Source organism: Nocardia brevicatena NBRC 12119 (assembly GCF_000308495.1).
GTDB classification, from domain to species: Bacteria; Actinomycetota; Actinomycetes; order Mycobacteriales; family Mycobacteriaceae; genus Nocardia; species Nocardia brevicatena.
In genome coordinates this window covers 1-57,491 of record NZ_BAFU01000034.1, presented here as the reverse complement: position 1 = coordinate 57,491, position 57,491 = coordinate 1, and the positions used below count along the sequence as shown (strand labels likewise).

The 57,491-nt window shown below is 68.3% G+C and carries 53 protein-coding genes and 1 pseudogene (1 of these 54 running past the window's edge); 19 read left to right on the top strand and 35 right to left on the bottom strand.

What is annotated here, in order from left to right; genetic code table 11:
- Window positions 1-228 carry the beginning of a plasmid pRiA4b ORF-3 family protein gene (locus tag ON20_RS34125; RefSeq protein ID WP_083864725.1) on the bottom strand. Its footprint begins 1,398 nt before the window's first position, so 228 of the gene's 1,626 nt are visible here — the first part of the coding sequence; it begins with the start codon at window positions 226-228; the stop codon falls past the left edge of the window.
- A 231-nt stretch (window positions 229-459) separates the two neighbouring features.
- Between ON20_RS34125 and recD2 the strand changes: the two genes are divergently transcribed.
- Complete coding sequence (gene recD2 / locus ON20_RS07425) at window positions 460-2,706, top strand: SF1B family DNA helicase RecD2 (protein WP_040834250.1); 2,247 nt, start codon at window positions 460-462, stop codon at window positions 2,704-2,706.
- A gap of 185 nt (window positions 2,707-2,891) precedes the next feature.
- On the opposite strand, the gene ON20_RS07420 is transcribed toward recD2, so the two are convergent.
- The 8 genes from ON20_RS07420 to ON20_RS07385 all read right to left on the bottom strand — a co-directional run bounded on the left by ON20_RS07420 (window position 2,892) and on the right by ON20_RS07385 (window position 11,506).
- Entirely contained in the window at window positions 2,892-4,478 is a 1,587-nt protein-coding gene (locus ON20_RS07420) for an FAD-dependent oxidoreductase (protein ID WP_040834213.1), read from the bottom strand.
- Window positions 4,479-4,495: 17 nt separating this feature from the next.
- The gene (locus ON20_RS07415) at window positions 4,496-5,509 is read right to left on the bottom strand and encodes an AurF N-oxygenase family protein (protein ID WP_040834212.1); all 1,014 of its coding nucleotides are present in this window, start codon (window positions 5,507-5,509) and stop codon (window positions 4,496-4,498) included.
- A gap of 133 nt (window positions 5,510-5,642) precedes the next feature.
- On the bottom strand, window positions 5,643-6,734 hold the full coding sequence (locus ON20_RS07410; RefSeq protein WP_245547092.1) for an Hsp70 family protein: 1,092 nt from the start codon (window positions 6,732-6,734) through the stop codon (window positions 5,643-5,645).
- Window positions 6,735-7,025: 291 nt separating this feature from the next.
- A complete protein-coding gene (locus ON20_RS07405; RefSeq protein ID WP_040834211.1) occupies window positions 7,026-8,021 on the bottom strand; it encodes a sulfate/molybdate ABC transporter ATP-binding protein in 996 nt (331 codons plus the stop codon).
- A 22-nt stretch (window positions 8,022-8,043) separates the two neighbouring features.
- Window positions 8,044-8,850, bottom strand: coding sequence for a sulfate ABC transporter permease subunit CysW (cysW, locus tag ON20_RS07400; protein ID WP_040834210.1), 807 nt, complete (start codon window positions 8,848-8,850; stop codon window positions 8,044-8,046).
- Window positions 8,847-9,659, bottom strand: a complete 813-nt coding sequence (gene cysT, locus ON20_RS07395; RefSeq protein WP_051161878.1) for a sulfate ABC transporter permease subunit CysT — start codon at window positions 9,657-9,659, stop codon at window positions 8,847-8,849. Before cysT ends, cysW begins: the two co-directional genes overlap by 4 nt.
- A 123-nt stretch (window positions 9,660-9,782) precedes the next feature.
- Window positions 9,783-10,820, bottom strand: a complete 1,038-nt coding sequence (locus ON20_RS07390; RefSeq protein WP_040834209.1) for a sulfate ABC transporter substrate-binding protein — start codon at window positions 10,818-10,820, stop codon at window positions 9,783-9,785.
- Between the two features lie 389 nt (window positions 10,821-11,209).
- On the bottom strand, window positions 11,210-11,506 hold the full coding sequence (locus ON20_RS07385) for a hypothetical protein (RefSeq protein ID WP_040834208.1): 297 nt from the start codon (window positions 11,504-11,506) through the stop codon (window positions 11,210-11,212).
- 264 nt (window positions 11,507-11,770) lie between these two features.
- On the opposite strand from ON20_RS07385, the gene ON20_RS07380 reads away from it, so the two are divergent.
- Complete coding sequence (locus ON20_RS07380) at window positions 11,771-12,430, top strand: class I SAM-dependent methyltransferase (RefSeq protein ID WP_040834247.1); 660 nt, start codon at window positions 11,771-11,773, stop codon at window positions 12,428-12,430.
- A gap of 69 nt (window positions 12,431-12,499) precedes the next feature.
- Window positions 12,500-14,572 carry a glycoside hydrolase family 15 protein gene (locus tag ON20_RS07375; RefSeq protein ID WP_083864723.1) on the top strand — a complete coding sequence of 691 codons (2,073 nt, stop codon included), beginning with the start codon at window positions 12,500-12,502 and terminating at the stop codon, window positions 14,570-14,572.
- Between the two features lie 11 nt (window positions 14,573-14,583).
- On the opposite strand, the gene ON20_RS07370 is transcribed toward ON20_RS07375, so the two are convergent.
- From ON20_RS07370 to lepA, 3 genes are all read right to left on the bottom strand, one after another.
- On the bottom strand, window positions 14,584-16,392 hold the full coding sequence (locus ON20_RS07370; RefSeq protein ID WP_040834207.1) for a P-loop NTPase family protein: 1,809 nt from the start codon (window positions 16,390-16,392) through the stop codon (window positions 14,584-14,586).
- Between the two features lie 103 nt (window positions 16,393-16,495).
- Window positions 16,496-19,111, bottom strand: coding sequence for a hypothetical protein (locus tag ON20_RS07365; protein ID WP_040834206.1), 2,616 nt, complete (start codon window positions 19,109-19,111; stop codon window positions 16,496-16,498).
- A 198-nt stretch (window positions 19,112-19,309) separates the two neighbouring features.
- The gene (lepA, locus tag ON20_RS07360) at window positions 19,310-21,187 is read right to left on the bottom strand and encodes a translation elongation factor 4 (protein WP_051161858.1); all 1,878 of its coding nucleotides are present in this window, start codon (window positions 21,185-21,187) and stop codon (window positions 19,310-19,312) included.
- 191 nt (window positions 21,188-21,378) lie between these two features.
- Between lepA and ON20_RS07355 the strand changes: the two genes are divergently transcribed.
- Window positions 21,379-21,957 (top strand): type II toxin-antitoxin system PemK/MazF family toxin, encoded by a 579-nt coding sequence (locus ON20_RS07355; protein ID WP_040834204.1) that lies wholly within the window; start codon window positions 21,379-21,381, stop codon window positions 21,955-21,957.
- A gap of 31 nt (window positions 21,958-21,988) precedes the next feature.
- Here ON20_RS07355 and ON20_RS07350 read toward each other — a convergent pair whose 3' ends face one another.
- Window positions 21,989-22,771, bottom strand: coding sequence for an aquaporin (locus ON20_RS07350; protein WP_040834203.1), 783 nt, complete (start codon window positions 22,769-22,771; stop codon window positions 21,989-21,991).
- Between the two features lie 374 nt (window positions 22,772-23,145).
- On the opposite strand from ON20_RS07350, the gene rpsT reads away from it, so the two are divergent.
- Window positions 23,146-23,406 (top strand): 30S ribosomal protein S20, encoded by a 261-nt coding sequence (gene rpsT / locus ON20_RS07345; protein WP_040834202.1) that lies wholly within the window; start codon window positions 23,146-23,148, stop codon window positions 23,404-23,406.
- An 82-nt stretch (window positions 23,407-23,488) separates the two neighbouring features.
- Here the strand turns inward: rpsT and ON20_RS07340 are convergent, their stop codons facing one another.
- Entirely contained in the window at window positions 23,489-24,373 is an 885-nt protein-coding gene (locus tag ON20_RS07340; RefSeq protein WP_040834245.1) for a helix-turn-helix domain-containing protein, read from the bottom strand.
- 186 nt (window positions 24,374-24,559) lie between these two features.
- Between ON20_RS07340 and ON20_RS07335 the strand changes: the two genes are divergently transcribed.
- Together ON20_RS07335 and ON20_RS07330 are read left to right on the top strand one after the other, a co-directional pair.
- Window positions 24,560-25,633, top strand: a complete 1,074-nt coding sequence (locus tag ON20_RS07335; RefSeq protein WP_040834201.1) for an aldo/keto reductase — start codon at window positions 24,560-24,562, stop codon at window positions 25,631-25,633.
- 566 nt (window positions 25,634-26,199) lie between these two features.
- Window positions 26,200-26,448 carry a hypothetical protein gene (locus ON20_RS07330; RefSeq protein WP_040834200.1) on the top strand — a complete coding sequence of 83 codons (249 nt, stop codon included), beginning with the start codon at window positions 26,200-26,202 and terminating at the stop codon, window positions 26,446-26,448.
- 99 nt (window positions 26,449-26,547) lie between these two features.
- On the opposite strand, the gene holA is transcribed toward ON20_RS07330, so the two are convergent.
- A complete protein-coding gene (holA, locus tag ON20_RS07325; RefSeq protein WP_040834199.1) occupies window positions 26,548-27,519 on the bottom strand; it encodes a DNA polymerase III subunit delta in 972 nt (323 codons plus the stop codon).
- Between the two features lie 704 nt (window positions 27,520-28,223).
- Between holA and ON20_RS07315 the strand changes: the two genes are divergently transcribed.
- Entirely contained in the window at window positions 28,224-28,613 is a 390-nt protein-coding gene (locus ON20_RS07315; protein ID WP_040834197.1) for a hypothetical protein, read from the top strand.
- 40 nt (window positions 28,614-28,653) lie between these two features.
- Here ON20_RS07315 and ON20_RS07310 read toward each other — a convergent pair whose 3' ends face one another.
- The 12 genes from ON20_RS07310 to ON20_RS07255 all read right to left on the bottom strand — a co-directional run bounded on the left by ON20_RS07310 (window position 28,654) and on the right by ON20_RS07255 (window position 39,639).
- Window positions 28,654-30,339 (bottom strand): ComEC/Rec2 family competence protein, encoded by a 1,686-nt coding sequence (locus tag ON20_RS07310; RefSeq protein WP_083864721.1) that lies wholly within the window; start codon window positions 30,337-30,339, stop codon window positions 28,654-28,656.
- Window positions 30,336-31,247, bottom strand: a complete 912-nt coding sequence (locus ON20_RS07305) for a ComEA family DNA-binding protein (protein ID WP_083864731.1) — start codon at window positions 31,245-31,247, stop codon at window positions 30,336-30,338. The genes ON20_RS07310 and ON20_RS07305 overlap by 4 nt, the downstream gene beginning before the upstream one ends.
- A gap of 228 nt (window positions 31,248-31,475) precedes the next feature.
- Window positions 31,476-31,712 carry a hypothetical protein gene (locus tag ON20_RS07300; protein ID WP_040834196.1) on the bottom strand — a complete coding sequence of 79 codons (237 nt, stop codon included), beginning with the start codon at window positions 31,710-31,712 and terminating at the stop codon, window positions 31,476-31,478.
- A 55-nt stretch (window positions 31,713-31,767) separates the two neighbouring features.
- Window positions 31,768-32,619: a DegV family protein gene (locus ON20_RS07295; RefSeq protein WP_040834195.1), complete on the bottom strand. Its 852-nt coding sequence runs from the start codon at window positions 32,617-32,619 to the stop codon at window positions 31,768-31,770.
- 3 nt (window positions 32,620-32,622) lie between these two features.
- Entirely contained in the window at window positions 32,623-33,348 is a 726-nt protein-coding gene (gene octT, locus ON20_RS07290; protein ID WP_040834242.1) for a diglucosylglycerate octanoyltransferase, read from the bottom strand.
- Between the two features lie 481 nt (window positions 33,349-33,829).
- Window positions 33,830-34,489 (bottom strand): histidine phosphatase family protein, encoded by a 660-nt coding sequence (locus ON20_RS07285; RefSeq protein ID WP_040834194.1) that lies wholly within the window; start codon window positions 34,487-34,489, stop codon window positions 33,830-33,832.
- On the bottom strand, window positions 34,486-34,887 hold the full coding sequence (rsfS, locus tag ON20_RS07280) for a ribosome silencing factor (RefSeq protein ID WP_040834193.1): 402 nt from the start codon (window positions 34,885-34,887) through the stop codon (window positions 34,486-34,488). Before rsfS ends, ON20_RS07285 begins: the two co-directional genes overlap by 4 nt.
- Window positions 34,884-35,582 (bottom strand): nicotinate-nucleotide adenylyltransferase, encoded by a 699-nt coding sequence (gene nadD, locus ON20_RS07275; RefSeq protein WP_083864730.1) that lies wholly within the window; start codon window positions 35,580-35,582, stop codon window positions 34,884-34,886. The genes rsfS and nadD overlap by 4 nt, the downstream gene beginning before the upstream one ends.
- Before the next feature lie 70 nt (window positions 35,583-35,652).
- Window positions 35,653-37,077 (bottom strand): vWA domain-containing protein, encoded by a 1,425-nt coding sequence (locus ON20_RS07270; RefSeq protein WP_040834240.1) that lies wholly within the window; start codon window positions 37,075-37,077, stop codon window positions 35,653-35,655.
- A gap of 4 nt (window positions 37,078-37,081) precedes the next feature.
- Window positions 37,082-37,975, bottom strand: coding sequence for an AAA family ATPase (locus tag ON20_RS07265; protein WP_040834192.1), 894 nt, complete (start codon window positions 37,973-37,975; stop codon window positions 37,082-37,084).
- 53 nt (window positions 37,976-38,028) lie between these two features.
- A complete protein-coding gene (locus tag ON20_RS07260) occupies window positions 38,029-39,294 on the bottom strand; it encodes a glutamate-5-semialdehyde dehydrogenase (protein ID WP_040834191.1) in 1,266 nt (421 codons plus the stop codon).
- Window positions 39,295-39,387: 93 nt separating this feature from the next.
- Entirely contained in the window at window positions 39,388-39,639 is a 252-nt protein-coding gene (locus ON20_RS07255) for a hypothetical protein (protein ID WP_040834190.1), read from the bottom strand.
- A gap of 74 nt (window positions 39,640-39,713) precedes the next feature.
- Between ON20_RS07255 and ON20_RS07250 the strand changes: the two genes are divergently transcribed.
- The 3 genes from ON20_RS07250 to cutA all read left to right on the top strand — a co-directional run bounded on the left by ON20_RS07250 (window position 39,714) and on the right by cutA (window position 43,037).
- Window positions 39,714-40,613 carry a ribokinase gene (locus ON20_RS07250; protein WP_040834189.1) on the top strand — a complete coding sequence of 300 codons (900 nt, stop codon included), beginning with the start codon at window positions 39,714-39,716 and terminating at the stop codon, window positions 40,611-40,613.
- A gap of 303 nt (window positions 40,614-40,916) precedes the next feature.
- Window positions 40,917-42,134, top strand: a complete 1,218-nt coding sequence (locus ON20_RS07245) for an RtcB family protein (RefSeq protein ID WP_040834188.1) — start codon at window positions 40,917-40,919, stop codon at window positions 42,132-42,134.
- Window positions 42,135-42,710: 576 nt separating this feature from the next.
- Window positions 42,711-43,037 carry a divalent-cation tolerance protein CutA gene (gene cutA / locus ON20_RS07240; protein ID WP_040834187.1) on the top strand — a complete coding sequence of 109 codons (327 nt, stop codon included), beginning with the start codon at window positions 42,711-42,713 and terminating at the stop codon, window positions 43,035-43,037.
- 172 nt (window positions 43,038-43,209) lie between these two features.
- Here cutA and ON20_RS07235 read toward each other — a convergent pair whose 3' ends face one another.
- The 4 genes from ON20_RS07235 to ON20_RS34115 form a co-directional block, all read right to left on the bottom strand.
- Window positions 43,210-44,139: an RNA polymerase sigma-70 factor gene (locus ON20_RS07235; RefSeq protein ID WP_040834186.1), complete on the bottom strand. Its 930-nt coding sequence runs from the start codon at window positions 44,137-44,139 to the stop codon at window positions 43,210-43,212.
- A gap of 54 nt (window positions 44,140-44,193) precedes the next feature.
- On the bottom strand, window positions 44,194-45,375 hold the full coding sequence (locus tag ON20_RS07230; RefSeq protein ID WP_040834185.1) for an NAD(P)/FAD-dependent oxidoreductase: 1,182 nt from the start codon (window positions 45,373-45,375) through the stop codon (window positions 44,194-44,196).
- Between the two features lie 391 nt (window positions 45,376-45,766).
- On the bottom strand, window positions 45,767-46,729 hold the full coding sequence (locus tag ON20_RS07225; RefSeq protein ID WP_040834184.1) for a DUF8129 domain-containing protein: 963 nt from the start codon (window positions 46,727-46,729) through the stop codon (window positions 45,767-45,769).
- Between the two features lie 136 nt (window positions 46,730-46,865).
- Window positions 46,866-47,618 carry a DUF1330 domain-containing protein gene (locus tag ON20_RS34115; protein ID WP_083864720.1) on the bottom strand — a complete coding sequence of 251 codons (753 nt, stop codon included), beginning with the start codon at window positions 47,616-47,618 and terminating at the stop codon, window positions 46,866-46,868.
- Between the two features lie 82 nt (window positions 47,619-47,700).
- Between ON20_RS34115 and ON20_RS07210 the strand changes: the two genes are divergently transcribed.
- On the top strand, window positions 47,701-48,300 hold the full coding sequence (locus ON20_RS07210) for a TetR/AcrR family transcriptional regulator (RefSeq protein WP_040834183.1): 600 nt from the start codon (window positions 47,701-47,703) through the stop codon (window positions 48,298-48,300).
- A gap of 71 nt (window positions 48,301-48,371) precedes the next feature.
- Here the strand turns inward: ON20_RS07210 and ON20_RS07205 are convergent, their stop codons facing one another.
- The gene (locus ON20_RS07205; protein WP_040834237.1) at window positions 48,372-48,731 is read right to left on the bottom strand and encodes a winged helix-turn-helix transcriptional regulator; all 360 of its coding nucleotides are present in this window, start codon (window positions 48,729-48,731) and stop codon (window positions 48,372-48,374) included.
- A gap of 60 nt (window positions 48,732-48,791) precedes the next feature.
- Here ON20_RS07205 and ON20_RS07200 point away from each other — a divergent pair.
- Together ON20_RS07200 and ON20_RS07195 are read left to right on the top strand one after the other, a co-directional pair.
- Window positions 48,792-49,552: pseudogene (locus ON20_RS07200) on the top strand (SDR family oxidoreductase).
- 721 nt (window positions 49,553-50,273) lie between these two features.
- Window positions 50,274-51,497 (top strand): cytochrome P450 family protein, encoded by a 1,224-nt coding sequence (locus ON20_RS07195; protein ID WP_051161855.1) that lies wholly within the window; start codon window positions 50,274-50,276, stop codon window positions 51,495-51,497.
- Between the two features lie 184 nt (window positions 51,498-51,681).
- Here ON20_RS07195 and ON20_RS07190 read toward each other — a convergent pair whose 3' ends face one another.
- Entirely contained in the window at window positions 51,682-52,674 is a 993-nt protein-coding gene (locus ON20_RS07190; protein WP_040834182.1) for a GlxA family transcriptional regulator, read from the bottom strand.
- Window positions 52,675-52,808: 134 nt separating this feature from the next.
- Here ON20_RS07190 and ON20_RS07185 point away from each other — a divergent pair, with 134 nt between their 5' ends.
- Window positions 52,809-53,087: a VOC family protein gene (locus tag ON20_RS07185; protein ID WP_040834235.1), complete on the top strand. Its 279-nt coding sequence runs from the start codon at window positions 52,809-52,811 to the stop codon at window positions 53,085-53,087.
- A 66-nt stretch (window positions 53,088-53,153) separates the two neighbouring features.
- Window positions 53,154-53,966 carry a hypothetical protein gene (locus tag ON20_RS07180; RefSeq protein ID WP_051161853.1) on the top strand — a complete coding sequence of 271 codons (813 nt, stop codon included), beginning with the start codon at window positions 53,154-53,156 and terminating at the stop codon, window positions 53,964-53,966.
- A gap of 112 nt (window positions 53,967-54,078) precedes the next feature.
- Here ON20_RS07180 and ON20_RS07175 read toward each other — a convergent pair whose 3' ends face one another.
- Complete coding sequence (locus ON20_RS07175; protein ID WP_040834181.1) at window positions 54,079-54,684, bottom strand: TetR/AcrR family transcriptional regulator; 606 nt, start codon at window positions 54,682-54,684, stop codon at window positions 54,079-54,081.
- A gap of 246 nt (window positions 54,685-54,930) precedes the next feature.
- Between ON20_RS07175 and ON20_RS07170 the strand changes: the two genes are divergently transcribed.
- The 3 genes from ON20_RS07170 to ON20_RS07160 all read left to right on the top strand — a co-directional run bounded on the left by ON20_RS07170 (window position 54,931) and on the right by ON20_RS07160 (window position 57,325).
- The gene (locus tag ON20_RS07170; protein WP_040834180.1) at window positions 54,931-55,809 is read left to right on the top strand and encodes a short-chain dehydrogenase/reductase; all 879 of its coding nucleotides are present in this window, start codon (window positions 54,931-54,933) and stop codon (window positions 55,807-55,809) included.
- Window positions 55,810-55,863: 54 nt separating this feature from the next.
- Window positions 55,864-56,808: a non-homologous end-joining DNA ligase gene (gene ligD, locus ON20_RS07165; protein WP_040834179.1), complete on the top strand. Its 945-nt coding sequence runs from the start codon at window positions 55,864-55,866 to the stop codon at window positions 56,806-56,808.
- A gap of 130 nt (window positions 56,809-56,938) precedes the next feature.
- Window positions 56,939-57,325, top strand: coding sequence for a hemophore-related protein (locus tag ON20_RS07160; RefSeq protein ID WP_040834178.1), 387 nt, complete (start codon window positions 56,939-56,941; stop codon window positions 57,323-57,325).
- Here the strand turns inward: ON20_RS07160 and ON20_RS40470 are convergent.
- Window positions 57,319-57,477, bottom strand: coding sequence for an ATP-binding protein (locus tag ON20_RS40470; protein WP_368853921.1), 159 nt, complete (start codon window positions 57,475-57,477; stop codon window positions 57,319-57,321). The genes ON20_RS07160 and ON20_RS40470 overlap by 7 nt on opposite strands.
- Window positions 57,478-57,491 lie beyond the last annotated feature (14 nt).

Genomic DNA, 57,491 nt, shown 5'->3' with positions numbered 1-57,491 from the left:
GGCGCCGAGGAAGCCGAGGGCACCGAGGAACATCGAGCCGAGGAGCTCCGCCTCCACCGGATCGGTGATCTCGGCGAAACCCGCGAGGACCGCCTCCATCACAACCCGCGGATCGGTCGCGTCGCCGGCATCGTCGAGGCGATCGTCAGGCGGTGGGGCCGTCGCGTCGAACAGCGGTGTCGGCAAGTGGTTTCCCGGGCGTTTCGCGGGCGGCGTGCGCTTGCTCACAGACGATACTGTTGCACATTGCCTACCACAGGATATCGGGGAGGCACTGATCGAAAACTCCTGTCGTGGCGCGGCGATCGATCCGGTCCCCGATCGTGGACGGGAGAACCGCTCGCAGCTCGTGGTCGATTCCCCTGAGCGGTACGCCTACCGGTTCCTGGCCGCTGCCACACGCGGGCCGAGGCCGCACACGCGGCCCCGCAACGCATCGCACCCGGCACAATGGTGAACATGCCCGCTGCGCGATCTTCTCCCGATACCGCACGGCACGCGGTGGTGGAGGGGGTACTGGAGCGAATCACCTACGCCAACGAGGACACCGGCTACACCATCGCCCGCCTGGCCACCGAGCAGTCCGGCCCGGAGCTGCTGGCCGTGGTCGGACCGCTGCTCGGTGCCCAGATCGGTGAGAGCCTGCGGCTGACCGGTCGGTGGGGCAACCACGCCAGATACGGCAAGCAGTTCCAGGTGCACTCCTACACCACCGTGCTGCCCGCCACCATCGCCGGCATTCGCCGTTACCTCGGCTCCGGGCTGATCAAGGGGATCGGGCCGATGATGGCCGAACGCATGGTCGCCCACTTCGGTCTCGACATCCTGACCATCATCGAACAAGAGCCGCAGCGGCTGATCGAGGTGCACGGGCTCGGCCCCAAACGCACCCAGAAGATCGCCGATGCGTGGGAGGAGCAGAAGGCGATCAAGGAAGTGATGGTGTTCCTGCAGGGGGTGGGGGTGTCCACCTCCCTGGCGGTGCGGATCTACAAGAACTACGGTGACGCCTCCATCGGTGTCGTCCGCGCAGAACCATACCGGCTCGCCTCCGACGTGTGGGGCATCGGGTTCAAGACCGCCGACACCATCGCCCAAGCGGTCGGGATACCGCACGACAGCCCTGAGCGGATCAAAGCCGGGCTGCGGTACACCCTGTCGCAGGCCGCCGACAATGGGCACTGCTACCTGCCCGAACCCAACCTGATTACCGAGGCCGCCAAGATCCTGGAGGTCGACCGGGACCTGATCGGCCCCTGCCTGGACCAGCTCACCGCAGACGAAGGCGTGATCCGCGAACCGGTCCCCTCCGGTGACGGGAGCATTCCAGCGGTCTATCTGGTGCCCTTCCACCGAGCCGAGAGCTCCCTGGCCGGTGGCCTGCTCGACCTACTCGACTCCACGGCCGACAGGCTCGCCGCGTTCACTCGGGTCGACTGGGACAAGGCGTTCACATGGCTGCGGGGCCGGACCGGGCAGGACCTGGCCGATGAGCAGGCCGACGCGGTAAAACTCGCCCTCACCCGCAAGGTCGCGGTGCTCACCGGCGGACCCGGCTGCGGTAAAAGCTTCACCGTCCGCTCCATCGTCGAGCTGGCCACGGCGAAGAAAGCCATGGTGGTGCTGGTTGCGCCGACCGGGCGGGCCGCCAAACGGCTGGCCGAACTGACCGGCCATGAGGCCTCCACCGTCCATCGGCTGCTGGAGCTGCAACCCGGCGGCGACCCGAAACACGATCGCGACAACCCGCTGGACGCCGACCTTGTCGTGGTGGACGAGTCGTCGATGATGGACGTCATCCTGGCCAACAAACTGGTCAAAGCCATCCCGGAGGGGGCGCATCTGCTGCTGGTCGGTGACGTCGACCAGCTCCCCTCCGTCGGTGCCGGAGAAGTACTGCGCGACCTGCTGGCCGCCGAGGCGATTCCGCGGGTCCGGTTGACGAAGATCTTCCGGCAGGCCCGGCAGTCGGGGATCGTGGTCAACGCCCATCGCGTCAACGCCGCGACCCCGCCGCAGCTCACCGGGTTCGACGACTTCTTCTGGTTCACCTGTGAACCCGCCGAACAGTCGGATCTGCATCCGGCCGAGGAGACCGCCAAGCTGGTGGTCGATGTCGTCGCTCGCCGTATCCCCCACAGGTTCGGACTCGACCCGCGCCAGGATGTGCAGGTTCTGGCGCCGATGCATCGCGGCCCCGCCGGTGCCGGCAACCTCAACGCGTTGTTGCAGCAAGCGCTCACCCCGCCGAAGGACGGGCAGCCCGAACGCCGCTATGGCGGTCGGGTGTTCCGGATCGGCGACAAGGTCACCCAGCTCCGCAACAACTACGACAAAGGCAAGGCCGGGGTGTTCAACGGCACCGTCGGCGTCGTCACCGCCATCACCACGGAGGAGCAGACGCTGACCGTGCTCACCGACGAGGACGAATCCATCGACTACGACTTCTCGGAACTCGACGAACTCGCCCACGCCTACGCTGTCACCATCCACCGCTCCCAGGGCAGCGAATACCCCGCCGTCGTCATCCCTCTCACCACCTCGTCCTGGATGATGCTGCAACGCAACCTGCTCTACACCGGCATCACCCGCGCCAAGAAACTCGTCGTCCTGGTCGGCTCCCGCAAAGCCCTGGCCGCGGCGGTCCGCACCCCGGGCGCGGGCCGCCGCCACACCGCCCTCACCCACCGGCTCCGGACCAGTTGACGACCGAACAAAACCCACACGGACCGGCCCCATAAGTGAACCGCTCGGGGCGATGTGGAGCCTCCCCCCGCAGGACGGTTCCGAAGGGCCATAAACCTTCGTCTCCTACACAGCGCCACATCCAGCGAGATCACCTGACCACATCGGCCTCCCCTTCCGCGCTCGTGGCGCACTCGAACTCGAGCTCAGGCGCGACCGATCAGGCGGCGGATACTCTTCGCCGGGCGCACCACCGCGCCCGCGGCGCGCACCGAGGGCAGCCGATCACGCAGCAGCAGGTCGAACCCGGCGGCGCCGCCCGCCGGCTCGCTCAGCCGCCCGGCGTTGAAATCGTCGGCCAACTGCCGCACCGTCTGCTGTGCGCAGGACTTGTTGGTGCCGATGAACCCGGTGGGCCCGCGCTTGATCCAGCCGGTGACATACGTCCCGGGCAGGACCGCGCCGCCGGGGCCGTCCAACACCCGACCGTCCCGGTTCGGAATCACCCCGGTTCGCTCGTCGAACGGCAGACCCGGCAGCGGCACACCGCGGTAGCCGACTGAGGTGAGCACCAGGCCGGTTTCGAGCAGCTCGATATCGTCGGTGGGCATCGCGCGCACCTGCCCGTCGCCCGCGACGACGAGCTCGTTGCGGACCACCTCGAGCCCGGTCACCCGATCGGGACCCAGGATCCGTCCGGGCGAGGCCAGATAGCGGAAGACGATACGTCGCCGCCGGCCGACCGGGCGCTCGGCCACGCTGTGCAGCAACCGCAGTTTCTGTTCGACCCGGTGGGGCAGGTCATCGGTGATCGGCGGCAGCTCACCGTCGATGACGATATCCACCTCGGAGCCGAGCAGGCCGACGAATTCCGGTACGGTGAACGCCGATTCGGCAGGGCCGCGGCGACCCAGCACCACGATTTCCTCGACGGCGCTGCGCCGCAGGGCCTCCAGGGCCACCGGGGAGATATCGGTGCCGGCCAGTTCATCCGGGTCGGTGGCGAGAATCCGCGCCACGTCGAGCGCGACATTGCCGTTGCCGACGATCACCACCCGCCGCTGGGACAGGTCGAATTCCCGGTCGGCGTGGTCGGGATGCCCGTTGTACCAGGCGACGAAACCGGTGGCCGAGACATTCCCCGCCAATCCCTCGCCCGGAATCCCGAGTTTGCGGTCCGCGGACGCGCCGACGGCATAGACCACGGCGTGGTGGTAGGCGAGCAGTTCCTCGTGCGAGATATGTTTGCCCACCTCCACGTCGAAATACGAGCCGAACCCGGGCTGGGCGGAGATCATGTCGAACAGCCGCGACACCTGTCGGGTTCTGCCGTGGTCGGGCGCCACACCGTAACGGGCCAGGCCGTAGGGCACCGGCAGCCGGTCGAGGACGGTGACCGAGACATCCGGCCGGGTGAGCAGTTCGTCGGCGGCGTACATGGCCGAGGGGCCCGATCCCACGATCGCCACCCGCAGCGGGCCCCGTTCGGTATCGATCGGTGGCGGCGGCACCGGGCGCGCGAGCAGCGGCCGGGGCCGGGGCTGCCGGTAGAAGTCGGCGTTGATCTCGATGAACGGCCGCTGCGCCTCGGTCAGCTTCTTGGCCGAGGTGATGGCGTCGACCGGGCAGGCCGACGCACAGGCGCCGCAGTCCACGCAGGCCTGCGGATCGACGTAGAGCATCTCCGCCGACAGGAAATCCGGCTCGTCCGGGGTGGGGTGGATGCAGTTGACCGGGCAGGCGTAGACGCACGAGGCGTCACTGCAGCACGACTGGGTGACGACGTAGGGCATGTGATGCTACCCGCCGATCAGGCCGCGCGGTGGGCCGCGACGCGCAGCGGCTCGGACCGGTAGCGGGTGGTGTGCCCGTCGATGCCGAGGGCCTTCCACACCCGCTTGGCGATCGGGTTCATCAGCCCGATCTCCCTGGCGAGAGCGCGTACGTCGCCGAAGTAGTCGCTGAAGACCTGCTTGGCCTCGTCGGAACCGTAGAACAGTTCCTTGCGGACGCTGTCGGGGATATCGAACTCCTCGAAGAACTTCTTCGGCGGGGTCGCGATGGCCCGGCCGAGGATCCACATGATCACCGGCATGGCCAGCGACAGCACGAACTTGTTGCGCGCGGAGGACTCCGGGACGTGCTTGGTGAGGAATTCGTGCGCGAAGGAGATGTGGCGGGCTTCCTCGGCCACGTGAATGGCCATGACGCCGCGCATGATCGGATGCACTTCCTCGTCGGAGCGCAGGATGTCCTTCTGGATATGGTCGATCGGCTCCTCGCCGGCGAGCACGGCCATGAAGAACAGGTTCGGGAACGCGACCGCCACCGGCACCGCGAGATGACGCAGTTTGCGCACCAGCGGGCCCATACCGGGTACGTCGACGCCGATGCGGTTGACCATTTCCTGGAACATCAGGGTGTGGTTGTGCTCCTCGATCATCTCGTGGGAGCAGTAGCGGAACTCTGGGTCGCCGTTGGGCAGACCGAAGATGTGCTGCATCATGCCGCTGATGAGGATGGCCTCGAACTGCAGTCCGACCTTGGCGACATTGGCCTGGCGGTACTTGCCGATGGCGATCTTGCGGTCCTCCGGTAGCGCCCGATACCAGGGGTGACGGCCCAGTGGGTCGGCCGAGACGGGCAGGATCCACCGCTGGGGGCGGGTGTCGGCATCGAAATCGGGGTTATCCCAATCGATGTCGGTGAACGGATCGAAGTGCCGGTTGACCGAGCCCTCCGACAGGAGCAACAGCTTCTCCGCGTATTCCTGCGCCTGGGCGAGGACCTGGTCCACGTCAGGGGTCGTCGTGGCTGAAGACATCGTCGTCACTGCCTCTCATGAGGGTCCGCATTACTGTGTCCTATAGTTACATCAACAATGGGCCCCGTCAACACACCTGATCGGACGGGGTGGACACAGCGGGTGCGAACCCTGGACCGACCCGAATCCGGTATCAGCCCGCTCCGAGCAGGGGCAGGCCGGCCCACACGGTGTCGGCCCACACCGTGTCGGCGGACATGGTGGCAGCGACCGCGACCGCGACGCTCGACCCGGCCAACACGGCGGCGCGACGACGCCTGGCCAGGCGGGAAAGACTGCGCATCCGCAGCGGCTCCTCCGCTGCGGCCTCCCGCTCCCGCCGGGCCAGTACGGAGGCACCGAGCGCCACCACACATTCCGGATCCGGCGTGGTGACCACCGGTCGGGCCAGTTCGTCGGACAGCACCCGCGCCACCTGCGCCGGCCGGGAGGCGCCGCCGACAACCAATATCCGATCGACATCGGCCATGGTGACGTCGGCCGAACGCAGGCATCGATAGACCAGGTCCAGCGATCCGCGGACATGATCGACCCGCAACGCGTCGGTGGACACGGAATCCGAACTCACCTCGTCACCGGCGGCCCGGCCGCCCCAGGAACGCTCGGCGACCAGGGCGCCGAACGCCCGCCCGCCGAACGCCCGCGAGCGCAGCGGAGTACCGATCACCGGATCGTCCGGGCTTCCGCCACCCACGCGCACCAGCGTGATGTCCACAGTGGCGCCGCCCAGGTCGTAGACCAGCGCCAACCCCGGCATCAGCGGACCGTACTCGGCCTCCAGCCAGGCCGCGGCCGCCACCGGCTCGGATACCAACCGCACGCGCTCGAGCCCGGCCCAGTCAAGTGCCGACCGCAGCATCGCCACCAGCTCCGGGCCGTAACCGATCGGATGGGCGAGGACGACTTCGGCATCGTCACCGCGCGGATCGCGGCGGGCATCGGAGATCAGGCAGTCCGTGACGACCGCCACGAGATCGGCAGGCCGCAGTGCGTGGTTCCCGATCCGCGCGCCCTTCGTCTCCGGCCGGCCGAGATCGGCGAATTCGGTGATCACCCGACCATGCGGCGGGATGGTGCCGAGCCGGGCCAGACCGGTGCTGTCGAAAACGAGTGAGGTGCGGTGGGTCGTGACAAACGACGGGTCCGGTCGCCGCCTGCGCCCCCTGCCCGCCCCCTCCGGTGTACCCGTCAGCGCGGAGACCGCGTTGACCGTACCGATGCTCAACCCGAGACCTGTAGCCATCGAACCCCATCTGCTCGCCGAACGGACACGCTTCGAACGGCAACAGGCAATCATTCCGTGATCACGCATGCCAACCAGCGGACAACCCATTGTCCGACACCGCCGCATTCCATGATCTGTGCCGCGACCACCGATTTCCCAGCTCGGCCGGGTTGCTCGCGAAGAGAATCCGACTACAGCGGCCGACACGCATCCGGACAGCGGACGCACCGATGTCCTATCGATATTTGCCGAAAATATGCCGTTCGGATATCCCTCGGTACAGCAACACCCTCAGCTCGTCGGCAGATCCGGGATCCGGGTGGCGCGGACGTACACCGTCTCGCCCTCCCCCAGCCGCAACGCCTCGGCGTCACCGCGGGTCACCTGAGCGGTGAACAGATCTCCCGTGGCGGCATTGCGCAACTCCACCCGCACCTCGAAACCGAGCCGCACCACCCGCTCGACGGTGGCCCGGGTGACCCCCGCCGATTCGGCGGTACCCTCGTGCGCGGCCAGCGCCATACTCGGATCGCGGCCGACCCGGATATCGTGTGGACGCACCATATGCCCGTTGAGCCGGGCCACGGCCCCCAGAAACGACATGACGAATTCGTTCGCGGGCCGATCGTAGACGTCCTCGGGACTGCCGACCTGCTCGATCCGACCGGCGTGCATCACCGCGATCCGGTCGGCCACATCCAGGGCCTCCTCCTGATCATGGGTGACCAGGACGGTGGTGACGTGCACCTCCTCGTGCAGCCGGCGCAGCCAGGTCCGCAGATCCGCGCGCACCTTGGCGTCGAGCGCGCCGAACGGCTCGTCCAACAGCAAAACCTGCGGATCCACGGCCAGCGCGCGGGCCAGCGCCATCCGCTGCCGCTGCCCACCCGACAACTGCGCCGGATAGCGGTGCTGGAACCCGTCCAACCCGACAATGCCCAGCAGCTCGTCCACCCGCCCGGCGATCTCGGCCTTGGGCCGTTTGCGAATCTTCAGACCGAAGGCCACATTGTCGCGCACGGTCATATGCTTGAACGCCGCGTAGTGCTGGAATACGAACCCGATATCGCGTTTCTGCGGCGGCACCCCGGTCACGTCGCGTCCGGCTATCACCACCATTCCCGAATCCAGCGTTTCCAGTCCGGCGATACTGCGCAGCAGGGTCGACTTGCCGGAACCGGAGGGCCCGAGCAGCGCCGTCAACGTCCCGGAGGGAATCTCCAGGCTCACATCGTCGAGGGCGGCGAAGGAACCGTAGCGCTTGCGCGCATTGGTCACGGTGATCATGAATGGCCTCCGGCGTACACGGTCAACGGGTGTCCCGCTTGCGTTCCAGCAGCGTCATCAACAGCAGGGTGAGCAGCGCGATGCCCATCAGCAGAGTGGCGGCGCAGTAGGCGCCGAAATCGTTGTGGTCGTCGATATAGCGGGCGTGCACGAGCAGGGTGAGGGTCTGCGAGACACCGGCGAAACCGGACGACACCATGATCACCGCGCCGAACTCGCCGAGCGCGCGGGCCACGGTGAGCACCACACCGTAGGTGAGACCCCAGCGGATGGCGGGCATGGTTATCCGCCGGAACGTCTGCCAACCGGACGCGCCGAGGGTGGCGGCGGCCTGCTCCTGGTCGTCGCCGATCTCGTGCAGCACCGGCTCCACCTCGCGCACCACGAAAGGCAGGGTCACGAAGATGGTGGCGATCACCATCCCGGGGACCGCGAAGATCACCTGGATACCCAGTTCGGCCAGTCCGCCGAACCAGCCGCCCACCCCCCACAACAGGATCAGCGAGACACCGACCACCACCGGCGACACCGCGAACGGCAGATCGACGAGGCCCTGCAGCAGTCGCCGGCCGGGGAAGCTGCCGCGTACCAGGGCCAGTGCGATGAGCACCCCGAACACCACGTTCACCGGCACCACGATGGCCACGATGAGCAACGACAGGTTGATCGCCGAAATGGCCGCGGGGGTGCCGATCTGATCGATGAAGGCGACGATCCCGTGGCCGAACGATCGGACCAGGATCACCCCCAGCGGCAGCACCAGCAGGACGAACAGATAACCGAGCGCGAGCACCCGCAGCGAGATACGGGTGGGGGTGGACAGCTTCATCGGGCCGCGCGCTCCTTCCTGGCCGTCCACTCGGAGAACAACCGCAACACCAGCAGGGTCGCGAAGGCGATGACCAGCAGCGCCACCGACACCGCCGCCGCGGCGACCGGGCGGTCGATTTCGATCTGCTGCTGGATGTACTGCGAGGCCACCTGGGTCTCGCGGGGAATATTGCCGCCGATCAGCACCACCGAGCCGAATTCGCCGATAGCGCGGGCGAACGCCAGCCCACCGCCGCTGATGATCGCCGGCGCCAGGGTGGGCAGCACGATTCGGCGGAGGGTGATCCAGTTGTTCGCGCCCAATGACAGCGCCGCCTGTTCCACCTCGCGGTCGGCCTCGATGAGCACCGGCTGCACCGACCGCACCACGAATGGCAGCGTCACGAAGGCCAGCGCCACCACCAGACCGGGCCGGGTGGCGTTGAGATGGACATCGATCGGGCTGTTCGGCCCGTACAGCGACAGCAGCACGATACTGGCCACGATGGTGGGCAGCGCGAACGGCAGATCGATGAGCGCGTTGACGATCCCCTTACCGGGGAATTCGTCACGTACCAGTACCCAGGCGACGAGGGTCCCCATCACCACGTTCAGCAGCGCCACGAACATCGAGACGACGATGGTCACCCGCAAGGACGCCAGCGCCACCGGACTCGTGACAGCGGCCCAGAACCCGGACCAGCCGGTATCGAACGCGCTGACGGTGAGCGCCGCCAGCGGCAGCAGCACGATGACGCTGAGCCACAGGACCGCCGTGGCCACACCCAGCGGCCCCACCGAGCCGCTGAACCGCAGCCAGGACCGCAAGGGCCGCCCGCCGGGTTCGTGCGGGTCCGCGGGGTCGCCGGAAGCGGTATCGGGGAAGGTCCCGGTGCGCGGGCTGGGATCGGTCACGGTTATCGAGTATCGCGTGTGGGCCGGGTCACGCGGCTACTTGGTGGCGTGGTCGTAGACGGCGGCGATACTGCCGCTGTCCGGGGCGAACAATTCCTCGTTCACCGTTTCCCAGCCACCGAGATCGGCAATGGTGTACAGCCGCCGCGGCGGCGGGAAGTCGGCGGCGAATTCGGCGGCCACACCCGGATCGACGGGACGGAAGCCCGCTTCCGCCCACGCACGCTGGCCCGTCGGGGTGAACAGGAAGTCGCGGAAGGCGACGGCCTGCTCCCGGTTCCGCGTGTTCTTCAACACGGCCACCGGGTTCTCGATCCGGATGGTGGCGTCGGGCACGGTGTGTTCGACGGGGTCGCCGTGGCGTTCGGCGAACAGCGCCTCGTTCTCGTAGCTGATCAGCACGTCGCCGGTGCCCTGCAGAAACGTCTCGGTGGCTTCGCGACCGGATTTCGGCTGTACCCGGACCCGCTCCATCATCGTGGTGAGATAGTCCAGCCCGGCCTGCGGGTTCTGCCCGCCCTCGCTCATCGCCGCGTACGGGGCGAGCAGATTCCATTTCGCGGAACCGGAGCTGAACGGGTTGGGGGTCACCACCTCGACATCGGGCCGCAGCAGATCGTCCCAGCTCCGGATACCTTTCGGATTTCCCTCGCGGACGACGAGCGCGACCACCGAACCGAACGGGATTCCCCTCGTGGCGTCGGCGTTCCAGTTCCGGTCCACCAGCCCGGCGTCCACCAGACGGGTGATATCGGGCTCGGTGGAGAAGTTCACCAGATCGGCCGGGGCGCCGCCCGCGACCTTGCGCGACTGGTCCCCGGACGCGCCGTACGACTGCCGGACCCGCACCTGCTCGCCCGCCTCGGTCCGGTTGAACTCCGGGACCACCAGGTCGAAGCCGGGTTTGGCGACCGCGTAGGCGTACAGGGCGAGGGTGCCGCCGATTCCGTCGACGCTCGGTGCGCCGACCACGTCACTGGGCCCGCCGGCACAGGCGGAGAGCACCACGGCCGCGAGGCCGACGAGGGCAGCGACAAGCCGACGACGCCCGGCGGACCGGCGGGTGCGTGACATGGTGGACCTTTCTGTCGACCGCCGATCGGCGGCGCAGGGCCGGGGCGGCACTCACGGATGGAGACGCCGGGCTACGGCGCCGGCGTGGCCCGGCGGCCGGAAACGAGCGCGGGAGGCACGAACGGTTCCGCGGGGCGCGGGACAGTCTAGTGGGGCCGACCGGCCCCAATGACGGCGCCCGGGGTGTTCCACCGTCCCGGTCGCCGTTCGACGACACCGGTCGGGCCGGGTCCGCCTCCACTTCGACCGGGACGGCGTCCGTACGCCTTCGAGCCGTACCCGGGCCGCCGATGGGCCCACGCCCTGACGCGTCTACCGGGTGAAGAACCAGGCGACGATTATCAGGATCAGCAGGGCGGCGAGAGCGAGCTGCACACGAGAACGGGGCATCAGTGGGCACCACTTCCGACGTGTTCCCGAGCCGGGGCCACCATCACGGCCGGAACCGGCTCGACATCCCACTCGGGTTTCCCCGACTCCGCCGTCACCCGATCACGGGCCCGGACGCCGGGATCCTCCTCTCGACCCGGCCACCGCATGACGTTCTTCAAACCACGGTCGAGCAGGTAGGCGATGGCGAAGCTGATCGGCACCATGCCCGCCAGTACCACCAGGAACTGCGGGATGAACGGAAGTCCCGCCACCCACAGTTCGAAGCCGTCCCACCATCCCTCGATGCGATCCACACGCCCAGCCTAATCGACATCGCCCGGCACCGGTCCGCCGAAAACCACGCCCGAGCCGAAGCGATGGCCGAGGTAACGCGCCTATGAACCGAAACACGGGCGCAGCCCCCGAGCGGACGCGGAGCCACGCCCGAATCGTCCGATCGCGGCCTCGTACCGGTGCCGGGGCACGGCTCGGTAACGAGCGGCACAGGTGGGCAACAATCCATCGGCCTCGGCGGTAACCATTGACCTCAACCCCCGTTGAGGATGCAGGCTGAGGTCATGACACAGTCCGTGGAGAACTGGAACTCGATCTACGACAGCGACACCGCACCCTGGGTGATCGGCGAACCGCAGCCGGCGATCGTGGCCTTGGAGCGCGACGGCCGAATCCGTGGCCGGGTGCTGGACCCCGGCACCGGCGCGGGCGAACACACCATCGCCCTCACCCGGCTCGGCTACGACGTACTCGGTATCGACCTGTCCCCGAGCGCGGTGGAATACGCCCGCCGCAACGCCACCGAACAGGGTGTGCCGGGCGCCCGGTTCGAGGTCGCGGACGTACTCGCCCTCGCCGTCGACGGGGCCGAGCGGCTAGGCACCTTCGACACCGTTGTCGACAGCGCGCTGTTCCATGTCTTCGGCGAGGACCCCGAGGCCCGGGCCACCTATGTACGCGGTCTGCGTGCCGTCTGCACACCGGGCGGATACGTCCACATCCTGGCCCTGTCGAATGCGGGACCCGGGTTCGGTCCCCGGATCGGCGAGAACGTCATCCGCGACGCCTTCGCCGGTGAAGGCTGGGAACTGGAGGACCTGCGCCCGGCCCGCTACCGCGGGCGGGTCACCGCGGCCGTCGCCGAGGAAGCCGGCCGCCTCGGACTGCCCACCGACCGCCCGGTCGATGTCGCCGCCTGGCTGGCCCGTATCCGGCGCGTGTGAGCCACCCGACCGGATGGGATGGCCGAGGGCCGGGTGGACGGATGAGCGCCGCCCGCCCCATGATGTGGTATGGCGAGTCCAGATAGTTCAGACGACCTACCCGGTCTCCAGACGCTCGACGAATCGGCCGAACCACCGTACTCGGCCGATTTCCCGCCGATCGACGACTACGCGTTCCTGTCCGACTGTGAGACCAACTGCCTGATCGCCGGTAACGGCTCGGTCGAATGGATGTGCCTGCCGCGTCCGGATTCACCCAGCGTCTTCGGCGCGCTGCTCGATCGCAGCGCGGGCCATTTCCGGCTCGGCCCCTACGGGTGCAACGTCCCCTCGGCACGCCGGTATCTGCCCGGCGGCATGATCCTGGAAACCACCTGGCAGACCGAGACGGGCTGGCTGATCGTGCGCGACGCGCTGGTGCTCGGCCCCTGGCACAACACCCAGCAGCGCAGCCGGACCCATCGCCGCACCCCCACCGACTGGGACGCCGAGCATATGCTGTTGCGCACCGTGAAATGCGTGAACGGCACGGTCGAATTGGAATTGAGCTGCGAACCCTCGTTCGACTATCACCGCGCCACCGCCACCTGGGAATACACCGGAAAGGTGTATGAGGAGGCCACCGCGGTTCCCACGGACACGGATACCGGCCCGACCCTGGTGCTCACCACCGACCTGCGGCTGGGCCTGGAAGGACGCCAGGCCCGGGCACGCACCCGCATGAGCGAGGGCGATTCGGTGTTCGTGGCGCTGACCTGGTCGGAACTGCCCGCCCCACACACCTTCGACGAGGCGGCGCAGAAGATGTGGACGACCGTCGAATGCTGGCGGGAGTGGATAACTCTCGGCAACTTCCCGGACCACCGGTGGCGCAGTTATCTCCAGCGCAGCGCGCTCACCCTCAAGGGACTCACCTACGCGCCCACCGGCGCGCTGATGGCCGCGGCCACCACCTCGCTTCCGGAAACCCCGGGCGGGGAACGCAATTGGGACTACCGCTACAGCTGGGTCCGGGATTCCAGTTTCGCGCTGTGGGGCCTGTACACCCTGGGTCTGGACCGCGAGGCCGACGATTTCTTCGCCTTCCTGTACGACGCCACCACCGGTCCCGACGGCGAAGAGGTCCCGCTGCAAGTGCTCTACGGTATCGGCGGGGAACGCGAACTGACCGAATCCACCCTCGACCATCTCACTGGCTACCAGCACGCGCGGCCGGTGCGGATCGGCAACGGCGCCTACAACCAGAACCAACACGATATCTGGGGCACCATGCTCGATGCGGTGTACCTGCACGTGAAATCGCGCCGGCATGTGCCGGAATCGCTGTGGCCGATGCTGAAACGACAGGTGGATGCCGCCATCACACATTGGCGCGAACCGGATCGCGGAATATGGGAGGTGCGCGGGGAACCGCAGCATTTCACCTCGTCGAAGGTGATGTGCTGGGTGGCGCTGGACCGCGGTGCGAAACTGGCCGAACTGCACGGGCAGACCGAGGTCGCGCAGAGCTGGGCCGCGATCGCCGAGGAGATCAGGGCCGATGTGCTCGCCCACGGGGTCGACGCCGCCGGCCGCTTCACCCAGGTCTACGGCGGCACCACCCTGGACGCGTCCCTGTTGCTGGTGGTGCTGACCCGGTTCCTGCCGGCGGACGACCCCCGGGTGCGCGCGACCGTGCTCGGAATCGCCGACGAGCTCACCCGGAACGGTCTGGTGCTGCGCTACCGCACCGAGACCACCGACGACGGCCTGTCCGGCACCGAGGGCACCTTCACCATCTGCTCGTTCTGGCTGGTGTCGGCGCTGGTGGAAATCGGGGAGGTCTCCCGGGCCCGACGGTTGTGCGAACGGCTGCTCGGACACGCCGGACCGCTGCGCCTCTACGCCGAGGAGATCGACCCGCGCACCGGCCGTCACCTCGGCAACTATCCACAGGCATTCACCCATCTGGCGCTCATCAATGCCGTCACCCACGTGATCCGCGCCGAGACACCGAAACTCGCCGGCACCTTCCGACCCGCGCATGTCCCGGCAAGCGGCACCTGGAACGGAAGGAGCCACCGCCCGGTCCCACGGACCCATTCGTCCCGGGATCGCGGCCCATGGGACGAAGCCGGCTCCGAGTCCCCGCCGGGAACGTAAGGGTCCTGCCCCTAGACGGTAACCGCGAGCAATCCGTCGGCCCGCTGCCGTAGATCACGCAATTTGAGCAGTTCGGCGTCGAGTTGCGCGAGCCGCGCCTGTCCCCTCTCGCCGTACTTCTCGCCCTCCTCCTCGGCGACGCCCAGGGCCTCCTCGGCGCGGCGCATCGTATCGGTGGCGATCTCGCTGAAGTGGTCGCGCAGCACGCGCTGCACTCCCCGCAGCCGGTTTCGGGATTCCTTTCCCACCTGGAAGATCACATCGTCCATCAGGCGCGAAACCGCGACCTTGGCCTCGGCCTGCCGGCGTTGGGTGCGGGTGCGGCGGTCCTCCCACAGCGCGTGGAGGCCGAGCAGTACGCCCGCCGTCCCCGAATACCAGTTCACCAGCGACATTCCGAGCAGGCTGGTCGCCACACCGACCATCAGCAGGCCGCCGTACGATCCGCGCAACACGGACAGCACCTGCTGCACAACGCTGTCCCTCCCGCTCTCCAACGGCTCCAGCCGGGCGACCTGCTCCATCACCTCTCCCGGACTCACCCGCATATCCGGCAGGTTGGGGCTGCGATGGTCGGCCGGGAACTTCGCGGCCACCTGTTCGGCCAGCTCCTGCGCGCGGTATTCCGCCAGTTCGAAGTTCTCCTCGATCACATCGCCGATCCGCGCGTCCAGGTCGGCGCCGAACGCGGTCCAGCCGCGGCCCGGGTCACCCTGGGCGATTCGGGTTTCGGCGTCCCGGACCAGACTGCGCAACCGATGCCGCAGATCGTGTTCGATATCGGCCATCAACTCGGTGCTGCCGTCGGCCAATACGATCTGCCAGTTGGCGCTGCGCTGCCGCAGTCTGTCGGCCTCGTCACGGGCGGCGGTCAGCTGCTGGGTGATCTCGCCGCGGCGCCGCGGATCGCGCAGGGTTTCCGCCTCGCTGCGCAGTCCCATCCCGAGATGGTCGCTGACCAGTCGGATATCGCGGACCGCGGCGGCGGTGGCCACCGCGTCGGCGTTCGCCACCACATACTCGCGCAGATGCTCGACGAGCTGCGGTATCCCGGACTCGACGGCGCGCTGCCGGTCGCCGGAGCGTTCCGCCTCGCGGTGCAGCTGCGTCGATACGGGCGCGACCGCGAACGCCAGACCCGCCGCGTCGAGCAGTTCCCGATTCTGCTCCTGGATCTGCGCCCAGTACGAGTACCGGTCGATCTTGTTGAGCACGCAGATCACGGTCGGACAGACCTGGTGCACCCGCTGCAGATAGGCGATCTGTTCGTCGCCGAGCCGGCCTCCCGCATCGGCGAGGTAGAGCACGGCATCGGCGGCGGCGATCATCGACCAGGTACCCCGGTCGTCGACGTCCGCCCCGGGCGCGTCCATCAGTACGATCCCCTCCGCCAGCAGCGGACTGGGATGGGCGAACTCCACGCGCACCACGTCCTGTGCGGTCAGCGCGGGGAGCGGATCGAGCGGATCCACCGGTTGGCGTTCGGTCCGCCCGCCGGTCACCCAGCGCACGAGCGTCGCGGACGGTTCGGCGCCGTACTCGACGACCGCCGGCACGCTCACCGGACTGTCGGTCGCACTGATCTGCGCCCCGACCAGGGTGTTGACCAGGGTGCTCATCCCGCTCTTGGGCGGTCCCACCACCACCAAGCGCACCCGGGTATCGCTGACTCGGGCCCGTACCATTCCGAGCCGACCCCCGAGATCGTCGCGGCCCGCGGACCGAACCGATCCGTACAGCTCATCGATGATCTCGATGAGCGGGGCCATGGCGTCCGGATTCTTCACCGTTGCGGGCTGCAGTTCCGCTGCAGCAGACAAGCCCGGCTCCTAACTGTCATCACTACGTCACCCTCATTCGATCACGGCATGCACATACCCCGACCCCGTTCCCCTCCCCGGGGGTGAGTTACCGAACGGCAGTTCAGAGAAACATGTCGTCCACCGGATACGCAACCAGGTGGGCGACGGCGTGGTCGGGGCCCGGCAGCAATCCCGCCGACAGTCCGCTGCCGGTGAGCGTCGCATGGTCGGTGAACGGCACGACCACCGGGGCCGCTACCACGTGCGGATCGGGATAACCGGAGTAGTCGGCCGCGATCGGTTTCATCCCGATACCCGGCGATCCCGGCCCCGGCAGGTCCTGATGCGGGACCGGCGCCTGCGGAGTGGGAATCTGTATCTCCGGCCGGCTCGGGTAATCCGGTATGGACACGTGCGGGCTCGGCTGCTCCACCGTCGGAACATTCACCGTGGGTGGGGTGTCGACGGTGGGCGGCGGCTCGTAGGTACTCACTCCGCCGGACGAGTCCGGGCTGTCCGTGGGGCGGACGAGCGAGGACTGGTCGGAAGTACCGGGCTGTACGGTCTCGGCGCCGGTGCCCGAATCGCCCGGATCGGTGGTGGCGCCCCCTGTGCTCTCGGAGGTACCGGAGCTCTCGGTGCTCCGCGGGGTGCTGCCCGTCGTCTCCGCCGACGACCCACCCGTCGTGGCCCGGGGTGTCTCGGAGCCACTGCCGCCCGGATCGGTGGTGCCCGGGTAGGTGATGCCGGTCGTCGGATCTCCCGACCCGGTGGTCCCGGTCGGCATTCGGACCGTCGAGGTGATATCCCCCACGCCGGGCAGGGTGCTCGTGTGGGTTCCCGGTGTCGTCGTAGGGCTCACATCCGTACCTGTGGTCGGCCTGACGGTCGTGGTGGGCACACTACCGGTGTCGGTCGAGGGGGTGGAGGTACCGGAGCTCCCCGGATGCTCGCCCGGCCCGAGGTCGGGTTCCCGCGGTGGTTCGGGGCGAGGGCGGCCGAAGTGGTCGGGCACGTCGGCGGCGGGCACGATGAGCGGTGATGTACCCGCCGGCGGCGTGATGACATGCGCCACGGGGGTGGTGGCGGCATCCGGTTGGATAGTGGTCTGCAGAGGTGTCGCCACCACCGGCTGTACCACGGCGGGGGCCGCCGCGGCCGAGACCACGGGAGTTGGGGGCGGCGGCACCGGGGCGACAGGAGCGGAAGCCGGCATCGGCGTCGCGGGGGTGGGCATCGGCGCAGGCGCCGGTGAAACCGCCGGCGCGTGCGAGGCCACCGGGGCGGTCGGGGCGGGAGCGGATGCGGCCATCGGTGTGGGCGGAGACGGCGAGAGGGGAACCGCGCCGGTGGCGCCGGACGCGGACGGTGTCGGCACCCCGGACGTCGTACCGACCTGCCCCGCCGCCGGAGTCGCACCGGTGCCGGTGGCGGCACCGGAACCGAGGTCGAGCGAACCGTCCTGTCCTGCGACCCCGTCGGGTTCGGCCATCGACCGAGCGGCGGCCTCGGGATCGAAACCGCTGGTGAGCCAGTCGCTGTACCGATCGAGCTCATCGCCCACGCCCCGGCCCACGGGGGCGTCGATCTGCAGATCCCATGAGGCGTTCAGGTGGATACCGTCCGGTCCGACCGAGAAATCCAGGTTCGCGTCGGACCGGACGAACAGACCGGCACCCACACCGCCGCCGTCACCCACACCGGCGAAGGGATCGGCGTCCGCGGTACCGCCGGTCGCCGGCGTGGACGTATTCGCCCACGGCGCATCGGTGTTCGTCCACGGCATATGCGCCCACGGCGCGGTGCCGGCTATCGGCTCGGCCACCGCATCGGCATCCGACTCCTCTTCCTTGTCCGCCGCCTCATGCGGAGCGCGCGGCGCGGAAGCCGGGCCGAGAGCCGCCACCGAGTCGATATCGGCCGGCGGCGGTGCGTTCGGATCGATGATCGGCAGGACCGCGGTATCGAGCTCGGACCAGTTGTCGTCCACGTCGAACGGCGCCGACACGGATTTCAGGCCCGGCAATTCGAAGACGTTCGGCCCCGGCGGAGCGAACTCCCCCGCGTCCGGCAGATGGAAATCGGGCGCGGGAAGACCGCCGTCCTCGTTCCCCATCCCGGGCAGCCGAAAACCACCCGCGCCCAGACCCGGAACACCGTCCAACCCGGGAATGCCGGGTCCCGGCGCCGTACCGGGAAGGCCTTCCCCGCCGAGAGCCGGCGGATGCGGGGACGTCGGAACACCGGCGCCGACACCGCCCGGAAGCACACCCATATCGGTCAGATCACCGCTGTCCGGCACCTCGAGCGGTACCCCGCCCGCCGGGGAGGAACCGTAATCCGAGTCGCCGACACCGATCTGAATATCGATTCGCGGCAACGGCGTGGTCACACTCGCGTCCGGTCGTGGTTCGCCGACCCCGGGCTGCGGCCCCTGGGCCACCGACACGTCGGGAACCGGATCGGGGAACTCGATGACCGGACTCGGCACATCGGGATCGGGGTCCTCGCTGTGGGCCCACCCCGCGATACGGCTGTCCGTGTTCTCCGAACCCGGTTCCGCGGGAACCCCGTTGACAGCCATCAGCGCGCCACCGGTCACATAGGCACCGCCCCGCGCCACCGTGGCAGCACCGTTGGCGATGTTGTAGGCGGTATCACCACCGCGTTCGGTGATATTCGCGTCGCCGCCGGCGATATCCGCGTCGTCGCCGTCCCGGGGCAGATCACGCGTCATACCACAAACTCCACTCTCGCCTCTCCCGCATCCTCACCGCCGGGTCCACCGAGTGAAGATCGCCCACCACAATATTTGGGGCGAACCCGGCTGTCACGTCGGTTGTAGTACAGAGTTTCTCGCCGAGCCTACGTCCCGGCGCCGAGTTCGACGAGAAGGACGCGAACCATCACTCGCTCGTCGAGGGCCGAGCAGCCGTTACTTCTTGTCCCTGGGCTTGTCCGCCTGCGCGTCCGAGGACAGGGCCGCCACGAACGCCTCCTGCGGGACGTCCACGCGGCCGATGGTCTTCATCCGCTTCTTGCCTTCCTTCTGCTTCTCCAGCAGCTTGCGCTTACGGCTGATATCGCCGCCGTAGCATTTGGCGAGCACATCCTTGCGGATGGCCCGGATGTTCTCGCGGGCAATGATCTTCGACCCGATCGCGGCCTGGATCGGCACCTCGAACTGCTGGCGCGGAATGAGCTCGCGCAGTTTGGTGGTCATCTTGTGGCCATAGGCCTGGGCGGCGTCGCGGTGCACGATGGCGCTGAACGCGTCCACCGCCTCACCCTGCAACAGGATGTCCACCTTTACCAGCTGCGATTCCCGCTCGCCCGCTTCCTCGTAGTCGAGGCTGGCGTAACCACGGGTCCGCGACTTCAGCGAGTCGAAGAAGTCGAAGATGATCTCGGCCAGCGGCAGCGTATAGCGCAACTCCACGCGGGTCTCGGACAGATAGTCCATACCGCCGAGTTCGCCGCGGCGCGACTGGCACAGTTCCATGATGGTGCCGATGAATTCGCTCGGGGCGATGATGGTGCACTTGACCACCGGCTCGAATACCGTGCGCACCTTGCCTTCCGGCCAGTACGACGGGTTGGTGACGATATGTTCGGAGCCGTCGTCCATCTCCACCCGGTACACCACGTTCGGTGCGGTGGAGATCAGGTCCAGACCGAATTCGCGCTGGAGGCGTTCCCGGGTGATCTCCATATGCAGCAGGCCGAGGAAACCGCAGCGGAAACCGAAGCCCAACGCCACCGAGGTTTCCGGGGTGTAGGTGAGCGCGGCATCGTTGAGCTGTAGCTTCTCCAGGGCGTCACGGAGGTCCGGATAGTCCGAGCCGTCCACCGGGTAGAGCCCGGAATACACCATCGGACGCGGCTCCCGATAGCCGGTGAGCGGCTCGGAGGCGCCGCCCCGGGCCGTGGTGACGGTATCGCCGACCTTCGACTGGCGTACATCCTTCACCCCGGTGATCAGGTATCCCACCTCGCCGACCCCGAGGCCCTGGGTGGGCTTGGGCTCCGGCGAGACGATGCCGATCTCCAATAGTTCGTGGGTGGCGCCGGTGGACATCATCTTGATCTTCTCGCGTGGGGTCAGTTTGCCGTCCACCACCCGCACATAGGTGACCACGCCGCGATAGGTGTCATAGACCGAGTCGAAGATCATCGCCCGGGCCGGCGCGTCCGCCTCACCCTGCGGCGGCGGCACCTGGGCGATCACCTGGTTCAGCAGTTCCGCCACACCCGCACCGGTCTTGCCCGACACCCGCAGCACATCACCGGGCTCGCAGCCGACGATATGGGCGAGTTCGGCGGCGTACCGGTCGGGGTCCGCGGCCTGCAGGTCGATCTTGTTCAGTACCGGGATGATGGCCAGATCCTTGTCGAGGGCCAGATACAGGTTGGCCAGGGTCTGCGCCTCGATTCCCTGCGCGGCGTCGACCAGCAGGATCGCGCCCTCACAGGCCTCCAGCGCTCGCGACACCTCATAGGTGAAGTCGACGTGGCCCGGGGTATCGATCAGGTGCAGCACGAAGTCCTCGCCCGCGTGCTCCCCGCTGGTCGGGGTCCAGGGCAGCCGGACGTTCTGGGCCTTGATGGTGATACCGCGCTCCCGTTCGATATCCATCCGGTCCAGATACTGGGCACGCATCTGCCGTTCCTCGACCACGCCGGTCAGCTGCAGCATCCGGTCGGCCAGCGTCGACTTGCCGTGATCGATATGCGCGATGATGCAGAAGTTCCGGATCCGGGGCGGATCGGTGAACGTCGTATCGGCGAAGCTGGCGGGCACTCCACTCCTCATAGGGGTATCGGCGTCGGCGATCGGAACGAACGGGTGTCGGTTGTGGTCGCACCTGCGACCGCTTCTCCGGCCCCGCTCATTGCCGGCTACCCTCCATGGTCCCATGATGGGGTCCACGCCCCCTTCGCCGGTCCCGGGCGGGCAACCGTCACATGCCCCCGCCGGCCGAGGGGCGGCGTTATTCTCCTGGGATGGCCCGCAGTTGGAATTATCTCGGCAAGCAGCTCACCGCGATCGCGAAAGAGCAGGGGCCCAAGGTGATCAGGCGGCAGGCTCCCCGGCTGGTCGACCGACTCCAGCGGGCGGCGTCGCTCGACAGCGCAGGCGGCCGCCGCCGCGCCGGCCGCGCACCGGCGATCCCGGTCCGCCCCGCCGCCTCGACCCCGGTGCCGACCACCCAGCGAGCGCGTCGCATCGTCTACGCCCCGCAGCTGGACGGCCGCGCCGACCCCGGCGAGATCGTGTGGACCTGGGTGCCGTTCGAGGAGGATCCGAGCAACGGCAAGGACCGTCCGGTTCTGGTGGTCGGACGCGACCGCCGCACCCTGCTCGGGCTGATGCTGTCGTCGAACCCGGTACGCGACCACGACCCCGATTGGGTCGCCATCGGCGCCGGCGTCTGGGATCACCAGGGCAGGCCGAGTTGGGTGCGGCTGGACCGGGTCCTCGACGTTCCCGAGGACGGTATCCGCCGGGAGGGTGCCATCCTGCCGCGCAAACTGTTCGACCGGGTGGCCCATCGGCTCGTCCGCGAATACCACTGGAGCTGACAGGCCCCGGCCGTCCTCACGGGGGCCCAGGTCAGGACACCATCTGCCGGGACCGACCGAACAGCAACCCGTAGAGCAGGGCCCCGAGCACCCCGCCGATCAGCGGGAACAGCACGAACGCCCATACCTGGCCCAGGGCACCGTTCTGGTAGGGCGCGACACCGAGGCTGCGGGCCGGGTTCACCGAGGCATTGTCCACCGGGATGGCGACCAGGTTGACGACGGCGAGGGTGACACCGATGGACAGTCCGGCCATCGGCACATCGGAGATCTGGTCGGTGGAGGCCAGCACTACGAACACCAGCAGCGCGGTCAGGATGATCTCGACGATGATCATGGCGGCTATCCCGTATCCGTCCTGGACCACGACCTCACCGAGCGGACCCCGTACCGCCGCGGGGCTGTGCGGACCCCAGCCGTTGGCGCCGAGACCGTCGACCGAGCGGTCGTAGGACGGCAGGTTCTTCGCCAGCGCGAACAGCACCAGACCGGCCAGGAACGCGCCGATCAACTGGGCGACGATATAGCCCGCCGCGCCCGGCACCGACACCCGACCGAGCAGCAACTGTCCTACGGTCACCGCCGGATTCACGTGGCAGCCGGAGATCGGCCCGATCGCGTACACCAGGAACAGCAGCGTCAACCCGAAGGCCAGGGCGACACCGAGTGCACCGACCTTCTCCCCCGCCAACACCGCCGTCCCGACGCCGCCCAGCACCAGGACGAAGGTGCCCAGCGCCTCCGCTCCCCATTTCACGACCGCGGAATGGGTTTCGACAGTTTCCTCGACGACTTCCTGAGCAGTGGGTGACATACGCGTCCGCCTTCCTGGTTCGATGGGAATGAGCGGGCCCCGCGTGGTGACACTGTGCTATCGCCTTCGGGTCTGATCCGAACCATTTTCGAGGGGATCGCCGCCCGCGCCCGCGGGAGTACCGTTACGCCTGGTCGTACCGCAAAAAATCCACGCCGAAAACGAATGGGACGTTACGCCGGCGGTATCGTCTTCTCAACGATCTCCGCCTCTCGATTCGGCCACCTCGTCGAGCCGCGATTTCGCCGCGCTCACGGGTACTGGTAACCTGGCCCCTTGGCGTCGCGTCGTCCCCGCGCCGGGAATCGTTCGGGGCAGGTGCGCGCGCACAGACTTTCCGGACGAACCAGCGACAGGAATCAGAGGATACAGGCGTGGCCAATATCAAGTCCCAGATGAAGCGGATCCGTACCAACGAGGCACGGCGTCAGCGCAACCAGTCGGTGAAGTCCGAACTGCGCACCTACATCCGCAACTTCCGGGCGGCCGCCGAGGCCGGCGACAAGGAGACCGCCGCCGAGCGGCTGCGTTTCGTCAGCCGCAAGCTCGACAAGGCCGCCTCCAAGGGCGTTATCCACGCCAACCAGGCCGCGAACAAGAAGTCGGCTCTGGCGCTCGCCCTCAGCAAGCTCTGACGAGTTCGTTCGCTTCGACGTTCGCCGCCGCGGCTCCGACGACCGCGGCGGCTTTTCGCGTTCCCGCTGCCCGCGAGGAACCCTATGATGCCTCGTCGACGACCCGCGGCGCGCGGTCCCGTGCCGCCTCGGCCAGCCGGTCCAGCGCGGCCTGCGAGGCGGCATCGGCCGCCCGATAGATGACCAGCCGCTGGTCCGGGTCCTGCAACGGGACCAGAGCCTCGAAATCGACGGTCAGCGGCCCGACGTGCGGATGCCGGAGCGGCTTCACCCCGCGCCCGCGCACCTTCACATCCCCTGCGGCCCAGGCCGCGGCGAACTCCGGACTGCGGGCCGTCAGCTCACCCACCAGATCCGCGAGCGCCTGGTCGTCCGGGTGTCCGGCCCAGGCGGCACGCAGATCCGCGGCCCCCTCCCGGATCACCCGGTCCCGGTCGACGTAGAAATCCCGCATCCGCTCGTGCACGAGACACAGCCACATGGTGTTGCGCTGTCCGAGGGGCAGCGTGTCGAAATCGAGCATCAAGGCCGCCATCTCCCGGTTCCACGCCAGGACGTCGTAGCGGTGGTTGACCAGCATGGCCGGATGCGGTGACAGCTCGTCCACCAGCAGGGCCAGCGCCGGAGCGGCCACCGCGCTCGGCTTACCCGAGTTGGGCCGGCGCTGCTCGGCCAGATCGAACAGGTAGGCGGTTTCGTCGGCGCTCAAGCGCAACGCGCGGGCCAGCGCGTCCAGCACCTCCGGTGACGGGCGTAGGCCACGGCCCTGCTCCAGCCGGATGATGTAGTCGGTGCTGACGCCTGCCAGTTCGGCCACTTCCTCCCGCCGCAGTCCGGGGGTGCGCCGAGCCTGCCGGCGCAGCGGCAGGCCCAGGTCGCGGGGATTCAACCGCTCCCGCCGGGTGCGCAGAAAGGCCGCCAGCTCGTGCGTTCGGTCGGCGCCGCCCGGCCCTTCGTGGTTACGCAAGCCTGTGCCTCCGGGCCCCGGGTCGCGGCGCGATGTCGCGTTCGCCATTCCTTTCATCGTCTCCGATCGTACGGGCCGCCGTCCGTTGGGTGGGACTGTCTTTCCCAGGATGAATCTTCCCTTACCGCGCGCCTTTCGCCGCCACAGAATTTCTCTCGACAACACGAACGACGACAGGAGAACGTGATGGCCGCGCTCACCCTCGACACTTACCGCCTTCTCGGCCGCTCCGGCCTACGGGTGTCCCCGCTCGCGCTGGGGACGATGACTTTCGGGGCCGACTGGGGTTGGGGTGCCGATACCGATGAGGCCCGCAAGATCTTCGACACCTACGTCGAGCGTGGCGGTAATTTCATCGACACCGCCAGCCAGTACACCGACGGCAGCTCCGAGAAGCTGCTCGGTGAGTTCACCGCCGCCAACCGGGAAAGCCTGGTGCTGGCCACGAAATACACCATGCTGCGCCGTCCCGGCGACCCCAACTCCGGCGGCAACCACCGCAAGAGCATGTTCGCCTCGGTGGAGGCCAGTCTGCGGCGGTTGAACACCGACTACATCGATCTGCTCTACCTGCACGCCTGGGACTTCCTGACTCCGGTCGAGGAGATCCTGCGCGGAATGGACGACCTGGTCCGCGCGGGCAAGGTGCTCTACGTGGGTATCTCCGACGCGCCCGCCTGGCAGGTCTCGCGGATGCAGATGATCGCCGATCTGCGCGGATGGTCCCCGCTCATCGCGCTGCAGATCGAGTACAGCCTGCTCGAGCGCACAGGCGAACGCGACCTGATCCCCATGGCACGGGAAATGGGCCTCGGTGTCATCCCGTGGTCACCCCTGGGCAGCGGGGTGCTCACCGGCAAGTACGGCCGCGCCGACCTCGACCACAGTGTGGATGCCTCCCCCAGCGGTACCCGCAAGAACGTCGCCGCCGCCAACGGATCGCTGTCCGAACGCGGGCTCGCCATCGCCGACGTGGTCAAGGAGGTCGCCGCGGAGACGGGCCGGACGCCCTCTCAGGTCGCGCTGGCGTGGACGCTGCGCGAACCGGGTGTGACCGCACCCATCATCGGTGCCCGCACCGCCGCCCAGCTGGAAGATAACCTGGGCGCGCTCGACGTCGAATTCGCCGACGAGCACCTGACCCGGCTGGAAGCGGCCAGTGCCGTCGACCTCGGCTTCCCGCACGAGTTCCTGCGGCGTCCCATGACACGGCAGGTCACCTTCGGTGGTCTGAAAGTCGAGGCCGCCACACGGAGCTGAATGACGCAGTTGCGACACGGCACCGAGATCCCGCCCGGTGCCATGCGCCCCGCCGTAGGCGATCACCCGACCGCCGCTCGGACACCTGGGCGGCCGTTCGTCCAGACAGGTGCGCTGCCGCGTCCGAGACGCCGGTCGCCGAGCCCGGTGTCGAGTGTCTCTGAGCCACCCGCACGGCCTCGGCGTCGACAGGGCCCCGCAGCCGTTTCCACGTCTCGTCCTCGGTGACGTCCTCGACGCAGCCGACCACCTACCAGATATTGCCGAAGGAGTCCTTGATACGCCCCTCGCGCCGCCCGAAGGCGCCGTCGGCCGCAGAGGTGACGGACCCGACCGCCTGCCGCGATGGCCTGTGCGGACGCCTCGTCCGCGTCAGCGGCGAACCTCGGGACACGGCCCGGCCGCTCGCGCTACGCTCCGGACCGATCCTCGTCCGTTTCCGAGCTCTCACCGGCCGCCATGCGGGAACCGACCGACCCGCTCGAATCCGACGACGAGACCCCGCCTCCTTGTTACCGGGGGCCTGTCCCACACAGTGCGGCCCGATGTGCCGTAGCATGCCGCCCATGGTGACCGTATATGCGAACCAGGCCGTGGTTCGGTCCGAAGACCTGCCCGGTGTGATCCAGGCCGCCGAGGTGCTCGGCTTCGGCGTGAAGATCGAGAACGTGCTGGTCCCCGACGAGGAGGACGGTTACGCGCTGGCGTGGATCGTCACGCGCGAGGAGGAACCACCGGCCTACGAGAACTGGGACGGACGTTACGAAGAGGTCGGCGAGGAGATGGAGATGCCCGACCTCAGCTCGGTGGACTGAGCCCGTAACGATCGGCAGACCCGGACGGCGCGAAGTCACGACGCCGTCCGGGTGCCTGCCCGGCCGTCGACCGGAGAAGCAGACGGATACTCGCGGTGGTCAGTTCCGCCCGCGCAGCGCGAGTATCCGCATAACCGCATGCTCGAGCGCGAACGTCGGGTCGGCGGCACCGCCCTTGACGTCGGCATTGAGCGCGGCGACGACCCGCAGGGCGGAACCGATGGCCTCGGGCGTCCATCCCCGGGCCTGTGCCTGGGCTTTCTTCACCTTCCAGGGCGGCATACCCAACGAGCCGGCGAGCTTGAACGGGTCGCCACGCCCCGCCGAACCGACCCGCGCGATGGTGTGCACCGAGTCGGCCAGCGCGTCGGCCAACAGCACATGCGGGACCCCGCTGTCGGTGGCCCAGCGCAGCGCCTCCACGGCCCCGGCCCGATTACCGGAAACCGCCTGGTCGGCCACCTCGAACCCGGTCACCTCGGCCTTCCCGGAGTAGTACCGCCGCACCGCGGCCACATCCACCTTGCCGCCGGTATCCGCCGCCAGCTGCGAGCACGCCGCCGCCAGCTCCCGCAGATCCGAACCCACCGCCTCCAGCACCGCCTGCACCACGTCCCCCGACACCCGCACACCCGCGGCCCGGAACTCCCCCCGCACGAACTCCACGCGCTCGGCGGCCTTGGTGAGCTTCGCACAGTCGTGCACTACGGCCCCCACCTTCCGCAGAGTCGGAACCAGCGCCTTGGCCCGCCCCCCACCGGAGTGCAACACGATCAGCACGACTCCCTCCGGCGGGGCCGCCGCCGCGTCGCCGATCACCGCGACCGCGTCCTTACCGGCCTCCGCCGCCAATTCCAGGACCACCACCCGGTCCTCCGCGAACAGCGACGGACTCAACAGTTCCGCCAACTCCGCGCTATTGGCGTCCCCGGCCCGCAGCCGATCCACCGGCACCCCCTCCGGGTCGGGCGCCCCCGCCCTGACCTGCGCAGTCACCCCCGCCACGGCCCGCTCGACCAGTAGTTCCTCATCTCCCAGAACCAGATGCACGGCCGCAGGCTGTTCGCTCACGGTCCGATCCTACGACCGGGCCGGCGGCCTCGATGCGCCATGCCCGATGTATCCGGGCGACATGGCGGTTCCCCGAACACTCGTACCGAGGAGATCCCGGCCTGCCTGCACCGGTGGACGAGGACATCAAAGGAAGTTGCCGCCGAATCGAGGACTCATGCCGGCCTGGGAGACAGGCTTCGGTTCCCGCCATACGCATCCGCTATCCCGGACGCCGGTGTCGCTTGGGGTGACTCGCAACGCCGGGCGTTCGACCGGCGCGATAGGGCCCGGTTCATCGATCCGCGGACCGTCGGCCCAGCAGGAGACGACGAACCGGCTCGTTCGGCCGGTGTTCCTTACGGGCGCGAACACCGGCCGGTGGAAGTGCGCGATATCGCGGCCGGCGATAGCGGAGAACACGAATCCGGTTGTGAATTCGCGGCACAGGGCATGCGTCGCACGGCATGGTGTCTCGTCGACGATCGTTGTACGACCCCGGTCGGCCGATGGGAGCGGTCGGCACCGTTCCGGTCCTCACCGCGCCTGCCTGCACTGGATTCGGTGGGATGCCCTGGGCTACTGTGTACCGCGCTTGTGCCGGTGGTTGGCGGGCGGATCACTGCACATGAGCGCACACGGCGCGAGCCGTGTCCGTGGGCCGGAGTACGAATCGTCCGCGGATAGAACCCACCGCCGTTGCTGTGCAGCGAGGACTACCGGCAATGAGGAAACGTGCCATCCTGCGGGACAGGGCCGAACGCGACTCGTACGCACCGCGATTCGTGGATCTGGCCGAGTTCTCGTCCGTGACCGGCATCGATTGGCGTACGTTGGCCCGTTGGTTGGACAACGGGCCCATATGGGTGCCTGCCCCGGCCGTCGTGCTGGGCGGAAAGCGGCGTCCCGGCTGGGAGCCCGAGATCCCGCCGGCATGGGAACCCGGGTTGAGCGGTGCCGAACGGCTGGAACCACGGGAATACCTCGATATCACGCAGATGAAGCGTCGCTACGGGATGTCGGAAGCGACGCTGTGGGTCTGCATCGTCGAGGACCGGACCATTCCGATGCCCGCCATATGGCTGGCCGGACAACCGGGCTGGCTGCCACACTGAGCCCCCTCGGTATCGTCCGAAGGCGGTTGCGGGCTACCGCTCATCTCGGCAGAGTATGGCTCGCCACCAGCAACGGGATCACCACGGCGGCCACTCCCGTCGCGGCGGCCGTCATCAGTCTGCGCACACCGGCCGAATGTAGCGCCCAGATGCCCACGGTGACGATCCCGGCGGTCACCAGACCACCGGCCGCTCCCCCCGGCACCGGCACCGTCGCTCCCGGAATCGCGGCGGCGCGGTCGGCGACAGCCAGCAACCACCACAACGGCGGCGCGGCGCAGTGCAGGATCAACTCCGCGAAGGGCATCCAGATCGAAGCGGTGACAGCACCGACGGCACCCACGACGGTGATCGGCGCGACCACGGGCGCGGCGAGGATGTTCGCGGCCACGGCGACCAGGCCGAGTCGGCCGGTCAGGGCGACCAGGATCGGTGCGGTGACCACGAACGCGGCCGCCGCGACGGCGACCAACTCGGCCGGCAGCCGCCACCACCCATGGTCGCGCAGCCGGTCCACCCAGCCGGGGGCCAACAGGATCAGCGCGCCGGTGGCCAGGACGGACAGGGCGAATCCGGCTTGGACGGCCAGGCCCGGCCATATCGCGAGCAGGGCGATCACGGCCGCGCACAGGGCGGGAAGTGCCTGTTTTCGACGGCCGGTGACCAGGGCGAGCAGCGTCACCGATCCCATGGCGGCCGCTCTCAGCACACTCGGATCCGGTCGGGCGATCACCACGAACAGCACCAACGCGGCGGCAGCGCAGGCGGCGGACAGATACGGGCCGAAGGTGAGCAGACGGGTCAGAAACAGCACCACCGTGAGCACGATCGTGAAATTGGCTCCGCTGACCACACATAGGTGTTGTAGTCCGGAGGCGACGAATTCGTCGCGTACCTCGTCGGACAGGGCGGAGGTGTCTCCGACGACGAGGGCCGGAAGTAATCCGGCCGATTCCGGCGGCAGCGCCCGCGCCGCGGCATCCACCAAATCGGCCCGTACCGACGCCGCCAGACGCTGCCACCACGGTAGCGGGCCAATGGTTTTCGGCGGGCCGAGCGGACGCAGACCCGCCACGGTCAGGTCGTGTCGGCGGGGCGGTGACGGACGGGCCCGAAACTCGATCGGCTGCCCCGGTAGCAGGGCCGACCACTGCTTGCCGGTCGCCAGGATCACCACCGCCCCACCGACCCGAATCCGTTCGGCGCCATAACGATATTCGCGGAGGTTCGCTCGTACGATCCACAGTCGTTCGGCACCCGGTACCTCGGTGCGCACCGGCTTCGGATCGTCCGCGACGGTGACCGCCACCCGGACCGATGCCGTGGCGGGCACCGACCGCAGGGGATGTTCGGACACTCGGTACTCACGCCACGCACCCACCGCCGCGAAGGCGGCGCCCGACAGTACCGCCCCCAACAACACCAGGGTGACAACCCGCTTCCGTTCGCTGCGATGGGTGACGGCCGTCCACCACAGGCCCCACGGCCCGAACGCCATCACGACCGCCCCCACGGCCACGGCCACACCCGCCTGCCACCCGGCCCCTATCGCCAGAAGCGTTGCCAACCAACAGCACACCGCGGCGGGCAGCAACCGGGCGTCCAGTATCACCTCGTCGCCCGAACGGTCCTCGGCGCGTACATGCGATATCCGGCCGGGTGATCGGGGGTGTGTGCCTTCGACAGCACGGTCACTCGGCGATGGTGCGGTGGCCGGCGGCGTCATACCGTCACCAGTTGGCGCAGTCGGGCGAGACGGGTGGGGCCTATTCCGTCGACTTCGCCGAGCTGTTCGATATCGGTGAAGCGTCCGTTGGTTTTCCGCCAGGTGATGATGGCACGGGCGGTGATAGGGCCGATATCGGGCAGGGCGTCGAGTTCGGCCTCGGTGGCGGTATTGAGGTCGACCGGTGCGCCCGATGTCGGGGCGGAATCCGCGGTCGAACCCGGTGAGCCGGTGGCGGCCCCGCTCGAGGTGGTACCGCTGCCGTGCCGGTGCGGACCGGAACCGGGTGCGCGCGCGCCGACCTGCACCTGATCGCCGTCGGACAATCGCTGGGCCAGATTGAGGCCCGTCAGGTCGGCGCCCTCGCGGACTCCGCCCGCCGCGGTGAGCGCGTCGGCCACCCGCGAGCCCGGCGGCAGCCGGACCAATCCGGCCCGGTGCACGAGCCCGACCACACTCACCACCAGCTCCGGTGCGGATTTCCCATCCGGCTCGGACGCGGTCGGCGATGCGGCGAGCACCGGCGCCGTCGAGGGGCCGGAACCGTCCGCCGCGATCGGATGCGCGGCCGGCAGCGGCGGCACGGGGTGCGTCACCGGGCGCTCCCACAGCACGACGACGGCCGTCACCAACGCCGCCAACAGTCCGACACCGACCATGGCGAGCACACCTCGCCGCCCCGGATCCAGACGTACTCCGCGGAACCGCTCCGGTACCAATCGTTCTCGCCAATTCGTATCCGGTGACTCCTCGAGCCAGGCGGGCACGCGGACCGTCTCGTCGTGATCCCGGAATGCGCCCGCAGGTGATCGGTCGGAGGCGGGCGCATCCGCGTCATGGTCGTCGTCGGCTTCGGGGATCGCATCGAGATGCCACCGGTCGGCGTTTCTTTCGCCGGGTTCGAGCATCCCGCCTTCCGACCGCCCCGCCCGGGATTCCCGTCGTCGGGTGCTCTTCCCGCCGGTGCCGTAACCCCGGTATCGATCGGCACGGGCCTCGGACCGAGTGTCCGACCCGGCCAACCGTTGGCGTATCCGCTCGTATTCGTCGTGACGTGACATGCCCGCCACGCTATGACCGCGTTTGTCTCGGAAAGCTCTGTCCACCAGGTTCTTCGGAAAGTTTGTGGACAACTCTCACCTGTGGACGAAGGCCGGGCGGTGAGGGCCCGTTCCACCCGGTTCCGGTGTGGTCGCCGAGACGACAACGGTTTCGTAGCGGCCGGTTGTCGCCGTTTCATCGCGCCGGACCCCGGGGCATGCCACAGTCGCCCCCGCCACCACCGCGAGGGCGTCGAGATAGTCGCCCATATCGACGGGCCGGTCATCCGCGATACCGTGCACATCCAGTGCGGACATGTCGGTCACGGTCATGCCCCACCTATCGAGCTCATGGTCACGAAATCCTTCGATCACCGCCCGGGGGGGTTCAGCGGCAGCCGCCGGGCAGGACGAGCACTCCCACCGCCCCGACCCCGAGATGCACCGCCAGGACGGGCCCGAATTCCGCGGTGATGAATTCGTCGATCTCCGGTATCCGCTCCCGCAACTGCGCGGTCACGGCCTCGGCGCCCTCCGGCGCGCTCAGGTGCTGCACCGCGACGGCCGCACCGCGCGAACCGTTCGCCCGCACCTCCTCCACGGCCGCGCCGACCAGCTTGGTGTACGCCTTCGACCGCGTGCGCACCTTTTCCCGGAGTTCGAGTCGCCCCTGTACGAGTTGCAGGATCGGTTTGGTCACCAGCTCACTGCCGAAGAAGCCGGCCGCGGAGCTGAGCCGCCCACCGCGTCGCAGCTGCTCGGTGCGGTTGACCAGGATGTAGGAGCGTGAGCGGCCCGCGGCGGAGACGGCGGTGTCGTAGACGTTGGCCAGTGGGACGCCGGTGGCGGCGTGGCGGGCGGCGGCGAGCACCGGAAGCCCGGTCGCCAGGCCCGCGCCGAGGGAGTCGACCAGGAGGACACGGTCGGCGGCGCCCATATCCTCGATGGCCTGCCGGCCGGATTCCCAAGTGGACGAGAGCAGTCTGGACAGGTGCACGGCCACCACGCCGTCGCCGTTACTGCGCGCCAGCGCCTGCTCGTACGCCGCGCGCATCTCCCCCGGCGAGGGCGCGGACGTGGTGACGGTATCGGATGTGTAGTCGATATCGAGTTCGTCGATGCCTTCCCGGACGGTGCGGTCCCCGACCAGCACGTGCAACGGGACGACAACGATGCCCAGCTCTTCGACGAGCCGAGCGGGCAGGCTCGCGGAGGAATCGGTGACGACCACAACCGCCACGGACTATCCGACCTCCTGCAGAGTTTTCACCATCGCATTGGCCACGGCGGTGTGCCCGGCCCAGCCCCAGTGGATACCATCGGGGTTCGATTCCTCGGAGAAGACATTGTCGCGCACCGCCTCGGCGAGATCCACCAGCGGCACACCGGTGCGTGCCGACCAGGCCTCGAGCGCGCGCACCGCGGTATCCCGCCCGCGATGCACCCGGCCGTAGGCCGCGCAGTCGTGCACCGACGGCAGCACCGCGACCACGGGCAGATCGGGGCGCAGTTGCGCCAGCGCCGCCCGCGACTTCTCCAGGTAGTCGATGCTCACCTTCGGCGGCAGCGCCACCGGCCACCCGAGTTTGGACAGCCTCGGCTGCAACCACTGATAACTCGACCGCACCACCCGGCGCAGCCCCGGCGGCCGGATATAGCGGATCTGCTCCCGCAGCGCGGTGGGCAGCGGCGACGGCAGGGTGTCCATTCCGCCGACCGCGAACACCACGGCACCGGCATGCGGTACCGCCGCCCAGACACGTGGATCACCGATCAGCGCCCAGTACGCGTCCCGACAGGTCCAGCCGATCCGGGCGACCAGTTCGACCTCCCAATCGAGCTCGGCCGCCACCAGATTCGGCCAGATCCGCGGATGGTCCGCGGGCAGACCGCCTTTCGGGCCGAAATATGCCAGCGAATCGGCGATCACGAGCAGCACCGGCCGCCGCGGCGTCGACTCGTCCGCCACATCCGGCGAGTTCGGCTCCGCGTCCGGCCCGGACTTCGGATTCGATACCGTGTCCGCCACGAGTTCCGGCTCCTGTTCCGGTGCGGTCCCGACGGTTACCGCCCGGCCCGCATCCGACGTCTCGTCGACCGGTTCCGGCGGCGCGCTCACATCCACCGCGTACTCCCCGGAAACAGCTGCGCCGGCCGAACTCTCGCCGGCACGCTCCACAACGTCGACAACCGACCCCCCGGTGTCACCCCCCGCACCCCCCACGGCCCCGGGCGGGTGCCGTCCCCCATCGCCTGGCTCGGAACCCTCGTCCGAATCCGCCTGCTCGTCCCCCCCTGTACCGTCGTCTCCCGCGCCGGCAGTGTCCACCGTGGCGGTTTCACTGCTCGCCGGGCGCGGCGGCGGGCCGAACAGCGCGTCGGGGAGGGTTCGTTCCGGTTTCGCGGAAACTTTCCGGAACAGTTCGTCCGGCACCTGCCGGATCGGTTCTTCAGAGGACATCGGGTGCTACCTTCGCCGCTGCATTCCACACATCGAGGCGCCATCCGGGCTGTTCGATACTCGGACCGTGGCTGCTCAGCTGCACCCAGCTGGCGTTGGCCAAGCCACCGAGGGCGGGCCAGCTCCGTGGCGGCAGATCCAGCAGCGCGGCCGTGAGGGCAGCGATCAGCCCGCCGTGCGCCACCAGGATGATAGTCGCGCCGGGCCAATCCTGCCGCTCGGCATACAGTTCCCGCACCACCGGCAGCGCACGCGCGCCGACCTCGAGTTTGGTCTCCCCGCCGGGCGGTGAGTAGCTCGCGTCCATCCGCCAGGCCACTCGCGCGCCCGGATGGTCGGCGTCGAATTCGCGACTGGTCAGACCCTGCCACCCCCCCAGGTGGGTTTCGCGCAAACGTTCATCGCGTACCACCTCGAGCGAGGTGGACTCGGCCAGGATCAGCGCGGTGTCGTAAGCGCGTCTCAGATCGGAGGCGACTATGCCGATCACCTTGCGCGACACCAGTTCCCGCGCGGCCTCTTTCGCCTGACGGCGGCCCAGATCGGTGAGATCGGTATCGATCTGCCCCTGCATCCGATCGTCGGCGTTCCATTCTGTTTGTCCGTGGCGCAGCAGTATCAGGGTGCGCACATCGGCGTACTTGCTCACTCGGCGTCTCCGGCGGAATCACGATCGGCGGGCGGGGCTCCGATACCCGCCACGGGAACGATGGGGCAGTCCTTCCACAGCCGTTCCAGGGCATAGAAATTGCGCTCGTCGTTGTGCTGGATGTGCACCACCATGTCCACATAGTCCAGCAGCACCCACCGGCCCTCGCGGGCCCCTTCCCGGCGCACCGGTCGGTGCCCGGCGTTGCGCAGTTTCTCCTCGACATTGTCGACGATCGCGTTCACCTGGCGTTCGTTCGGCGCCGAGGCGATGACGAAACAGTCGGTCACCACCAACTGTTCGGAGACGTCCAGTACGACCACGTCGGCAGCCAGTTTCTCGTCCGCCGCCAGCGCCGCGACCTGCGCCATCTCCACTGCTTCCGCCGACGCTGTCATCGGTGCACCTCACTCACTCCGCCGTGATCGGGAACGGACGGGGGCCCTCCGTGCTCATGCCGCTGCGCCTCCCCCGGGCCTGACCCGCTCATTCCACTACCCTCCGCTGCAGGCGGCACATACAGGTGCCGCTTGGTTATGTACTGCACGACACCATCGGGCACCAGGTACCACACGGGCCGGTTCTCCGCCGCTCGGCGGCGGCATTCACTGGACGAGATCGCCAGCGCGGGGACTTCGACCATGGTCACCGCGTCATCGGGGAAATCGCGCAGATGTTCCTCCAGATGATCGATGTTCAGCTCGTACCCCGGCCGGCTCACACCGACGAATTTCGCCAGATCGAACAGTTCCGCCCAATCCTGCCATGTGAGGATATTCGCCAGCGCGTCCGCTCCGGTGATGAAGTACAGCTCGGCGCCCGGATAGTGGGTGCGCAGATCGCGCAACGTATCGACCGTGTAGGTGACCTTGCCGCGGTCGATATCGGCGCGGCTCACCGAGAATCGCGGATTGGACGCGGTCGCGATCACCGTCATCAGATAACGGTCCTCGGCGGGGCTGACCTGCCGGCCCGCCTTCTGCCACGGCTGTCCGGTGGGGACGAAGATCACTTCGTCGAGTTCGAACCGGTGCGCGACCTCACTGGCGGCGACCAGGTGACCGTGGTGGATGGGATCGAAGGTACCGCCCATCACCCCCAGTTTGCGTCCGCCCTGGCCTGTCGTGTGCATAGCAATCGAGCTTATCGGGTGAGCCGGCGGCTCAAACCGGAAGCAGTCGGGAGACCACCGCTGTCAACTGGGCGGCCGACCGGCATTCGTGCATCTCGATGACCTGCCGATAGCGCTGCGCCGCCGAGTCCCCCGACCCCCACTGGGCGCGCGGTTCCGGGTTGAGCCAGTGTGCGTGTTTGGCGGTGGCGACCAGATCACGCAGGGTGTTCGACTCCGGATCGCGATAGTTGGTGCGGGCATCGCCGAGGACGAGCAGCGAACTGCGGCCGGTGACGGCGTCGGGAAAATCGCGGGCGAAACCGGCGAAGGCGCTGCCGTAGTCGGAGTGCCCGTCGTAGCCGACGATATCGGCCTCGGCGAAGATCTTCTGCATGGCCTCGTCCAGCTGAGTGTGCGGGTCGAAGAACCGGGTGACCTCGTCGGCACGGTCCACGAAGGCGAAGATGCGCACCCGGGAGAACTGCTCCCGCAGCGCGCTCACCAGCAGCAGGGTGAAGTTGCTGAACCCGGCGACGGAACCGGACACATCACACAGCAGCACCAGTTCGGGGCGGCCGGGCCGCGGTTTGCGGTGCACCAGGTCGATCGGCACCCCGCCGGTGGACATTGATGCGCGCAGGGTGCGCCGCAGGTCGATCTCGCCCCGCCGGGCGCGGCGTCGGCGGGCGGCGAGCCGGGAGGCGAGAACCCGGGCCAGCCGCTGGGTGCTGCGCCGCAGTTCGGCCAGTTCCGCCGGGGAGGCGCGCAGGAAATCGACCTCCTCGGCCTGTTTGGCCACCCCGTAGCTCGCGACCTTCTCCCGGCCGATCCGTTCGGCCATCCGCCGGCGGGTCTCGGCCTCCACGGTGGCGCGGAACCGCTCGATCCGGGCGCGGGCGGCCCGCCGCGCCACCTCGGTGTCGAAATCGCTCGCACCCGGCCCGCTCATACCGGCCAGCACCTGCACCAGCAGGGTCTGCAGCTGTACTTCCTCAAGCGTCTGATACGCCGAGAACGACGGTCCACGGGCCGATTGGTACTGCCCCATCTGCTCGACCATCTGCCCGGCCAGCGCCGCCAACCGGCCGGTGGAGCCCTCCTCGGCGAGCAACTCGGCCAGCATCCGACGTAGGGCGGGAATATCCACTTCGCCATCGGCTCGGCGCGGCACCTCGACCTCGTCGGCCTCCGCGTCCCGGACGCCGATCGCCACCGGGAACCACAGATCGAACAGTCCGTCGAAAGTAGCGCGATGGGTGGTTCTGCGCAGCAGCGCGCACGCCAGACCCTCGCGCATCACCTCCCGGTCCAGGAGGTCGAGCACCGACAGCACCCGCCCGGCGTCGACCGTCTCCGACGGTCCCACCGGGATACCGCGTGCCCGCAGCGCCTCCACGAATCCGACCAGATGTCCGGACAGTCCGTGTGGCGCGTGCAGTGGCGAACCCTCGCCCGCGGCCGGTTGTGCGTTCACGGCGTCACGCCGGTTTGAGCTCGGCCAGTGCACGCTGATGGTCGCTTCGATGTTTGAGCACCACCCCCAGGGTGGCGCGCACGGTGGCGTCGTCCAGATCGGTATGTCCGAGCGCGAGCAGGGTGCGGCCCCAGTCGATGGACTCGGCCACCGAGGGCAGTTTCTTCAACTGCATTCCGCGCAGTACGTGCACGATCCGCACCAGCTGGGCGGCGACGGCCTGGGGCAGCTCCGGGACCCGGCTCGCCAGGATCCGGCGTTCCAGTTCCTCGTCCGGGAAGTCCAGGTGCAGGTACAGACAGCGCCGTTTGAGCGCCTCCGACAGCTCTCGGGTGGCGTTCGAGGTGAGGACCACGAACGGCCGGCGGGTGGCGGTGATGGTGCCGAGCTCCGGCACGGTCACCGCGAAATCGCTGAGCACCTCCAACAGCAGGCCCTCGATCTCGACATCGGCCTTGTCGGTCTCGTCGACCAGCAGCACTGTCGGCCCGGTACGCCGGATGGCGGTGAGCAGTGGCCGCGACAGCAGGAATTCCTCGGTGAACACGTCGGCCTTCGTCTCGGCCCAATCGTTCTCGTTGGCGGCCTGGATGCGCAGAATCTGTTTGGCGTGGTTCCACTCGTACAGTGCCCGCGCCTCGTCGACGCCCTCATAGCACTGCAACCGCACCAGGTCCGCGCCCGCGGTCTGCGCCACGGCCCGCGCCAGCTCGGTTTTCCCGACCCCGGCCGGACCCTCGACGAGCAGCGGCTTGCCCAGCCGGTCGGCCAGGAACACCGACGTCGCGGTGGCCTTGTCGGCCAGATAGCCGGTCTCGGCGAGACGCTCGATCACCTCGTCGACCGATGCGAAGATCGGCTCCTGGACCGGCGGGACAATCGGACTCGCAGGATCCATCGGCCGTCCTTCCGTCGAACTCTGATCCCCACGCTACAGGGATCGGGTTCGAATCAGACGGGCCGGACCTGCCCCTCGCCCCACACCACCCACTTGGTGGTGGTGAGTTCCGGCAGCCCCATCGGGCCGCGGGCGTGCAGTTTCTGGGTGGAGATCCCGATCTCGGCGCCGAACCCGAACTGCTCGCCGTCGGTAAAGGCGGTGGAGGCGTTCACCATCACGGCGGCGGCGTCCACGCGGCCGGTGAACGCCCGCGCCGCGGCCAGATCACCGGTGACGATGGCCTCGGTGTGACCGGTGCCCCAGGTGTTGATGTGGTCCACCGCGGCGTCCAGGCCGTCGACGACCTTCACCGCGATATCGAGGGTCAGGTACTCCTCACCCCAGTCGGCGTCGGTGGCAGGGACCATACCGGGCAGATCGCCGTGCAGGGTGATGCCCTTGTCGGTGAGCGCCTGGGTCAGCCGCGGCAGCGCGGTATCGGCGATGGCCGAGTCGATCAGCACGGTTTCGGCGGCGTTGCACACGCTGGGCCGCCGGGTCTTGGCGTTGATCAGGATCTGCTCGGCCATATCCAGGTCGGCGGCGGCGTGCACGTAGACGTGGCAGTTGCCGGTGCCGGTCTCGATGGTCGGCACCTGGGCGTCGCGCACCACGGCATTGATCAGTCCCGCGCCACCCCGCGGAATCACCACGTCCACCAGGCCGCGCGCCTGGATCAGATGGGTAACGCCGGCCCGGTCCTCGCTGGGCAGCAGCTGCACCGCGTCGGCCGGAAGCCCCTGCGCGGCAAGCGCGTCGCGCAATACCGCGACCAGCGCCGCGTTCGACCGGGCCGCCGACGAGGACCCTCGCAGCAGCGCGGCGTTACCGGACTTGAGCGCCAGCCCGAACGCGTCGACGGTCACATTGGGCCGGGCCTCGTACACCATGCCCACCACCCCGAGCGGCACCCGCACCTGACGGATCTCCAGCCCGTTCGGCAGCGTCGACCCGCGCACCACATCCCCGACCGGGTCGGGCAGCCCCGCCACCTGCCGCAGCCCCGACGCGATCCCGTCGATCCGGTCCTTGGTGAGCCGCAGCCGGTCCAGCAGCGATTCCGCGGTGCCGGCGGCCCTCGCGGCCACCAGGTCCTCACCGTTGGCGGCCAGAACGGTGTCGGCGGCGGCCAGGAGCGCGTCCGCGGCGGCGTGCAGGGCTTCGTTCTTCTCGGCGGTGGTCGCCTGTGCGAGTACCCGCGCGGCGACCCGGGCCTTGCGCGCGGCATCGTGGACCGCTTCGCGCACATCGGACTCGGCCGTTGTTTCTACGGTCATGGGGTATAGCCTACGCACCTTGCGAACCGGGCCTTCACCACTGTCGGACCTTGTCCGCCCGGCCTGTCGCCGCCGGCCCTCATCACCCGACCCTCATTGTTCTCGTGCGTCGTTCCGGTGCGCCGACTCGATCCGATACTGCTCCCTGATATCCCGGTACATCTCCTGTTCGACGGACCGCATGTCCTCTTCGGGGCACAGTGCGATGGACCATGGGACGGGGCAGGGCGGTGCATGGTCCGGATCGGGGCACAGCAGACGAGCGATCCGTTCCTCGAGCCGCCGCGCCTCGGCTTCCGTGGCGATCATGCCGAGCCTGAGTTCCCACAGCTTCTTCTCCGGCATACGATTCGAACTCCTTTCGGCGCCGTGTAGGCGTATTCGAGTCGATTCCGTGTATTCGCGCTACGTTTTTTCGGGTGACCGCACCCCTGATCGCCGTCCTCGGCAGCGTCAACATGGACTTGGTGACAACCACCGACCGGCGTCCCGAACCCGGGGAGACCGTACTCGGCAGTGGGTTCACCACGGTTCCCGGCGGGAAGGGGGCCAATCAGGCCATCGCGGCGAGCCGGGCGGGCGGTCGGGTGGAGTTCCTCGGCGCCGTCGGCACCGATATGTTCGCGGCGCAATTGCGCGGCACACTCGCGGAATCCGGGGTGGGCACGGCACGGCTGCGCACCGTCGACGGGCCGAGCGGGGTCGCGTCGATCGTGGTCGACGACGGCGGCGAGAACACCATCGTCGTCGTGGGCGGGGCCAACGCCCGGATGACCGAACTCACCGAGGACGACCTGTCCGTGATCGCTGCCGCCGACGTACTGCTGTGTCAACTGGAGATCCCGGTGCCGACGGTGACCGCCGCCGCCCGCCACGCCCGAGCCCACGGCACCATCGTGATACTGAATCCCTCTCCGGTACAAGACCTTTCGCCTGACCTGTGGGCTCATATCGACGTGGCGGTGGTGAACTCGGGTGAGGCGGACCGGCTGGACGCGGCGCTCGCCTCGGTACCGCATCTCGTGGTCACTCTCGGCGCGGATGGTGCCCGCTACCGCGGACCGGACGGTACCGAGCTGGCCGTTCCCGGTATACCGGTCGACGTGGTCGACACCACCGGCGCAGGGGACGCCTTCACCGGGACCCTGGCCGTCTCCTGGCCGGACGGTCCGGCCGCGGCTCTGCGCCTGGCGGGTGCCGCGGGTGCGCTCGCCACCACCCGGCTCGGCGCGAGCGCCTCCCTGCCGGACCGGGCCGAGATCGCGGCGGCCGTCGAGCGCTCCGACAGCACTCCCGCTCACCGGCCGGCGGCACCGTAGCGGCCTTTCCGGCAACGTACTCGAGACCTGGGATGTGCGGGGACATCCCCGAAACTCCGAGCTCGTGGATCGCACCGGCAAGCCATGACCGGACGGCCGTGATCGCGGCGCCGCTGTGCCGCTTGTGGATGGCCGAGGAAACCGGTCCCCGGCACGAGGTGGCGCTCACCTGATTCGACAACGCGATGAACGGCGGCGTTCGTGGTGACGGGGCGAAATTCGAATGCCGATCCATGCCGCACTGCCTACCGTGGATATTGCGGACGAGCATCCACTCGCCGCGAAATCGGAAGGATCGAAACAATGTTTCCCGTCGAGCTGTCCGGTACCCGGGCACGGACGTTGATGTGGGCCCATGAGCGCGATATCGAACCGACCGCGCTGCAACAGCTGCGGAATATCTCGCGACTGGAATGGGTGCACGGTGTCCGTGTCATGCCGGACGTGCACCTCGGCAAGGGTGCCACGGTCGGCTCGGTGATCGCCATGCGCAACGCTGTCGCGCCCGCCGCGGTCGGCGTGGATATCGGCTGCGGTATGGAAAGCGTCCGCACCGACCTGACGGCCGCCGATCTACCCGACAGTCTGCGTTCGCTGCGTTCCCGGATCGAGGGCGCGGTGCCGGTCGGGTTCGCCGCGCACAAGAACCCGATCCTGGTGGACAAGCTGGCCGCTCGCCCGTCCGGAGTGAACACGGCGACCCTGCGCGCAGGGTGGGATCGTTTCTGGTCGGGGTTCAACGACCTCGACGAGCACGTGGCGCCGCGCGAGCCCAAGGCGCACAAGCAGATGGGCACTCTGGGCGGAGGCAACCACTTCATCGAGGTCTGCCTGGACCAGGACGACCAGGTGTGGGTGCTGCTGCATTCGGGCAGCCGCAATATCGGTAAGGAACTGGCCGAGCGCCATATAGCGGTGGCCCGGAAACTGCCGCACAACCAGAATCTGGTCGACCGCGATCTGGCGGTGTTCCTGGCGAACACCCCGGAAATGGACGCCTACCGGCACGATCTGACCTGGGCACAGGAGTACGCGGCCCGTAACCGGGCGGTCATGCTGGCGCTGGTGTGTCAGGCGGTTCGGGACGAGTTCCCCACCCGGGAGGTCCGGTTCGACGCGCCGATCAGCTGTCACCACAACTATGTGGCCGAGGAGCTGATCGACGGGGTGCCCATGCTGGTCACCCGCAAGGGTGCCGTCCGGGCGGGTGAGGGCGAGCTCGCGCTCATCCCCGGTTCGATGGGTACCCGCTCCTATGTGGTGCGCGGTAAGGGTAATCCGGCGTCGTTCTGGTCGGCCTCGCACGGCGCGGGCCGGCGAATGAGCCGCAACGCGGCCAAGCGGCAGTTCAGTGTGGCGGATCTGATCGCCCAGACCGAGGGCGTGGAGTCCCGCAAGGACGCCGGGGTGGTGGACGAGATCCCGGCCGCCTACAAGAACATCGACGAGGTCATCGACGCCCAGCGCGACCTGGTCGACGTGGTGGCGACCCTGCGTCAGGTGCTGTGCGTGAAGGGCTGACCGGGTAGCGGGTCGGAGCGTATCCGTTCCGTCCCGCTACTTCTCCGTTTCCCGCCTGCACACAGCGGCGGTGAGCCCGACACCGAACAGCAGTACACCGACCATGAACACCACTCCCCCGACAGCCAGGCGTGCAGTGTGCGGTCCAGGTCGGTGGGCAGCCCGGTATGCCGAGAATCATGCGGTAGGTGTCCTCGGGGTACATGATCTGGACGATTCAGGGCACGATGCCCCTACCGGTCCGACCGCCATTGCCGCCCCGGCGCGGATACCGCCGGCACGGCCACCAGCAACAGCAACCCCGCCCCCAACACGGACTGGGTGGGCGGCCACGGCCCTGTTCGCCGCTATACCGAGGGCCATCGGTGTTACGACCAGCCCGACCACCGAGCCGAGGACCGTCCGCCGGGTCGGTCTTCCACGCCGGGGTCACGCGGCCGGCCACGCCCGTATCGCATGCCGTTCTGCCTGATCGGTCATCTGCTCACCTCCGGTAGGCCCCTGTCGCCTCGTTCGCCCGGCCCTTGTCGTCGAAACACGTGAACACCGATCGGCGGCCGAGGGAAACTTGACACCATGCCCGACGACGAACTCGTAGACGTGTCCGTATCCTCCGGCGACCCGGAATGGCTCGCCCTGTTCACCCGGCGCCTCGTCGAGGCGCGCCTGGCGGCGTGCGGAAATATCATCCCGGGGGTGCGCTCCATCTACCGCTGGGACGGCCGGGTCCACGACGACGCCGAAAACCTGGTGGTGCTGCACACGCGGCGGTCATTGGTACCGGCGATCATCGAACGGGCGAACGCCGAACATGCCGACGAAACCCCGCAGGTGCTCGCGGTACCCGTTGTCGATGCCCATCCCGGGTATCGGCAATGGGTGTTCGATTCCACCGGGGAATAGTCCCCGCGACACGGCAACCGCCGAGCCATTGCCGCCCTGCCCCCGAGATCCGTCCCGATCCGCGCGAGGCTCACACAATGGTGCTCGTCGGCGATGCCGAAGGTGTCTGCGGCAATGGTCGGTCGACCCGAAATCCCAACGAGAAACCGGCGCAACCGATCCCGGACAATCGCTAGCCGCCTCCGCCGGCCCGCAGCCCGGCGAGCTTTTCGGGGTTGACCTGGAATCGGATGTTGCGGATGCGTCCGACGGCGATGTCGTAGGTTATGGCCCCGATCGACACATCACCCAGCAGCACCAACAGGCCGAGTTCCCCGTTGATCGACGCCGGTTCCATCCGCGCCCCGGCCACCACGGGTTTGGCCATGACGCCGAGCAGCCAGCGGGTGACATGGTCGGGTCCGTGCAGCGGGCGATGTGCGGCGGTGACCTTGCCGCCCCCGTCGTTCCACAGGGTGACGTCCGGAGCGAGCAGTTCCATCAGAGCGTTGACATCCCCACCGTGTGCCGCGGCCAGGAATTTCTCCGTGATCTCCTGCCGAATCGCCGAATCGGTGTCGCATCGGGGACGGCGGGCCCGGACATGGTTGCGGGCCCGATGGGAGATCTGGCGCACGGCCGCCTCCGGCCGGTCGAGGAAACCACCGATCTCGGCGTGTGAGAAGCCGAACACCTCGCGCAGCACGAACACCGCACGTTCGACGGGGGTCAAGGTTTCCAGGACGACCAGCATCGCGGTCGAGACGCTATCGGCCATCTCCGCCTCCTCGGCGGTGTCGGCCGCGGTCAGCAACGGTTCGGGAAGCCAGGGGCCGACATAGGTTTCACGCGTGGCCCGGGCCGAGGTGAGCCGGTTCAACGACAGGTTTGTCACCGTGCGCACCAGGTAGGCCCTGGGGTGCTCGACCGCGTCGTGGTCGGTGTCATGCCATTTCAGCCAGGCGTCCTGCAGCACGTCCTCGGCGTCGGAGACGCTGCCCAGCATCCGGTAGGCGGTACCGAACAGCAGGCGCCGATGCGTGACGAAGGGGTCGACAGGACCGTCCGGCCGGACATCGGGGGACGGTCCGGCCGGCTCGGTTGCGTTGGCGTCGTCCTGCATGGGTTCACTCTTTCCGGGAGTGGACCGAACCGGCAAGCACCACGGGCCGGCCGATCAAGCGGCCCGCCGAGTGGCACGACCGCCCTTGGACAGCGCGACCGGGACGTTCATCTTCCCGCTCACCGTGAAGAACGGGATCGGGCTGCTGCTGACGGCCTCCTTGTAGCGCACCGCCGCCCGGCCTGTCAGGTACCAACGCTTCGGAGTGTCGTCGGCGTTGGTGAACTGGATGACCGCGTCGGCGCGGCCCAGGCTCACCGGCTGATGGAAATAGCCGAACCGGAACGGCTTCACCGACTCGCCGCGGAGGCGGCGGGCGACGGCGTCGGCGACATAGGCGGCGGTCGGCATACCGCTTTGGCAGGTGCCGTGCAGGTTTCCCCATGCCTGCCGCACCGCGGCGGCGTCGCCGATCGCGTAGACGTCCGGATGCGACACCGAGCGCAGGGTGGTGTCGGTGACGATCAAACCCTTGGCGTCGGTGGTGATCCCGGACTCGGCTGCCAATCGGGACGCCCGCATGCCGGCGGTCCACAGCGTCAGGTCGGACCGCACCAGTTCCCCGGTGGACAACCGGACCGCGTCGGGCAGCACCTTGGTCACCTGGGCTCCGCACCGCCGGACTACGCCGAGCCGGTCCAGCGCCCGGTTCAGATACGCCCGGGCAGGCTCCCTCATCATCGCACCGGGTTCACCGTCGGCGACGAGGGTGACGGTCACCGCGGGATGGCTCTCGGCGATCTCGGTGGCCGCCTCGATACCGGTCAGACCGCCACCGACCACGGTGACAGCACCCCCGGCCGCTGCCGTTTCGGCCAGACTCCGCGCGAAGGTGTGTGCCCGCCGCGGATCGTCGAGGGTCCAGGCGTGGTCCGCGGCGCCGGGTACCCGGGCGGTGTCCGTGATGCTGCCGAGGGCGTAGATCAGGGTGTCGTAGTCGAGGGTGGTGCCGTCATCGAGGGTTACCCGGCGTGCCCGCGGGTCGATCGCGGTGGCGGCGGCGCGGTGGAAGGTGACTCCGGAGCCGTCGAGCAGCCGGGGGATACGGTGGTCGGCCAGTTCTTGGCCGGTAGCGATCTGATGCATACGCAGGCGCTCGGTGAACCGGTCCGAGGGGTTGACCAGGGTGATGCGCACGTTCTGCCCGCGCGTGCGGTGGGCCAGGCGGATGGTGGCCAACATGCCGGTGTAGCCGGCGCCCAGTACGACGATCTCGTGGTTCGCGGTGGTGGTCATGGCGTTCTCCCGTAGTGTCGTCTGTTGGGGTCGGCCATGGGACAAGACGGCACCGGGTAACGTGACACGACGATATAGTGACCTGCGTCACAGACCATCGCCGGGGTCATTTGTCCGCGAGCGCTCCCGTCCAAGACCTCCATCAGGACAGGAGGGACTCGACCGGCGCTACCGGCACCGGCCGAGCGGGTGGGCAGGCTCAAGGGGCTCGCAGCGGTTTACACCCATCCCAGGGAAAGCCGACACCTCAGAGACGGCCCAGGGGATGGCAGTCCGCCCCGGTAGTGGCGCGGACTCGAAACGGCGCAAAGGGTGCGCATACCATTTCGGCCCCACCGCCGCGGTCCGCGCACGATCGTCATATGCGCGAAACGGCTGCCCGCCAGAGTATTCAGCTGAGTCCGGTGACTTCTTGGGCGATCGCCGCGAGCCGGGTCTGGGCGGCCGAGACGACACCGCTGCGGTTCTTGTGCGCCTCCTCGTACGCGACGACCGCTCGCACGTCGGCGGGTTCGGTCAGTTCCTTGACCGCGGCGACGGCCTGGCCGACGTTCAGATCGTCGTAGTCGGCGATGGGCAGCTCGTCGGGTTCGAGGACGCCGGTTGCGGTGCGGATCGAACGCAGGGCGTCGGCGGCGGCACCGGCGCCCTCACGGCGGGTAACCTGCTCGGCGGTCTGGAGGGCCGCGTCACGGGAGGCTGTGAGGGTTTTGACGGCGACATCGCCCGCCTGCGCCCCCTGGGCGAGCAGCTCGCCGAGCGCGGGCGGGGTGGCGCGGACGGTGTCCAACACCCGGTCGAGGCCACGGGCGGACCAGGTGACCGGGAGATTGACCAATTTGACCGCGGTCCCGGCGGCCGCCTGCAGGGGGGTGCGACGCAACGCGGCCGGCCCGCCGAGGGCGTCCTCGGCCAAAACGGTGGTCAGCCAGTCCACCGTCGCCGAATGCGCGGTGATCAACCGCTCCGCCAGTGCCACGACATTGTGTTGCCGGGCAGTGGTCGCGAGGGCCTTGATATAACGGGCACGGTTGAGGAGCTGGTGTTCGAGGGCGAGGTCGCCGAGCAGGGCTTCGTCGAACGGCTGGGCCTGTTCGACCATCGCCTTGACCACGGCGGCGGCCCGGCCCAGGAAGGGGCCGACCAGCTCTGGCACACCGCCGAGTTCGCGCAGGGCGGCCTCGATGGCCGCGGCGCGGGCGCGGGCATTGTCGGCGTTCTCGGACAGCTCGCGCCGCACCGCCTCGGTCCTGGCCTGGACCATCCGGGTCTCGGCGATCTGGATCTCGGTGTTGGTCAGATCGAGGACGGCGCGCAGCTGCGCCTGCAGAGTAGTGGTATCGGGTGTGCTCATGCGGATCTCATCCTTTCGGCGGTAACGGCATCAGGTCGGGCGCATGGTGCACCGCTACCGCGACTACCCCGCACTACCCTCCGCTAACCTGCCCATATAGGACTACAGCGCGGATGTGAGGCATCCCACCGCGAAGTCATTCCGCATCGGGCGCCGCGTCGAGGAAGAGCAGGCGTCGGCTCAGTGCCTCGTCGCGCACCTGTAGCGCCTCGGCGTACTCGGGGGAGGCGTACCACTCGCGCAACCGCTCCGCCGAGGGGAACTCGACGAGCACAACAGTGGCATCGTCGGCCCACGCACCTTCGACGACGTCGACATCCGCGCCGCGGACCAGATAGCGGCCACCGTATTTGCGAATCGAATCGGCGGCACGGGTGCGGTAGACATCCAAGGCGTGCGAGGCCCGCGGCGCCACCTCGGACAGGGCGTACGCGGGGGCGGTCTCGCGCAACGCCGCGAACAGCTCGGGAAGCCGGTGGAGACCGCGGCTCACCCGCAGCACATCCGCGTAGTCGCGCAGCTGGACGATCCGCCCGGACCGTGCGGTGAGCACCAGCAGGAAGCCCGACCGGAAGGTCTCACCCGCCGGATTCGACGCTTCGAACTCGTGTTCGGCGATCACCACTTCCGGGTCGGCGGTGTCGTGCACTCGGATATCGATGAACCGCAGTTTGGGCGATGGGGAAACACCACCCCACACTCCGCGGAAGCCGGCGCGGATCTCGTCGCGGCCGTGGTAGTGCGACGTTCCCCGTTGGGGAGCCAGAAAGGGGAATTCGTAGACCGCGTCCGCGGCGAACAGATCCGCCAGCGCGTCCGGGTCGAAGGCGACCATGGCCTGCTGGAACGCGGTGAGCAGCCCGCGCGGGGTCAGCGGGGTGCCGGTCATGGGAGCTCCTTGGATCGGCGAATCGTGGCTCAACAAGCGTAGAGCGAAATATCGATTCGCTCAACGGTTGTAGAGTGGAGCCGTGTCCCCGACCCGCGCCGAACAACGCGCAGCGACCGAACAGCGCATCCTGCGCTGCGCCCGGGAGCTCTTCGCCCGCGAAGGTTTCGAACGGACAACCGTGCGCGCGGTCGCCGCGGCGGCCGGAGTCGATCCGGCCCTGGTGATGCAGTACTTCGGCTCCAAACAGGGGCTGTTCACCGCCTCGGTGCGCGCCGCGCCGGAACCGGAATTCCGGGGCGATCCGGCCGAGTTGGCCGCCTTCCTCACCGAAACCATGCGGCTCAAGCTGACCGAGTCGGAGCAGGAACCGATGGCCATGCTGCGCTCGATGCTCACCCATCCGGACGCGACCAGGCAGGCCAGGGAGATCCTCGAACGGCAGAACCAGCAGATCGCGTTCACGCTCGAGACCCCGGACGCGCTGGTACGAGCCGCGATCGCTACGGCGTTGATGCTCGGTGTGCGACTGGGTCGGGAGCTCCTCGAACTCCCTTCCCTGTCCGAGACACCGGTCGATGAATTGCTGCCGGTGCTGAGTGAGGTGTTCGCCGTGCTGACCCGTGGCACGGACCCGGGAGCGACTCGACGCGCCCCTTCCCGCGAGGAGCCTCCCGGCTAGCTCCGACGCATCGCTTCCGCGCCTTCCACCCACCGTGCTCGAAGCACCGGTGTCGGTTCACCGATACCGTTTCAGAGCCCTCCGGTCGAGCTGTCGGGGGCGGCGCCTTCCCACGACTCGGACCAATCCCAGAGGGGTTGCAGGGCTTCGCCGAGCCGCGCTCCGGCGACGGTGAGTTCATAGGCACCCTTCGGGCCGTGCTTTTCCACCAGGCCGGCCGCCTGCAATTGCTGGAGCCGGTTGGACAACATGCTCGAGGAGCAGTTGCCCATCCTGCGGCGCAATTCCAGAAACCCCAGTGGACCCGGTTCGAGTTCCCATACGACTCGCAGCGTCCACCGCTGACCCAGTAGGTCGATCGCCGCCGGTATCCGGCCTTCGCCGGGATCGTCGGCAGGCTTCGCACGACCCGAACCATTTGCGCTTCTCATTTCGAACCACGATAGTTGCTTCTGAATCAGAAGCATGTGGGAACGGTGAGGAGACACTCTATGGACCGATCGGACTCGATACCGCGACGAGTCGTGCTGGTGACAGGCGCCGCACGCGGAATAGGAGCGGCCACAGCCCGGCGACTGGCCACCACGGACGTCCATGTCCTGGTCAACTACCGCGAAAGAGCAAGCGGGCGCAGGCCGTGGTCGACGCCATCCGCTCCGCGGGCGGCAGCGCCTCGGCCATCGGCGCGGACCTGTCCGACGACACCGCGGTCGCGGAGATGATCGATCACATCGACACCCGGTTCGGCCGCCTGGACGCGGTCGTACTCAACGCCTCGGGCGGACTGGAACGCGGCGCCGATCCCGGCTACGCTCTGCGACTCAACCGCGACGCCCAGGTCCGGCCGGCCACCCTGGCCCTGCCACTCATGCCGGCCGGTGGTCGGATCGTATTCGTCACCAGCCATCAGGCACACTTCCACGATCAGGGCAGGCCGTTGCCGGACGGCTACGAGCCGATCGCGGCGAGCAAACGAGCCGGCGAGGACGCCCTGCGCGCCCTCATTCCCGAATTCACCGCCTGTGGTATCGGTTTCGTCGTCGTTTCCGGCGATATGATCGACGGCACGATCATCATCCGCCTACTCGAACGCCGCGACCCCGACGCGGTCGCCGCCCGGCGCACCCACGGTCCCCTACCCACCATCGATCACTTCGCCGACGCCATCGTCGAGGCAATCGACGCCCCCGTGCCCAGCGGGCACACCTTCCACGTCGGAGGGCACGACTACCTCACCACGTCCCCGCGCTGAACGGGAGCCCGCCACGGGATCCACGTCGTGTCCCGGTCGTAACCGCGGGCAGTAACCGACGGAGAACAACGCATACGGCATAGTGGCCGGCGTCGGCCGATTCGCTGGGATCTGTTGCGGGGCAGCAGAGTACGGCCGATGAGACCGATCGGCGCGCCGGACGTCGAGGTCCGGTTTGCGGCGTGATCGGCTGTATGCCGATCGTTGCTTCTCGCACCGCCGTCCCCGCCCTGCACCGGCAGGTCAATGCCATCGAGCCCGTAGGGTTCTTCGGGCTGCATCTCCCACAACGGCCGTCCGAGCCAACAGGAACTCATCGACTGTTGATTACCCATCGATGAGGGCGACCAGCGGGTTCTGCTCGTGCACGGCGTCGCGTCGGCGCGGGTGTCGAGCCCTCGACGCCGCCTGAAACACGCACCGGCGCAACTTCTTCAGCAGCGGCTCGCCCCAGCGGGACCGCCGAGCACACCAGCTCCGAATCGGTCGACATCGGCGGCCGACCAGTCCATCGAGAACCAGGCAACTCGTCATCGATCTTCACGTACAGTGCGTCAGGAGTGCATCCAGACCTTTTGTCACACAATGGTCATAGGCGCCCTCCGCCCATGTCCGGGCATCACCGGGACTTCGGACTTACTCGTCCAGTGCGCCAGGGGATGCTCGAAGCGGCGAACAATGTTGTCGAGTTCCTGTTTCACGCGCATCAGGAGTCACGAATTTGACCACTCCCACTGGCTCGTCGGCCGCCTTCGACGGCTCGCTCATAGCGTTGTACACACCCGAGTACGCTGCGGATCCGCATGGCACCTATTGCGAGATGCGCCGACGTTTCGGTTCTTTTGTGCCGGTGGAACTAGCACCGGGAGTGCCCGCCACCTTGGTGATCGGATACCGCGAGGCGGTACGGATCCTCAACGATCCAGAACACTTCCCGGCCGATCCCCGGGTCTGGCAGGAGAAGATTCCCGACAGCTGCCCGGTCAAGCCGTTGATGAGGTGGTATCCAGGGCCGCTGCGCAACTCGGGCGTAGCGCATGCCAGGTACCGGCAAGTCAACGTCGCGGCGATCGATGGAGTGAACTTGTACGGTCGGCACGCCGCTGTGGAGCGGATAGCCATCCCGCTGATCAATACCTTCTGCGAGGCGGGCGAGGCCGACTTGTTGAGCCAGTACGCGTTCCCCCTGGTCTTCGCGGGCCTCAACGACATGTTGGGTTGCCCACCCGAACTGGGCCTCCGGGTCGCGACCGGCATGGCGCACCTGTTCAACTCCGTCGACGACAACGCCGGTCTGGGTATGTCGATGCTCAGCGAAGCACTCCTGGAGCTGATCGCGTGCAAACGAACCGAGCCCGGCGACGACATCGTCACACGAATGGTGCAACACTCCGCCGATCTCGATGAAGAAGAGACCCTGGCGAACATCATCAGCCTCTACGGTGCGGCACTGGAACCGCAGCAGAACCTGATCCTCAACACGTTGCTGCTGATTCTTACCGACGACCGATTCGCAGGCGATGTGCTCGGTGGCAGCCTGTCGACACACGACGCGATCGATGAAGTCTTGTTCACCGATCCACCTGTAGCGAACTTCGCCACCACCTACCCGCGACAGCCGATCCTGATCGGTGACACCTGGCTGCCTGCGCACCAGCCGGTCCTCATCAGCTTGTCCGCCTGCAACAACGACCCTGCGATCTCCGGCGCATTCCTCGGCAATCGTTCGCATCTGGCGTGGAGCATCGGGCCGCACGCGTGCCCCGCGACGCGGTTGGCGTCACTGATTGCCGAAGACGCCATCGACCAGTTGCTCGATGCGCTACCCGAGATGCGGCTGGCTGTCCCGGTCGAGGAATTGACCTGGCGGCCGGGGCCGTTCCACCGAGCGCTGGCGGCGCTGCCGGTCGTCTTCCCCAAGTCCCCACCATTGAACGTGTCGTAAGGATGATGCCGTGCCGTTGACCGTGTCCCGGCGGCGGTAGATCGACCACCTGCGGCGTGCCGGCGCCGCGGGAAACGGTGGTCGCGGAAACCGAGGCGGATCGCACGGCCACACGGCATCGGCAGTTCATGCGTGAGTGGCTATCGAGCTGTTCGCCCGTGATCACGACCCTTGTCGACCGCACTCACCATGGCAATGGTGTCGCACGCAACTGGGCGATGGTCATGCCGCGGCGGCGGCGTACCAGGCTGCGCAGGGTACCCGGATTGAGGTAGCCGACCCTGGCGGCTACCGCCTGGAGCGAGAGGGAGGTGGTGCGCAGCAGGAACGCGGCGTGTTCGAGGCGGATATCGTTGACGAAATCGCGGGGGGACATACCGAGTTCCGACTGTGTCGCACGTTGTAGGCTGCGTTCGGTCACGCCGAGCTCGCGGGCGGCGCTCGAGATACGGAGCTGTTCGCCGAGGTGTTGACGAATCCAGCGTTCGAAGGCGGCGATCAGCGAATTGCCCCGGGCCATCACGTCCGGCACTATATGGCCCGCCTGGGTCCGACCGGTGCCTACCACCAGATACCGTGCGGCTTTCTCGGCCAGCGCCGGGCTCACCGTATGGACGAGCGACAGGGCCAGATCCACATGGGACAGTGAGGCACCGGCGGTGGACACCGTCGTGCCGCGACACAGGGTCAGGCCCTCGTTCAGCATGACCGCCGGATAACGTTTCCGGAAGGCGGGGCCGAGCCACCAACTGGTCGTCGCGGAGTGTCCGTCGAGCACGCCGGCTTCGGCCAGGAAGAAGGTGCCCGTGCACGCGCCCGCCACATGGACTCCGCGGGCGTGGGCCCGGCCGATCCGCTCCAGGAGTGGACTGTTCTCGAGCGCCGATACGCGCTGTATGAGCGTTTCCGCGTCGAGCACGTTGATCGCGGGCACGATCAGCACACCGAGGTCGGTGAGCTCCGCGTCCCCGTCCGTTCCACCGGTCAGGGGGATGGTGGGAATCGTGTAGCCGTTACCCGACCGGACGCTGGTACCGGTCGATACGGTGTGCACCCGCCAGGGCGGCGGTGGTGTCGTCAGTGTCTCCCGGAGGGAGTTGGCCAGGGCGAAGGTCTCCAGCACGGCGGCCAGCCCGAAATCGGCGACATCGTCCATGGCGAACACCACGACATCCATGTCGGGAACAGTACCGAATATGTCGTATCCGACACTTTGCTTCGAGCCGAGCCGGCCCTACCGTCTTCTCATCCCCGCCGGACCGCCACGAACACGGTCCGCGCGATCGCACTTCTGATCTCACTGGAGCCTCGATGCCCCTGATCCCGACCTCCGGAGCCCGCCATGTCCGGTTGACGGTCACCGATATTCGACGGTCCCGCCGCTTCTACGAAGAAGTACTCGGTTTCCCGGTCGCCGCGGAATCCCCCGGCAGTCCGGACGATCCCGACATACGCACCGACCCGTTCCGGCTCTACGGCGGCGCCGTGTTCCAGGCGAACGGAATGCTGCTCGGACTCCGCCCGGCGGCGGCAGCGACCAACCGGTTCGACCCCGACGGCATCCAACTGGAACTCACCGCGCCGATCTGATTCCCGTGGACCGAGGACATCGATGCGGCGGTACCGGAACAGACCACGATTCGAAGGAATCGCCCGATGAACGGTCACATCCACCCCTATACCGACGCCCTGCCCCCCTTTCCTCGACTGTGGGCGCGGTGGACGTCGATCTCGGCGGCATTCGCGGCGGCCCGCACCCGGTCCGGACCGCGAATGCTGCCCCTGATGGCGTGGTTCGAAGGCGCCGGACACGACGGGTCCGTCCTACACGCGCTGCCCGGCGGTCGGGCGATGCTGTGGGGTCGGGTAGGGACATCTCCGCAGGCGGATACCCCCCATCCGACCGGTCCGGCGAACGGGGTGTCACATTCCGAGCCCCGTCTTCCGTGGGCACGTCCGACGGCGGGCACGGACGCGATCTCGTTCGGTTGCCGGTGGGAGGCCGGCCATTGGCATCCGCTCGGGTTCACGGTTCCCGCGCGGTATACCGCGGCGTTGCCGAGCATCTGGAGCACGGACGAGACCGTCGAGATCATCACCGCCCTCGCCGCGACGGACGGACTCGACGAACAACAGCGCGCGGCCGCGGTAACGATGGTGTGCGCGGCCGAGGTCGGTACCGTGACACGCACCGTGGTGACGGATGTCTTCGGCGATCAGGAGCGGTTCGATATCGACAGCGCGATGAACCAGTTCGCGATGGCCGGCGCGCTCGGCCCCGAACCGGGGGCGTTGCCCGGCGCTTCCCCTTCCGCCGCGGTTTCCGTCCCCTCGCCCGCGGACTCGCTCGACCGACTCCATCCACCCGTCACGCTCTCCGGTTGTCATGACGCGAGTACGAGCCGAACGGTCACGGCGGGCCGCATATGGCCGATACGGAACCCGACACGGTGTGGACGCTCTCGGTAGGCCGGAGCCGGCCACGACCCTCGAACCACCACGGCGCCGAGCGCCGACAGGGCCGTGGTATCGCTTTCGGCCGTAGCGCTCCATGGTCCCGGCGGCGGGTGGATCCGCTTCTTCAGACCTTCGCGAGGGAGAGGACGATTTCGGCGGCCGTCTCGACGAGCCGGTCCCGGGAGACGGGCAAACGGCCGTCGACCCAGTCCACATAGAGCGCGATCAGGGCACCGCCCAGTGCGGTTCCGACGATCGCCAGGGTTTCGTCATTGCTGGATACCAGGGCCTCGGTGCCCAGTCTGGGCACCACCGTCCGGATGAAGGCGGGCGTCCGGCGTGCGCTGTGCCGGCGCAGGGTGTCGTCGGTGAGGGGTTCCCGGAGCAGAACCCGGGCCCGGCGGGGATCCTCTTCGAAATAGGCGGCGCAGATCTCCAGCGCCGCGCGGACCGCGGTGGCCGGGTCGGGGTCGTAGCGCACGGCGCCCAAGCGGTCGAGCAATGCCTGTTCGACGCGGTCGTAGACGGCGGTGACGAGGGCCTCTCGGCTGTCGAAGCTCTCGTAGAAGTACCGCGGGCTCAGATTCGCCTGTCGCGTGACGGCCCGCATGGTCACGGCGCCCGAGCCGGCTGTGCCGAGCAGGTCGAACCCCACCTCGATCAGCTGCTCACATCGGTCCGCCGACCGATCGAGCAGTGTCCGGCCGCGCCACAGCTTGGGTGCATTCACGGCTTCATCCTCGCATCGGCCGCACCGGGCAAGGCATTGACTTCGGGCGATTAAACGTGAATCATGTGATTCAAGTTTAGCGTTTCCGTTGTGCCCGGATCGCACTCGTCACCTGCGCGGCGACCGGGATCGCGATCGCCGAAAGGTGGGGCCGTTCCGGGCACTGCCAGATCCCCGCGCTACTACAGCGCTTCGAGCACTGGCCCCCCTGACGAACAACGGCACGAAAGCCTACGAGGTGAACCGATGATGGAGCTGCTGCGCAGCACAACGCCCTTCCGCGACGACTACCCGGTCGCCGGACGAGTCGCGCTGGTCACCGGCGCGGCGCAGGGCATCGGCCGCGAACTGGCGGCCGAACTGTACCGACGGGGGGCCTCGGTCGTCCTGGTCGATATCGACCCCGAACGGGTGGAGGCGGCGGCCGCCGCGGTCGGCGAACGCACCCTCGCGGTCATCGCCGATGTCGCCGATCGCGCCGCGATGGACCACGCCGTCGAGGCGGCGGTGCGGCGTTTCGACCGGCTGGACATTGTCGTCGCCAATGCCGGTGTCGTCCCGCGCCCGGCCACCCTGCGCACCATGAGCGGCGGCGATTTCGACCGCGTCATCGATATCAACCTCACCGGCGTGTTCAACACCGTCCGACCCGCGCTCGACCACATCGTCGACGCGCGCGGCCATATCGTGGTGGTGTCCTCGTGCGCGGCCTTCACCCCCGGTATGGGCGGCTCCCCCTACATGATCAGCAAGGCCGCGGTGGAACAACTCGGCCGCGCCCTGCGAATCGAGCTGGCCCCCTTCGACGCCACGGCGGGAATCGCGTATTTCGGCATCGTCGAGACCGCGATGACTCACGACACCCTCGACCGCGACGATCTCGGCGCCGCCCTGGACCGGATGCTCCCCTGGCCGCTGCGGGTGCGGATAAGTCCCGCCCGGGCCGCGCGGGTCGTCGCGGACGGAATCGAACGCCGGGCGCCGCGCACCATCGCCCCCGCCACCTGGCAGCCTTACGCGTTGCTGCGCGGCGTGATCAATCCCGTCCTCGACAGCGCGCTCGCCCGTGATCCCCGCGTGCACGACCTGCTGCGCCGAGTCGAACAGCAACTGGCGCGGGTGTGATACCCGGCGCAGCGTTGCCCGGTCGATGTCGGCGCGCACCGCTATGGTCGGGCCATGGGCAGCGATACGGGGGCAGCGATCGAACTCGAGGTCGGCGATCGCACGGTGCGTGTCACGCACCCGGATCGGGTGTATTTCCCCGAGACGGGCGCGACCAAGCTGGACCTGGTGCGGTACTACCTGAGCGTGGGCGACGGCATCGTCAACGCCCTGCGGGACCGACCGTGCATGCTGCACCGATTCCCGAAGGGCCTGGCCGGTAACAAGGTCCATCAGAAACGGCTGCCCGCCGGAGCGCCGGACTGGGTGTCCACGGTGCGGGTGTTCTTTCCGCGCTACGACCGGCACGCCGATGAACTCTGCGTCCGTGAACTGGCGGATGTGGTGTGGGCGGTGCAAATGTCCACCGTGGAGTTCCATCCGTGGAACTCTCGCAGCGACGATACCGAGAGCCCGGACGAATGGCGGATCGATCTGGACCCGATGCCGGACTGCCCATGGTCGCGGGTGCAGCGGGTGGCGGGGGTGGTGCACGAGGTATTGGACGAGATCGGAGCGGTCGGCTGGCCGAAAACCTCCGGCGGCAACGGATTACATATCTATGTCCGCATCGCCCCCGAGCACGGCTTCCGGGATGTTCGGCGCGCCGCGGCGGCCTTCGCCGAGGAGATCGAGCGGCGCGCACCCGACGATGTGACAACCGCGTGGTGGCGGCGTGACCGCGACCCGCGGCTACTGTTCGTGGACTACAACCAGAATGCCCGCGACCACACCATCGCGGCGGCGTACTCGGTGCGTGGAACCCCGGAGGCGACCGTCTCCACGCCGGTGCGCTGGGACGAGATTCCCGAGATACACCCGCGCGATTTCACCATCGCCACCGTGCCCGAACGCTACCACCGCCTCGGCGATCTGCACGCCGGAATCGACGACGCGGTCTTCGATCTGTCCCCGTTGATCGAGCGTGCCGATCGGGAGGCGGTCGAACTCGACGGCTGAAGACCGACGGCCTTCGCGCCGCCGCACCCTTCCTAGCGCCGCCCAAACGCCCGGATTGGTTAGCTCGTAACGAGTTACGGGTACTGGACGATCGGGTATCCGATCATCCATATCGAAAGGGGTTCACAGTATGACCTTCATTCGTGCGCGGATCGCGCGAACGGTTCTCGTCCTCGGTGCGGTGGCGGCGGGTCCGCTCCTGGTTCCGACCGGCGCCACGGCACAGCCGATCGAGGCCGCGCTTCTCGAAACCACCTGCAGCTATGCACAGGTCGACGCCGCCGTCCGCGCCGAAGCGCCGGAACTCGCCGCCATCCTGGACGCCAATCCGGAAGGAAAGGCGAAGCTGCAGGAATTCCTCGCGCTGCCCATCGACCAGCGCAAACAGCGGGCCCAGGAATACCTCGACGCCCACCCGGAGGCCCGTGCCCGCATGGAGGAAAGGGGCAATTCGCCCGAGGCGCAGGGGTATCGCGATATAGCTCAGCGCATCGCGGATACCTGCCACAACTACTGATCTCGGCCGTCGGTAGCGCCGAGCGGCAGGACCAGCGTGACGGTGAGCCCGCCCTCCGGGCGGGCCACCGCACCCACCCGACCGCCGTGCGCGTGCGCCACCGACCGCACGATCGACAGCCCGAGCCCGGCGCCGCGCGGCCGGCCCGAGATGGCGGGCGGGCCGG

Bases quoted from the DNA above. Each gene is read 5' to 3' on its own strand.
- recD2 (WP_040834250.1), top strand. From the start codon at position 460: ATGCCCGCTGCGCGATCTTCTCCCGATACCGCACGGCACGCGGTGGTG.
- ON20_RS07420 (WP_040834213.1), bottom strand. From the start codon at position 4,478: ATGCCCTACGTCGTCACCCAGTCGTGCTGCAGTGACGCCTCGTGCGTC.
- ON20_RS07415 (WP_040834212.1), bottom strand. From the start codon at position 5,509: ATGTCTTCAGCCACGACGACCCCTGACGTGGACCAGGTCCTCGCCCAG.
- ON20_RS07405 (WP_040834211.1), bottom strand. From the start codon at position 8,021: ATGATCACCGTGACCAATGCGCGCAAGCGCTACGGTTCCTTCGCCGCC.
- cysW (WP_040834210.1), bottom strand. From the start codon at position 8,850: ATGAAGCTGTCCACCCCCACCCGTATCTCGCTGCGGGTGCTCGCGCTC.
- ON20_RS07390 (WP_040834209.1), bottom strand. From the start codon at position 10,820: ATGTCACGCACCCGCCGGTCCGCCGGGCGTCGTCGGCTTGTCGCTGCC.
- ON20_RS07380 (WP_040834247.1), top strand. From the start codon at position 11,771: ATGACACAGTCCGTGGAGAACTGGAACTCGATCTACGACAGCGACACC.
- ON20_RS07375 (WP_083864723.1), top strand. From the start codon at position 12,500: ATGGCGAGTCCAGATAGTTCAGACGACCTACCCGGTCTCCAGACGCTC.
- ON20_RS07365 (WP_040834206.1), bottom strand. From the start codon at position 19,111: ATGACGCGTGATCTGCCCCGGGACGGCGACGACGCGGATATCGCCGGC.
- lepA (WP_051161858.1), bottom strand. From the start codon at position 21,187: ATGAGGAGTGGAGTGCCCGCCAGCTTCGCCGATACGACGTTCACCGAT.
- ON20_RS07355 (WP_040834204.1), top strand. From the start codon at position 21,379: ATGGCCCGCAGTTGGAATTATCTCGGCAAGCAGCTCACCGCGATCGCG.
- ON20_RS07350 (WP_040834203.1), bottom strand. From the start codon at position 22,771: ATGTCACCCACTGCTCAGGAAGTCGTCGAGGAAACTGTCGAAACCCAT.
- ON20_RS07335 (WP_040834201.1), top strand. From the start codon at position 24,560: ATGGCCGCGCTCACCCTCGACACTTACCGCCTTCTCGGCCGCTCCGGC.
- ON20_RS07330 (WP_040834200.1), top strand. From the start codon at position 26,200: ATGGTGACCGTATATGCGAACCAGGCCGTGGTTCGGTCCGAAGACCTG.
- ON20_RS07315 (WP_040834197.1), top strand. From the start codon at position 28,224: ATGAGGAAACGTGCCATCCTGCGGGACAGGGCCGAACGCGACTCGTAC.
- ON20_RS07310 (WP_083864721.1), bottom strand. From the start codon at position 30,339: ATGACGCCGCCGGCCACCGCACCATCGCCGAGTGACCGTGCTGTCGAA.
- ON20_RS07305 (WP_083864731.1), bottom strand. From the start codon at position 31,247: ATGCTCGAACCCGGCGAAAGAAACGCCGACCGGTGGCATCTCGATGCG.
- ON20_RS07300 (WP_040834196.1), bottom strand. From the start codon at position 31,712: ATGACCGTGACCGACATGTCCGCACTGGATGTGCACGGTATCGCGGAT.
- rsfS (WP_040834193.1), bottom strand. From the start codon at position 34,887: ATGACAGCGTCGGCGGAAGCAGTGGAGATGGCGCAGGTCGCGGCGCTG.
- nadD (WP_083864730.1), bottom strand. From the start codon at position 35,582: ATGGGCGGTACCTTCGATCCCATCCACCACGGTCACCTGGTCGCCGCC.
- ON20_RS07265 (WP_040834192.1), bottom strand. From the start codon at position 37,975: ATGGATCCTGCGAGTCCGATTGTCCCGCCGGTCCAGGAGCCGATCTTC.
- ON20_RS07260 (WP_040834191.1), bottom strand. From the start codon at position 39,294: ATGACCGTAGAAACAACGGCCGAGTCCGATGTGCGCGAAGCGGTCCAC.
- ON20_RS07255 (WP_040834190.1), bottom strand. From the start codon at position 39,639: ATGCCGGAGAAGAAGCTGTGGGAACTCAGGCTCGGCATGATCGCCACG.
- ON20_RS07245 (WP_040834188.1), top strand. From the start codon at position 40,917: ATGTTTCCCGTCGAGCTGTCCGGTACCCGGGCACGGACGTTGATGTGG.
- cutA (WP_040834187.1), top strand. From the start codon at position 42,711: ATGCCCGACGACGAACTCGTAGACGTGTCCGTATCCTCCGGCGACCCG.
- ON20_RS07235 (WP_040834186.1), bottom strand. From the start codon at position 44,139: ATGCAGGACGACGCCAACGCAACCGAGCCGGCCGGACCGTCCCCCGAT.
- ON20_RS07230 (WP_040834185.1), bottom strand. From the start codon at position 45,375: ATGACCACCACCGCGAACCACGAGATCGTCGTACTGGGCGCCGGCTAC.
- ON20_RS07225 (WP_040834184.1), bottom strand. From the start codon at position 46,729: ATGAGCACACCCGATACCACTACTCTGCAGGCGCAGCTGCGCGCCGTC.
- ON20_RS34115 (WP_083864720.1), bottom strand. From the start codon at position 47,618: ATGACCGGCACCCCGCTGACCCCGCGCGGGCTGCTCACCGCGTTCCAG.
- ON20_RS07205 (WP_040834237.1), bottom strand. From the start codon at position 48,731: ATGAGAAGCGCAAATGGTTCGGGTCGTGCGAAGCCTGCCGACGATCCC.
- ON20_RS07190 (WP_040834182.1), bottom strand. From the start codon at position 52,674: ATGGATGTCGTGGTGTTCGCCATGGACGATGTCGCCGATTTCGGGCTG.
- ON20_RS07185 (WP_040834235.1), top strand. From the start codon at position 52,809: ATGCCCCTGATCCCGACCTCCGGAGCCCGCCATGTCCGGTTGACGGTC.
- ON20_RS07180 (WP_051161853.1), top strand. From the start codon at position 53,154: ATGAACGGTCACATCCACCCCTATACCGACGCCCTGCCCCCCTTTCCT.
- ON20_RS07170 (WP_040834180.1), top strand. From the start codon at position 54,931: ATGATGGAGCTGCTGCGCAGCACAACGCCCTTCCGCGACGACTACCCG.
- ligD (WP_040834179.1), top strand. From the start codon at position 55,864: ATGGGCAGCGATACGGGGGCAGCGATCGAACTCGAGGTCGGCGATCGC.
- ON20_RS07160 (WP_040834178.1), top strand. From the start codon at position 56,939: ATGACCTTCATTCGTGCGCGGATCGCGCGAACGGTTCTCGTCCTCGGT.